Source organism: uncultured Thiodictyon sp., assembly GCF_903946935.1.
GTDB lineage: Bacteria > Pseudomonadota > Gammaproteobacteria > Chromatiales > Chromatiaceae > Thiodictyon.
In genome coordinates this window covers 1-57,671 of record NZ_CAJAXH010000202.1, presented here as the reverse complement: position 1 = coordinate 57,671, position 57,671 = coordinate 1, and the positions used below count along the sequence as shown (strand labels likewise).

At 66.8% G+C, this 57,671-nt stretch carries 50 protein-coding genes and 2 pseudogenes (1 of these 52 running past the window's edge); 33 read left to right on the top strand and 19 right to left on the bottom strand.

The genetic code is table 11. The features are described from left to right. The 4 genes and pseudogenes from QZX93_RS17135 to QZX93_RS17120 all read left to right on the top strand — a co-directional run. On the top strand, nt 1-1,156 hold the 3' portion of the coding sequence (locus QZX93_RS17135; RefSeq protein ID WP_295392562.1) for a PAS domain S-box protein. Its footprint begins 44 nt before the window's first position; only the last 1,156 of its 1,200 coding nucleotides appear in the window; its start codon lies beyond the left edge, outside the window; it ends in the stop codon at nt 1,154-1,156. Beyond that, nucleotides 1,157-1,576 (top strand): annotated as a pseudogene (locus QZX93_RS27440) (response regulator); the annotation flags it as partial. Between the two features lie 59 nt (nt 1,577-1,635). After that, nucleotides 1,636-2,160, top strand: coding sequence for an Hpt domain-containing protein (locus QZX93_RS17125; protein WP_295392561.1), 525 nt, complete (start codon nt 1,636-1,638; stop codon nt 2,158-2,160). Further along, nucleotides 2,157-2,582 carry a hypothetical protein gene (locus QZX93_RS17120; protein ID WP_295392559.1) on the top strand — a complete coding sequence of 142 codons (426 nt, stop codon included), beginning with the start codon at nt 2,157-2,159 and terminating at the stop codon, nt 2,580-2,582. Before QZX93_RS17125 ends, QZX93_RS17120 begins: the two co-directional genes overlap by 4 nt. A 104-nt stretch (nt 2,583-2,686) precedes the next feature. On the opposite strand, the gene QZX93_RS17115 is transcribed toward QZX93_RS17120, so the two are convergent. Next, nucleotides 2,687-3,001, bottom strand: a complete 315-nt coding sequence (locus QZX93_RS17115; protein WP_295392556.1) for an acylphosphatase — start codon at nt 2,999-3,001, stop codon at nt 2,687-2,689. 150 nt (nt 3,002-3,151) lie between these two features. Between QZX93_RS17115 and wrbA the strand changes: the two genes are divergently transcribed. The 3 genes from wrbA to QZX93_RS17100 all read left to right on the top strand — a co-directional run bounded on the left by wrbA (nt 3,152) and on the right by QZX93_RS17100 (nt 5,617). Beyond that, nucleotides 3,152-3,763, top strand: coding sequence for an NAD(P)H:quinone oxidoreductase (wrbA, locus tag QZX93_RS17110; protein WP_295392554.1), 612 nt, complete (start codon nt 3,152-3,154; stop codon nt 3,761-3,763). A 21-nt stretch (nt 3,764-3,784) separates the two neighbouring features. Further along, a complete protein-coding gene (gene hda, locus QZX93_RS17105) occupies nt 3,785-4,534 on the top strand; it encodes a DnaA regulatory inactivator Hda (protein WP_295392553.1) in 750 nt (249 codons plus the stop codon). A gap of 204 nt (nt 4,535-4,738) precedes the next feature. After that, the gene (locus tag QZX93_RS17100) at nt 4,739-5,617 is read left to right on the top strand and encodes a fructosamine kinase family protein (protein ID WP_295392552.1); all 879 of its coding nucleotides are present in this window, start codon (nt 4,739-4,741) and stop codon (nt 5,615-5,617) included. A gap of 96 nt (nt 5,618-5,713) precedes the next feature. On the opposite strand, the gene QZX93_RS17095 is transcribed toward QZX93_RS17100, so the two are convergent. The 3 genes from QZX93_RS17095 to QZX93_RS17085 form a co-directional block, all read right to left on the bottom strand. Continuing rightward, entirely contained in the window at nt 5,714-6,850 is a 1,137-nt protein-coding gene (locus QZX93_RS17095) for an SMP-30/gluconolactonase/LRE family protein (RefSeq protein ID WP_295392551.1), read from the bottom strand. A gap of 259 nt (nt 6,851-7,109) precedes the next feature. Next, a complete protein-coding gene (locus QZX93_RS17090) occupies nt 7,110-7,619 on the bottom strand; it encodes a histidine phosphatase family protein (protein ID WP_295392549.1) in 510 nt (169 codons plus the stop codon). 118 nt (nt 7,620-7,737) lie between these two features. Beyond that, a complete protein-coding gene (locus QZX93_RS17085) occupies nt 7,738-8,016 on the bottom strand; it encodes a BPTI/Kunitz domain-containing protein (RefSeq protein ID WP_295392548.1) in 279 nt (92 codons plus the stop codon). A gap of 130 nt (nt 8,017-8,146) precedes the next feature. Here QZX93_RS17085 and QZX93_RS17080 point away from each other — a divergent pair, with 130 nt between their 5' ends. Further along, nucleotides 8,147-8,464, top strand: coding sequence for a hypothetical protein (locus tag QZX93_RS17080; protein ID WP_295392547.1), 318 nt, complete (start codon nt 8,147-8,149; stop codon nt 8,462-8,464). Here the strand turns inward: QZX93_RS17080 and QZX93_RS17075 are convergent. The 5 genes and pseudogenes from QZX93_RS17075 to QZX93_RS17060 all read right to left on the bottom strand — a co-directional run bounded on the left by QZX93_RS17075 (nt 8,445) and on the right by QZX93_RS17060 (nt 12,225). Further along, nucleotides 8,445-8,933 carry a low molecular weight protein-tyrosine-phosphatase gene (locus QZX93_RS17075; RefSeq protein WP_295392545.1) on the bottom strand — a complete coding sequence of 163 codons (489 nt, stop codon included), beginning with the start codon at nt 8,931-8,933 and terminating at the stop codon, nt 8,445-8,447. The genes QZX93_RS17080 and QZX93_RS17075 overlap by 20 nt on opposite strands. 89 nt (nt 8,934-9,022) lie before the next feature. Further along, a pseudogene (locus tag QZX93_RS17070) lies at nt 9,023-9,127 on the bottom strand (type II toxin-antitoxin system prevent-host-death family antitoxin); the annotation flags it as partial. A 121-nt stretch (nt 9,128-9,248) separates the two neighbouring features. Continuing rightward, a complete protein-coding gene (locus QZX93_RS27435) occupies nt 9,249-9,344 on the bottom strand; it encodes an SEC-C metal-binding domain-containing protein (protein WP_366760592.1) in 96 nt (31 codons plus the stop codon). A 210-nt stretch (nt 9,345-9,554) separates the two neighbouring features. Then, a complete protein-coding gene (locus tag QZX93_RS17065) occupies nt 9,555-10,004 on the bottom strand; it encodes a hypothetical protein (RefSeq protein ID WP_295392544.1) in 450 nt (149 codons plus the stop codon). Nucleotides 10,005-10,170: 166 nt separating this feature from the next. Then, on the bottom strand, nt 10,171-12,225 hold the full coding sequence (locus tag QZX93_RS17060) for a thioredoxin domain-containing protein (protein WP_295392542.1): 2,055 nt from the start codon (nt 12,223-12,225) through the stop codon (nt 10,171-10,173). Nucleotides 12,226-12,537: 312 nt separating this feature from the next. Here QZX93_RS17060 and hoxE point away from each other — a divergent pair, with 312 nt between their 5' ends. From hoxE to QZX93_RS16980, 16 genes are all read left to right on the top strand, one after another. Next, nucleotides 12,538-13,038, top strand: coding sequence for a bidirectional hydrogenase complex protein HoxE (gene hoxE / locus QZX93_RS17055; protein WP_295392541.1), 501 nt, complete (start codon nt 12,538-12,540; stop codon nt 13,036-13,038). Then, on the top strand, nt 13,035-14,648 hold the full coding sequence (nuoF, locus tag QZX93_RS17050) for an NADH-quinone oxidoreductase subunit NuoF (protein ID WP_295392540.1): 1,614 nt from the start codon (nt 13,035-13,037) through the stop codon (nt 14,646-14,648). The genes hoxE and nuoF overlap by 4 nt, the downstream gene beginning before the upstream one ends. 89 nt (nt 14,649-14,737) lie before the next feature. Next, nucleotides 14,738-15,172, top strand: a complete 435-nt coding sequence (locus QZX93_RS17045) for a DUF29 domain-containing protein (protein WP_295392539.1) — start codon at nt 14,738-14,740, stop codon at nt 15,170-15,172. A 172-nt stretch (nt 15,173-15,344) separates the two neighbouring features. Beyond that, entirely contained in the window at nt 15,345-15,827 is a 483-nt protein-coding gene (locus tag QZX93_RS17040; RefSeq protein ID WP_295392536.1) for a nucleotidyl transferase AbiEii/AbiGii toxin family protein, read from the top strand. 29 nt (nt 15,828-15,856) lie between these two features. Next, nucleotides 15,857-16,588: a bidirectional hydrogenase complex protein HoxU gene (gene hoxU, locus QZX93_RS17035; RefSeq protein ID WP_295392534.1), complete on the top strand. Its 732-nt coding sequence runs from the start codon at nt 15,857-15,859 to the stop codon at nt 16,586-16,588. Beyond that, nucleotides 16,585-17,124, top strand: coding sequence for an NADP oxidoreductase (locus QZX93_RS17030; protein ID WP_295392533.1), 540 nt, complete (start codon nt 16,585-16,587; stop codon nt 17,122-17,124). The genes hoxU and QZX93_RS17030 overlap by 4 nt, the downstream gene beginning before the upstream one ends. A 51-nt stretch (nt 17,125-17,175) precedes the next feature. Further along, on the top strand, nt 17,176-17,469 hold the full coding sequence (locus QZX93_RS17025; protein WP_295392530.1) for a hypothetical protein: 294 nt from the start codon (nt 17,176-17,178) through the stop codon (nt 17,467-17,469). A 71-nt stretch (nt 17,470-17,540) separates the two neighbouring features. Beyond that, nucleotides 17,541-18,968 (top strand): Ni/Fe hydrogenase subunit alpha, encoded by a 1,428-nt coding sequence (locus tag QZX93_RS17020; protein ID WP_295392528.1) that lies wholly within the window; start codon nt 17,541-17,543, stop codon nt 18,966-18,968. Nucleotide 18,969: 1 nt separating this feature from the next. Continuing rightward, a complete protein-coding gene (locus QZX93_RS17015) occupies nt 18,970-19,470 on the top strand; it encodes a hydrogenase maturation protease (protein WP_295392527.1) in 501 nt (166 codons plus the stop codon). A 154-nt stretch (nt 19,471-19,624) separates the two neighbouring features. Beyond that, on the top strand, nt 19,625-20,059 hold the full coding sequence (locus QZX93_RS17010; RefSeq protein ID WP_295392526.1) for a toll/interleukin-1 receptor domain-containing protein: 435 nt from the start codon (nt 19,625-19,627) through the stop codon (nt 20,057-20,059). Beyond that, nucleotides 19,977-20,345, top strand: coding sequence for a hypothetical protein (locus tag QZX93_RS17005; protein WP_295392525.1), 369 nt, complete (start codon nt 19,977-19,979; stop codon nt 20,343-20,345). Before QZX93_RS17010 ends, QZX93_RS17005 begins: the two co-directional genes overlap by 83 nt. Before the next feature lie 24 nt (nt 20,346-20,369). Then, nucleotides 20,370-22,064: a hypothetical protein gene (locus QZX93_RS17000; protein WP_295392523.1), complete on the top strand. Its 1,695-nt coding sequence runs from the start codon at nt 20,370-20,372 to the stop codon at nt 22,062-22,064. 74 nt (nt 22,065-22,138) lie between these two features. After that, nucleotides 22,139-22,405 carry an antitoxin MazE family protein gene (locus QZX93_RS16995; RefSeq protein ID WP_295392521.1) on the top strand — a complete coding sequence of 89 codons (267 nt, stop codon included), beginning with the start codon at nt 22,139-22,141 and terminating at the stop codon, nt 22,403-22,405. Continuing rightward, on the top strand, nt 22,402-23,721 hold the full coding sequence (locus QZX93_RS16990) for an O-antigen ligase family protein (RefSeq protein ID WP_295392520.1): 1,320 nt from the start codon (nt 22,402-22,404) through the stop codon (nt 23,719-23,721). The genes QZX93_RS16995 and QZX93_RS16990 overlap by 4 nt, the downstream gene beginning before the upstream one ends. Before the next feature lie 152 nt (nt 23,722-23,873). Continuing rightward, nucleotides 23,874-25,004, top strand: coding sequence for a glycosyltransferase (locus tag QZX93_RS16985; RefSeq protein ID WP_295392518.1), 1,131 nt, complete (start codon nt 23,874-23,876; stop codon nt 25,002-25,004). Between the two features lie 2 nt (nt 25,005-25,006). Beyond that, nucleotides 25,007-26,152: a glycosyltransferase gene (locus tag QZX93_RS16980; protein ID WP_295392515.1), complete on the top strand. Its 1,146-nt coding sequence runs from the start codon at nt 25,007-25,009 to the stop codon at nt 26,150-26,152. Between the two features lie 70 nt (nt 26,153-26,222). Here the strand turns inward: QZX93_RS16980 and QZX93_RS16975 are convergent, their stop codons facing one another. Then, on the bottom strand, nt 26,223-26,507 hold the full coding sequence (locus QZX93_RS16975; RefSeq protein ID WP_295392513.1) for a helix-turn-helix transcriptional regulator: 285 nt from the start codon (nt 26,505-26,507) through the stop codon (nt 26,223-26,225). Between the two features lie 543 nt (nt 26,508-27,050). Here QZX93_RS16975 and QZX93_RS16970 point away from each other — a divergent pair. Beyond that, nucleotides 27,051-30,164 carry a mechanosensitive ion channel domain-containing protein gene (locus QZX93_RS16970; RefSeq protein WP_295392510.1) on the top strand — a complete coding sequence of 1,038 codons (3,114 nt, stop codon included), beginning with the start codon at nt 27,051-27,053 and terminating at the stop codon, nt 30,162-30,164. Further along, nucleotides 30,161-31,522 (top strand): exodeoxyribonuclease VII large subunit, encoded by a 1,362-nt coding sequence (gene xseA / locus QZX93_RS16965; protein ID WP_295392507.1) that lies wholly within the window; start codon nt 30,161-30,163, stop codon nt 31,520-31,522. Before QZX93_RS16970 ends, xseA begins: the two co-directional genes overlap by 4 nt. Nucleotides 31,523-31,669: 147 nt before the next feature. On the opposite strand, the gene QZX93_RS16960 is transcribed toward xseA, so the two are convergent. Continuing rightward, nucleotides 31,670-37,834 carry a CARDB domain-containing protein gene (locus tag QZX93_RS16960; RefSeq protein WP_295392505.1) on the bottom strand — a complete coding sequence of 2,055 codons (6,165 nt, stop codon included), beginning with the start codon at nt 37,832-37,834 and terminating at the stop codon, nt 31,670-31,672. A 277-nt stretch (nt 37,835-38,111) separates the two neighbouring features. Continuing rightward, nucleotides 38,112-38,327: a hypothetical protein gene (locus QZX93_RS16955; protein WP_295392503.1), complete on the bottom strand. Its 216-nt coding sequence runs from the start codon at nt 38,325-38,327 to the stop codon at nt 38,112-38,114. Nucleotides 38,328-38,902: 575 nt separating this feature from the next. Here QZX93_RS16955 and QZX93_RS16950 point away from each other — a divergent pair. Together QZX93_RS16950 and QZX93_RS16945 are read left to right on the top strand one after the other, a co-directional pair. After that, complete coding sequence (locus tag QZX93_RS16950) at nt 38,903-40,309, top strand: transposase (protein WP_295392501.1); 1,407 nt, start codon at nt 38,903-38,905, stop codon at nt 40,307-40,309. A 204-nt stretch (nt 40,310-40,513) separates the two neighbouring features. Beyond that, nucleotides 40,514-42,544, top strand: a complete 2,031-nt coding sequence (locus QZX93_RS16945) for a hypothetical protein (RefSeq protein WP_295392499.1) — start codon at nt 40,514-40,516, stop codon at nt 42,542-42,544. 27 nt (nt 42,545-42,571) lie between these two features. Here the strand turns inward: QZX93_RS16945 and QZX93_RS16940 are convergent, their stop codons facing one another. From QZX93_RS16940 to QZX93_RS16925, 4 genes are all read right to left on the bottom strand, one after another. Further along, nucleotides 42,572-43,525: a class I SAM-dependent methyltransferase gene (locus QZX93_RS16940; RefSeq protein WP_295392497.1), complete on the bottom strand. Its 954-nt coding sequence runs from the start codon at nt 43,523-43,525 to the stop codon at nt 42,572-42,574. 30 nt (nt 43,526-43,555) lie between these two features. Next, entirely contained in the window at nt 43,556-44,869 is a 1,314-nt protein-coding gene (locus QZX93_RS16935; RefSeq protein WP_295392495.1) for an MFS transporter, read from the bottom strand. A 134-nt stretch (nt 44,870-45,003) separates the two neighbouring features. After that, nucleotides 45,004-46,014: a UDP-glucose 4-epimerase GalE gene (gene galE / locus QZX93_RS16930; RefSeq protein ID WP_295392493.1), complete on the bottom strand. Its 1,011-nt coding sequence runs from the start codon at nt 46,012-46,014 to the stop codon at nt 45,004-45,006. A 191-nt stretch (nt 46,015-46,205) separates the two neighbouring features. Then, complete coding sequence (locus tag QZX93_RS16925) at nt 46,206-46,883, bottom strand: VTT domain-containing protein (RefSeq protein WP_295392492.1); 678 nt, start codon at nt 46,881-46,883, stop codon at nt 46,206-46,208. A 264-nt stretch (nt 46,884-47,147) separates the two neighbouring features. Between QZX93_RS16925 and QZX93_RS16920 the strand changes: the two genes are divergently transcribed. From QZX93_RS16920 to lolD, 3 genes are all read left to right on the top strand, one after another. Next, entirely contained in the window at nt 47,148-48,251 is a 1,104-nt protein-coding gene (locus tag QZX93_RS16920; protein WP_295392491.1) for a phospholipase A, read from the top strand. Between the two features lie 237 nt (nt 48,252-48,488). Continuing rightward, the gene (locus QZX93_RS16915; protein WP_295392490.1) at nt 48,489-49,739 is read left to right on the top strand and encodes a lipoprotein-releasing ABC transporter permease subunit; all 1,251 of its coding nucleotides are present in this window, start codon (nt 48,489-48,491) and stop codon (nt 49,737-49,739) included. Next, the gene (gene lolD, locus QZX93_RS16910) at nt 49,732-50,478 is read left to right on the top strand and encodes a lipoprotein-releasing ABC transporter ATP-binding protein LolD (protein WP_295392488.1); all 747 of its coding nucleotides are present in this window, start codon (nt 49,732-49,734) and stop codon (nt 50,476-50,478) included. Before QZX93_RS16915 ends, lolD begins: the two co-directional genes overlap by 8 nt. On the opposite strand, the gene QZX93_RS16905 is transcribed toward lolD, so the two are convergent. Then, nucleotides 50,409-51,047 (bottom strand): DUF2062 domain-containing protein, encoded by a 639-nt coding sequence (locus tag QZX93_RS16905; RefSeq protein WP_295392486.1) that lies wholly within the window; start codon nt 51,045-51,047, stop codon nt 50,409-50,411. The two genes, lolD and QZX93_RS16905, sit on opposite strands and share 70 nt — an antisense overlap. A 653-nt stretch (nt 51,048-51,700) precedes the next feature. On the opposite strand from QZX93_RS16905, the gene QZX93_RS16900 reads away from it, so the two are divergent. Further along, nucleotides 51,701-55,117, top strand: a complete 3,417-nt coding sequence (locus QZX93_RS16900; RefSeq protein ID WP_295392483.1) for an ATP-binding protein — start codon at nt 51,701-51,703, stop codon at nt 55,115-55,117. A 47-nt stretch (nt 55,118-55,164) separates the two neighbouring features. Further along, the gene (locus QZX93_RS16895) at nt 55,165-55,770 is read left to right on the top strand and encodes a response regulator (protein ID WP_295392481.1); all 606 of its coding nucleotides are present in this window, start codon (nt 55,165-55,167) and stop codon (nt 55,768-55,770) included. Nucleotides 55,771-55,780: 10 nt separating this feature from the next. Here QZX93_RS16895 and QZX93_RS16890 read toward each other — a convergent pair whose 3' ends face one another. Together QZX93_RS16890 and QZX93_RS16885 are read right to left on the bottom strand one after the other, a co-directional pair. After that, nucleotides 55,781-56,137, bottom strand: coding sequence for an STAS domain-containing protein (locus tag QZX93_RS16890; protein ID WP_295392479.1), 357 nt, complete (start codon nt 56,135-56,137; stop codon nt 55,781-55,783). A gap of 355 nt (nt 56,138-56,492) precedes the next feature. Further along, the gene (locus QZX93_RS16885) at nt 56,493-57,509 is read right to left on the bottom strand and encodes an ATP-binding protein (protein ID WP_295394780.1); all 1,017 of its coding nucleotides are present in this window, start codon (nt 57,507-57,509) and stop codon (nt 56,493-56,495) included. Nucleotides 57,510-57,671: the final 162 nt, after the last annotated feature.

Genomic DNA, 57,671 nt, shown 5'->3' with positions numbered 1-57,671 from the left:
CGGCTGCGCCCTGAGTGGCAGTGCCCTGGCCGCCGATCGGGCGCAGACCCTGTCGATCGGCTACGACCTCTTGGCGCCGATCCTGGCACTGGCGATATTGGCATTTTGGAACCGTCGGCTACGCGGACGCATCACGGAGAAGACCAGCGCGCTGGAGCACGCACTGCAACAGGCGCAGCAGGCCAGGCAGGAGAGCGAGGAGGCCCGCGATCGACTGGCCGCGACGCTCGGGGCCATCCCCGATCTCTTGTTCGAATTCGATACGGCCGGTCATTATCTCGATGTCTATTGCACCCGCGATGCACTCCTGGCGGCGCCAAGAGAGACCCTGGTCGGGCGGGCGGTGCAGGATGTGTTGCCGCCGCCAGCGGCCGACACTGTACTCAGCGCCCTGGCCGCGGCGGCGGCGACCGGCAGCGATTATGGTCGGACAATCGAGCTGTCGTTACCCGATGGCACCCATTGGTTCGAGCTCGCCGTTACCCGCAAGCAGGGTAGCCCCGGCAGCGCGCCTGAGCTCATCCTGCTGTCGCGCGATGTCAGCGAGCGTCACCAGGCAGCCATTGACTTGCGTCGCTATCGCGATCGATTGGAAGAGGAGGTCGCCCAGCGCACCGCGGCACTCGCTGCCGCCAATGAGGAGCAGCAGGCACTGTTCGATGTGGCCACCGCCGGCATCGTCCTGCTCAAGGAGCGGATCATCGTGCGCTGCAATCGCCGGATGGACGTGCTGTTCGGCTATGCCCCAGGGGAGCAGATCGGCCAGTCCACCCGCATCTGGTATCCCGACGACGAGACCTTTGCCGCCGTCGGCCGGGATGTCTACGCGCAGATCCGCGACGGCGGGACCGATCGGCGCGAGCAGGAGGTCGTGCGCAAGGATGGCAGCCGGTTCTGGGTGCGGATGACCGGCCATGCCATCGAGTCGTCCGATCTTTCCAAGGGTATGGTCGGGATCATCGAGGACATCACCGAGGGCCGGCGGCTGGAAGAGCGATTGCGCACCAGTCAGGAGCGCCTGACGCTCGCCATGGAGGCCTCGACCGATGGGCTCTGGGATTGGAACATCGAGACCGGTGAAACCTATTATACCCCGGCCTATTTTCGGATGCTGGGCTATGACCCGGCGGATTTCGCCGACCGCACGGTCAATTAGATGATGGGGGGCGCGGTCGGGGTCGAAAGCACCCCGGGGCAGGGTTCCACCTTCTGGTTCACCACGCGACTCGGTCGGGGGGCGGCCCAGACCCGGCCCTTGGTGCCGACGCCGGACCTGCAACCGATCGAGCCCGTGACTGACTCGCTGGTACGGACCCTCGAGGCGAGGGACGGCGAACCGACCCTGGCAGAGCCTGCCCCCGCACGGTCGATGACACCCCTTGCCGCCATCGCCGGGGCGCACCTCCTGCTGGTGGAGGACAACGAACTGAACCAAGAGGTGGCGATCGAATTGCTGCGCCAGGCGGGGCTCATCGTCGACCTGGCGCAGAACGGCGCGATCGCCCTGGACAAGGTCGCGGCGCAGGACTACGACTGTGTCCTGATGGACATCCAGATGCCGGCGATGGACGGGTTGGCCGCCACCCGCGCCATCCGTCGGCTCCCCGGTCGGCGGGAGCTCCCCATCATCCGCTGTTGGAAAAATTCATCGCCGGTCAGCGCGACTGCCCGGCCCAGGTGGGAAGCGCCCTGGCCGCCGACGATTGGCCCACCGCGCGGCGCCTCGCCCACACCCTCAAGGGCACCGCGGCACAGATCGGCGCCACGACCATCCGCGACCTGGCGGAGACCTTGGAGCACGCCATCGCCCGCCCGGAGCCGATCGCGCGGGTGCTGGCCTTGCAGGAGGGCCTCGACGCGCCGCTATTGGATCTGATTGAGGCGATGGCGCAGCGGCTGCACTCGGTGCCGGGCGCAGCCGCTGCGCCCGCGGAGCCGCTCGACGAGGAGCGATTAGACAAGGTCTATGACCGCCTCGCCATCGCGCTCACCGCCTGCGACTTCGCCAGCGGTCACCTGCTCGCGGAGCATGAATCCCTGCTGCGCGCCGGTCTGGGGGATGCCTACCCGGGGATCGCCGAGGCGATCGATGCGTTCGACTTCGCGACCGCACTGGAGCGGTTGCAGGCGGCCACCGGCGTCGGCAGTCGCGGCCCATGAACCCAACCGCCGCCGCCCGGGTTAAAGGTCGCATCCAGTCGCTCTGGGAGCGCATCCCGCGGACGTGGTGGGAGGTGCTATTGCTGTGGGCCGCCAGTCTTGCGCTCGGTACATTCGCCTTCTGGACCATCCGTAACCTGCCCTTCCCCGCCGTACTCGCCTGCTGGGCCACCGCGGCCGGACTCGGGCTACTCTTCGTCGGCCGCACCGAGCCCATCTTGTGGGAGGCGCCCGCGCCCGCACCTGAGCCCGAGCTGTTGCCGAACCCAATACCGCCGCCCGCAGCGACCCGGGGCTCGCCCCTGCTCGACCTGGTCCCGATCCCCGGCGGCACCTTCCGCATGGGCTCGCCGCCAGCCACACAGGCGCAGATTGCCGAGTTCGTCCGGCACTCGGGCATGGTCCAAAGCGGGGGACGATGACGACCTTCCGGCGACCCATGTCGACTGGCCGCAGTCGCTCGCCTTCTGCAATGCACTCTCCGAACGCGAGGGTTTGAACCTCTGCTACTTGACCGCCGACCTTCTCAATCCACCGAAAAACCGGACCAGGCCCGATGTTCCCGCGGCTCGCAGGTGACTGAGCTGACCCGCGCCATGGGCGGTCCGCCGCGCAGCCAGTCGCGCAGTTGCGCGACCGCGTCGGCGGGGCCGCAGGCCAGCACCTCCACGCGGCCGTCGGGCAGGTTGCGGGCATAGCCCGTCACCCCCAGGCGCAGGGCCTGCTCCCGGGTCGCGCCCCGGAAATAGACCCCCTGAACCCGCCCATCGACCAGACAGCGGCAACACACCGGCGGTGCGGCGCCCTCCACCTCAGCCGCGTCTACTCTAACAAAGGTCATTGTCTTATCTGCCTAATTTGCGTTTCTCACGGAGCGGCGCGCGTCTTGGGTTACACTGCCGAGTCTTGAGCCGACGGTCGACGCGGTCACGGGTACACGCCCCCGGAACCGGCCGCCGTGCGCCGTCCAGAACACACGTCGAGGTATTTCTTGAGCTACATCCTGGTCCTCTATTACAGCCGCCATGGGGCCACTGCCGAAATGGCCCGACAGGTCGCACGCGGCATCGAGTCGGTACACGGTGCGGAGGCGCGCCTGCGCACCGTGCCCGCCATCTCGACCGTGTGCGAGGCGGTGGAGCCCGGGGTCCCGCCCGCCGGCGCCCCCTATGTCACCCATGACGATCTGCGCCACTGCGCCGGGCTGGCCCTGGGCAGCCCAACCCGCTTCGGCAACATGGCCGCACCGATGAAATATTTCATCGACGGCACCAGCCCACTGTGGCTCAACGGCGCCCTGGCCGGCAAGCCGGCCGGGGTCTTCACCTCCACCTCCAGCCTCCACGGCGGCCAGGAGTCGACCCTACTCACCATGATGGTACCGCTGCTGCACCACGGGATGCTGCTCATGGGCCTGCCCTACAGCGAGGGCGATCTATTGCACACCAAGTCCGGCGGGACCCCTTACGGGCCCTCGCACTGCGCCGGCCCGGACAACAACCTGCCCCTGACCGAGGAGGAACGGCGGCTCGCCCAGGCGCTCGGCCGGCGGCTGGCCCGCACCGCACTGGCACTCGCACGGGGCGACACCGGGCCCGACTGACCCCCCGGTACCCGCAGTCCAGTGTCCAACCCCGCCCTGCAACTGCACCTGCCGATCGAACTGGTCAGCGAGCCGACGCTGGCCGAGTTCCTGCCGGGGCTGAACGCGGAGGCGGTGGCGGCCATCCGGGGGACGGCCCGGGGCGGCGGCGAACCCTTCATCTTTCTGTTTGGTCCGCCGGAGAGCGGTAAGTCCCATCTGTTGCAGGCCGCCTGCCTGGCGGCCACCCAGGCAGGACGCCAGGCCCATTATATCCCGCTCGGACGCCCCGGGATCGAGCCGGACATCCTGGAGTCGCTGGAGCGGCTGGACCTGGTGGCCCTGGATGACCTGGAGCGCATTGCCGGGGTGCCGACCTGGGAACGGGCAGTGTTCGATCTGTTCAACCGACTGCGCGAACGCCGCCGCGCACTGATCGCCGCGGCCGCCGCGCCCCCGGATGACCTGGCGCTCGGCTTGGCGGACCTGCGCTCGCGCCTGCACTGGGGGCCGCGTTACCGACTGCTCCCGCTCACCGAGCCGGACAGCGAGGCACTGCTGTGCGCGTCTGCCCGGCGGCGCGGGATGCCGCTCCCCCCGGAGGTCACACGCTATATCCTCACCCACCACCCGCGCAATCCGTCCGCCCTGCTGGACCTGGTGGCGCGTATCGACAGCCTGTCGCTGCGCGAACAGCGCCCGCCCACCATTCCGCTGGTGCGCCGCATCATGCGCCGTGAGGATGACGCCTGGCAGGTGGGGATACGCCCCGTCTCCCAGGCGCTACGCTAGACAGCGAGCTATCGGCTATAGGCCTTCGCCAGTTGGATGGCGGTCTCGAACATGATCATCCTGTCAAGGCCGGCTTGAACCCCTGGGGAGCGGCAGAGCACAATGCCTGTCACCTGATCCAAATTTATTCATGATCAGTTCTTATCCTGGTTTAACAATGCAGTACGAGTGTAGGTCCAGCGCCCGAGCGGGCAGGATGGTGTCATGACCGATTGGGCAGCAATCGCCGAACACATCGCCGCGGCCACCGGGCGACCCTTCACGCCCACCGCGGGCCCGCGCCCGGTGGGCGGCGGCTGTATCAGCGACGCGGTGATTTTAGCCGATCGGGAGCACAGTTATTTCGTCAAGACCAACACCGCCGCGCGCTCCGAGATGTTCGAGGCGGAGGCCGCGGGACTCCTCGAGCTCGCCGCGGCCGGCGCGCTGCGCGTCCCGGCGCCGCTGTGTTGGGGCCGGACCGATACCCGCAGCTTCCTGGTGTTGGAGCGGCTGCAACTGGGCGGACCGACCCGGGGCGCCACCGCCGGGCGCCAATTGGCCGAGCTGCATCGCCACGGGTCGCCGACCTTCGGCTGGTCGCGGGACAATTTCATCGGCGCCACCGCCCAGCCCAATACCCCGAACGCCGATTGGATCGACTTCTGGCGCGACCAGCGGCTGGGCTTCCAGCTCGAACTCGCCGCCCGCAAGGGCTATGCCCGCACCCTCCAAGACGCCGGGGAGCGCCTGCGCTCGGACCTCGACACCCTGCTGGACCATCGACCCCAGCCCGCGCTCCTGCACGGCGACCTGTGGGGCAGGAACCTGGGCTGGCTCCCGGACGGGGCGCCGGTCGTCTATGACCCGGCGGTCTATTATGGGGACCGAGAGGCCGATGTCGCCATGACCGAGCTCTTCGGCGGCTTCGGTGTCGACTTTTATGCGGCCTACCGCGAGGCCTGGCCGCTGGCTGCGGGCTACCCGGTTCGTAAGACCCTCTATAACCTATACCACATACTCAACCACTTGAATCTATTCGACTCAGGCTACCTGGGACAGGCACGCGACATGCTCGACCGGCTGTTGGCCGAGGTGCGCTGAAGTTGGCGTGAGTCATTTCCGGATCTGCGACGATCCCCCCGGCTTTGCCGGGGGACGCTGGCGGTTGCGCGTCCTGGGTCGGCGCAACCCAATGGCTTAGTGACAGCCGTGTAAAGCGTTCGGGTAGGGATCGCCCTTCTCGTCGACGAAGATCCGCAAGACTGACCAGTCGGATGGGTTGCCGAAGATGGCGTGGTTGGCGACGAGCAACGACTGGCTCGGGTCATCGAAGGCCATGGTCGCTGGACCGTCGAGCGGGATCGCACTGCCGCCGGGACCGCTAATGCGCGTGATCTCGGCCCCGCTCTCATCGAGCACCGCGATCTGGCTCGAGCCGGCGAGCGAGACATAGAGCCGGCCCGACTTGCCGAACACCAGGCTGTCCGGCGCCGCGAAGCCCGGGAAGGTCGCGAACAGCTCGATGTCCGCCGGGGCCGGGGCATCGACCAGCGGGATGCGGTAGACGTGGCCGACGGTCAAATCGTCCGGATCGAAGGTCTCGATGACATAGACGTAAGTCCGCTCCGGGTTGAGCTTGATGCCGTTGGCCCCGAAGGGGAGCGGGGCCTGGAGATTGCCCGCCAGCAGGGGGCTCTGGAACCAGGGCTCGGGCGCGCCGCCGCCGGGTGCGACACGGAAGATCGTGGCCTGGAGCGAGTCGGTGATGTAGAGATAGCCGCGCTCGTCGAAGGTCATCTCGTTGCTGATCGGCGGGAGATCGAGCGGCGTCGGCGAACAGGGCGAGGCACCGCCGGGCACACAGGCCGGCAGGTCCGGCAGGGCCGTGGCATAGCTCGATTGAGTGTACGACTGACCATGCCGCTCGATCCGCACGACACCCAGTTGAGTCGAGAGCGCGTAGACATTGCCGTTACCGTCGACCGTGATCCCGCTCAAGGCGTGCTCGTAGTCCGTGTTTTCACCTTGGATGGGGATCTCGGCGAGGCGCCGGCCGGTCGACTTCGCAATAACGGTAACCACGCTCGGGCCCTTGCCGATCGTACCGAACGTCGCCGGACCGGCAACGTAGACACGGTCGTCGACGACCGCCACCCCCTCCGGGTAGCCGCCGTTACACCCGGGCTGGCCGGCGCAGTAGCTGGCCTCTTGGGGGATGGTCGCGAGCACGCCCCCGTCGCCGAATACACGCGGCTTGGCGCCCGCCGCGAGGTCCCCAACGCAAACCGCCAGTGCAAAGCCGCAGGCCGCGGCCTGAATCAAACGCTTCGACATGTTGTTCACTCCTCAGCTCTCTGGGATGCGCTCGCGGCACCGATGCCCGGGCGCTTGGGCCTTATTCGGCAGCGAGGGGGGACGGCTCCGCCCTGCGCTACCGTCCCCTTGACGCGGCGCGCCGGGATTCGGCAAGAGACAGGAGATGCACGCTACACAGATCGGCTGTGGCCCCGATCTGCGGCCGACCGACAATGCCGCGCCAGGTGGTGCCTAGCTAAGTGGGGCGCTCCGAGACCGGAGCAAGCACTCACTTATACTAAAGATTGCGCGGACGGATGATCGAGAGGAGCCGGGCCGAACCGGGTGCCGACCCCACCCAGTCCGCCGGCATCTCCAGCCGGGCCAGGGTCGCGGTGGCGAGCAACTTGCCATCGTCCGCAAGCTCCAGCGCATCGCCGCACAGGTGTTCGAGCAGGTCCTCGAGCCCCGGATTGTGGCCGATCAGCAGGACCCGGGAGGCGCCCGGTGGACAGCGCCCGAGGACCCCGAGCAGTGCGCCGCGGGTCGCCCCATAGACCTCGGGGTCCCAGACGATCGCCCCCTTGTCGATTCCCAGTGCCTTGCACACCTTGACCGCCGTCTGGCGGGCACGTTCGGCCGGAGAGCTGACCACATGATCGGGCACCAGCCCCTCGCGCAGCAGCCAGGCGCCGATCTTGGGCGCGTCATGCTTGCCGCGCTCGGTCAGTGGGCGATCGAAATCGGTGACTGCGAGCGAATCCCAGTCGGACTTGGCGTGGCGTAATATCAGCAGTTCACGGGGCATATCGGTGGTGCTCGGTGCTGGTGGCGCTGCTCCCGACGCTCGGGCGATCGGCGCGATGTTAAGCCCTTTTTACACAGCCTTCCAACGACCGCAACCCGTTGCGGTACCCGCCCGCACCTCAGGGGGTGGCCCCGCAATAGTTCAGGCAATCCTCCAGCGTCTCGAACGGCACGCGGCCGCCGCAGCCGCTGTAACTGAATGCTTTACAACGGTTATTTCTGTAGTCATAGTAGAATTTCCGATAATGACCATGACAACTGCCCGCCGCGGGCTTGGCCACACAACTGACCGGCAGGTCCTCCGGATTGCTCACCCGCAGCGGGCCGTCCCCCCCACCACCGCACCCACCCACCGACACCAGCGCCACCAGCACCCAGCACCGCCACACAACACGCATAAGACCCCCACAGCAATATCCGACACCGATCTCACAGAACCTGGATCTTAGCCTCATCCGGGGACACGCTCACTCGGACCGCACCCTTTTTGGCGGCGCCCGCGGACCCAGTATCGCGTCGATTTCAGTCGTGTTACCTTCTGCACGGCACGCCCTGGGGCGCTGCCTGGACGCGGCGCGCACCAGCGCACTCGACCGACCAACCCGGAACCAACCGATGCTCAACGGCAAGACCCGCCGCCGATCCACCGCCCTCGCCCTGACCATGGCCCTGGTAGTCCTCCTCCTGCACCCGGGGGTCGGCGGCACCGCCTGGGCCTACGACATCAACGATACCTTCGCGATCAACGGCCTGTTGACCGGTGCCGGTCAGTGCCAAGAGATCGCCAGGGCAACTGGGTCTACGGACTGCGCGCCACCGCCGCGTTCTAACGGCCCTCGCGGATGAGATGATCCAGCAACCCGCGGGCGGCCGCCTCCACCAGGTCGAACACCTGATCGAAGCCGCGTGACCCGCCATAGTAGGGATCGGGCACCTCCCGGCACTTCAGGTCCGGCGCAAAATCCATGAAGAGCGATAGCTTAGGCTCCATCCCCGGGGGGCAGATGCGGGCCAGGCTGTGGTAGTTGTCCTGGTCCATGGCGAGTACGTAGTCGTAGCAGAGGAAATCCTCAGACGACGCCCGGCGCGCCCGCAGGTCGCTGATGTCGACGCCGCGCGCCCGCGCCGTCGCCGTCGCCCGGGCGTCCGGCGGCTCGCCGACGTGATAGGCATGAGTCCCGGCGGAGTCGATCTGGATCGCCGCCTCCTGCCCGGCCTCCCGCACCAGGTGCCGGAAAACACCGTGGGCGGTGGGGGAGCGGCAGATATTGCCCATGCAGACAAAGAGGACCTTAACCCGCGCGTTATCGTTCATAACTACTTAATCTCTTTTACCTTTCTGCTTCGCCCTAGGCACCTGTGTACGCCTGAATACACTGACATCTCGCACACAAAAATACACACAAAGGGATGACCGGCCTTGGCGATAATGAATGACTCGCCCTGGGCCGCGCGCTCGACCAGACGGGAGAGATGGGTCTTGGCTTCGTGGATGTTGACGGTGAGCATGGCGGGGTTTTCGTTGTTGACTCGCCGGATCGAGTCTACCACGAGCCCGCTGGCCGTCCGACGGTCAGAGGAACCGCGTCCAGGCCAGGCCGAGGCTACAGCCGGCTGGTCCTGTGCCCCCTCAGGCGAGCCGGCCATGGCATTCCTTGAACTTCTTGCCTGAACCGCAGGGACAGGGCTCGTTGCGACCGACCCCGACCTTATCTTCGCGGCGCACATGCCGCAGCGCCAGCCCCGGGGACTGTCGCCACCGTCTGGAATCTGGAAGTAGTGGAGATCGTCACCGACATCGAAGCCCCGAGACGCCTCACGCCGGACCTGTAAGTCGAGAGAGGGCAGCGCCTGCGGTGCCAATTCAGGCACGCCCTCGGCCACATGGACCCGGACTTTGCAGGTCGAGGCTTCAGCCGGAGGGGGCCTGAAAGACCTACCGCCCCGGCGGCGTGCCCTCGATGAGGCGCTGCATGTCTTGACGCAGTCGCAGTGAATCCAAGGCCTGACCGTTGAGCATCTCCTGCCCGAAGGTCCGGGCATCCGGACCCATCGGCGGCGGCACCGGAGACAGTGGCGACGACCATTGGGAGTCCTGGCGGCGCGACTGCTCCAGCAGATCGAGGTCGCGCCGCTGACCCTGCAAGGTTTGGCGCAACTGCATCGACTCCTGCCACTCGCGGATTTGCAGCCGCTGCGACTCCTGGGGTGTCATGGGTTCGGCCTGACGACGCGCGTCGCGCCGATCCCGCTCCAGTTGCAGCCAGCCCTGGGCGGCCGGCTGCCCGTCGGCCCGGGGTGCCGCCGGCAGGACCGCGCCAATGACGAGCGCGCCCACCAGGCAGCCGGTACGCGCGATCTGACCCAGTGCCGGACGGGGCTTCACCCTAAAGCCCGCAATTGCTCACGCCAAGGCGCCAAGCTCGCCAAGAGATACAATTGGGCGGGCGAAGTCACCGGATCACCCACCGGTTGAATCGGCCAGCGCCGATAACGCACTGAAACACCTTGGCGAGCTTGGCGTCTTAGCGTGACAACCGCTCTTTCCAGGTTCACAACTGCGCGAGTTCCTCGACCGGCGGCTCGCAGTGGGTCCCGCGGCAACGATAGGCGCGGGGACCGGTGCCCGGATGCATGCCCGCCAGCGCGCCCGGCAGGTCGGTTGCAGTATCGGGGATGGCCAGGACCAACCGGCGCGGCTGGTAGCCCTGTTGCGCGGCGGCCTGCCAGCCGTCCAGGAGGTCAGCCGGGGCACGGATGATGAGTGTCTCGGGCGGGTCCAGGTATTCGTCCAGGGCAAACAACAGGGTCCCGTGGGCCGAGGGGAGACGGCGGATGGACTCGGCCGCGAGCTTGAGGGTCCCGGCCGCCGCGTCCAGGTAGCGGGGCTCGCCCAGCAGGTGCCCCAGGCGCTGCAACGCCCAGGCGGCGATACCGTTGCCAGAGGGCATGGACTCGTCACCCAACGGCTTCGGCCGCTGGATCAGTGGTTCGTGGTCGCGGCCGGTGAACCAGAAGCCGCCCGCCACCGGGTCGTGGAACTGGTCGAGCAAGACCTCCGCCAACTCCACCGCCCAGCGCAGATCGGCCGCCGACCACCGGGTCTGGAGCAGTTCCAGCAGGGCATCCAGGAGGTTGGCATAGTCGTCCAGGTAGGCGTTCAGATGGGCTTGGCCGTCCTTGGCGGTGGCGAGCAGTCGCCCGTCCCGCCACAGGGTATGGCGGATGAAGTCCAGCGCGGCCTGCGCCGACTCCAGATAATCCGGGCGCCCCAGGACCCGGGCGGCGCGGGCCATGCCCTTGATGGCGAGCGCGTTCCAGGCGGTCAGTACCTTGTCGTCCAGGCCCGGGCGCACCCGGCCCTCGCGCTCCGCACACAAGGTGACGCGGGCGGTGGCGAGCAGGGCCTGAACCTCTGCCAGCGGCAGCCCCTGGTGCTCGGCCACCGCCGCCGGGGTGCGGAAACCGTGCAGGTGCCACTGGCCCTCGAAATTGGCCGGCCGGTCGAGTCCATAGACTGCCGCAAAGGGGCCGTACTCCTTGGGCGTCAACAGTGCGCGCACATGCTGCCGGTCCCAGACATAGAAACGGCCCTCGTGACCCTCGCTGTCGGCGTCCAGGCTCGCGTAGTAGCCGCCCGCCGGCGACTGCATCTCGCGTACCAGCCAATCGGCGGTGGCGACGGCCGCCTCACTGAACAGTGGCTCGCCGGTGGCCGCCCAGGCGTCGCAGCACAGTGCGAGCAGCGGGCCGTTGTCGTAGAGCATCTTTTCAAAGTGCGGGATCATCCACAGATCATCGACCGCATAGCGGCAGAATCCCCCGCCGAGCTGGTCGTTGATCCCGCCGCGGATCATCTGTGCGAGGGTAAAGGTCGCCATCCGCAGGGCTTGATCGTCCGACCGTCCGGCCGCCGCGGCGCCGGCCCAGCGGCGCAGCAGGAACTCAAGATTGGTGGCATGGGGAAACCTCGGCGCTCCGCCGAACCCGCCTTGCTCGCCATCGAAGTGCTCGGCCAGCAGCGCCTGGGCGGCGTCCAGCACCGCCGCTTCCGGGGCCTGCGCCGACCCCATGGGTGCCAGTTGACCCAAGGTCGCCATCAGCTCCACCCCGTGGGCGCGGATCGCCTCGCGCTGTTCGCGATAGGCCTGATCGACCCCCAACAGGAGTTGGCTGAACCCGGGCAGACCGTGGCGCGGCGCCCGCGGGAAGTAGGTCCCGGCAAAGAAGGGACAGAGCGCATCCGGCGTCAGAAAGACCGTCAACGGCCAGCCGCCGGGGCGCCCCGTGATGAGTTGATGGGCCCCCTGGTAGACCCGGTCCAAATCGGGCCGCTCCTCCCGGTCCACCTTGATGTTCACGAACAGCCGATTCATCAAGCCCGCCGTGGCCGGGTCCTCGAAGGACTCGTGGGCCATCACATGGCACCAATGACAGGCGGAGTAACCGATGGAGAGCAGGATGGGCCGATCCTGCGCGCGCGCCAGGGCCAGGGCCTCGGGGCACCAGGGCCACCAATCGACCGGATTGGCGGCATGTTGTTGAAGATAGGGGCTCAAGGTCTCAGCGAGCCGGTTGGTAGGGCCCGGTGCTTGGGGGTTGGTCATGGGCGCAGTTCGCGGCTGGTGAGGGTCCTGCGACAATGGGTGCGGTGCGGGTGGCTTTCCACGCCTGCCGCGTGCCGTGAACCTAAACCCGGAAATCGGTCACGCCAAGGCGTCAAGCTCGCCAAGAAATACAAACGGGTAACGCTGATAAAAAAAACAATGATGGACCCCGTCACATTACCGCGCTACCCTCTGCGCGGCCGGGCGAATCCCGTGCATGGCCGGCCAGGCAAGTCCCCGGCGCCGCGCGCAGAGTCGCTCCATCGCCCGACTCAACCCATCCATTTTGACGACCCTCGACGAGGAGGGGACATGACCCTGCTGCAAACCCGGCCCGCCCTGCCCAGCGACGACAAGCGCTGGAAGCTTGTCAACGCGACCATGCGCCGCACCGGCTACGCCGACCACTCGCTGATCGAGGCCCTGCACAGCGTGCAGGAGTCCTTCGGGTTTCTGGACGAGACCGCCATGCGGTTTGTCGCAGGCTCCCTCGACCTGCCCCTATCGAAGGTCTATGGGGTCGCCACCTTTTATCACCTGTTCCAGCTCAAACCCAAGGGCCGCCACGCCTGCGTGGTCTGCACCGGCACCGCCTGTTACATCAAAGGCGCCGGCGCACTCTTGGGCGCGATCGAGGAGCGCTACGGCGTCAAGCCGGGCGAGACCACGGAGGATGATGAGCTCTCGGTCCTCACCGCCCGCTGTGTCGGCGCCTGCGGTCTGGCCTCGGCCGCGGTCGTGGACGGCCAACTCATGGGCAAGCTGACCCCGGAAAAATTGATGGAACGCCTCGAGTTGGAGACCGCCAAGTGAATATCGATGACATCGACGAGTTGGCCCAGAAACATCGCGACAAGTTTGCCGGCATCGACACCGAGATCCGCGTCTGCATGGCCACGAGTTGTCAGTCCTCCGGCGCCCCGCCCGTGCTGGAGGCACTGGCCGAGGCCCACAAGGCGCACGGCCCCGGCACCTGCCGGGTCAAGTCCGTCGGCTGCATGGGACTGTGCTCTGCCGGACCCATGGTGGCCGTCGCCCAAACGGACGCACCGCCGAGCGAGGAGATTCTCTATCGCGAGGTGACGCCGGACGACGCCGCGGACCTGGTGGCGAGCGTAGGCGGCGAGCCGGTCGCGCGGATCCGTTTCCCAACCGATGCGCCCTTCTTCACCCGCCAGCAACGCATCGTACGCGAGCACACCGGCATCATCGACCCGGAGAGCTTCACCGGCTATGTGGCCGTCGGCGGCTACCGCTCGATGGTCCAGGCCCTGACCGAGATGACCCCGGGCGCGGTGGTGGCCGAGGTCACCGCCAGCGGTCTGCGCGGGCGCGGCGGCGGCGGCTATCCGACCGGGCTCAAATGGTCGACCATCGCCAAGATGCCGGCCGGGCAGAAATATGTCGTCTGCAACGCCGACGAGGGCGACCCGGGCGCCTTCATGGACCGGGCCATCCTGGAGTCCGATCCCCATCGGGTGCTCGAGGGCATGGCCATCGCCGCCTATGCCATCGGTGCGAACAAGGGGTATGTGTATCTGCGCGCCGAATATCCGCTCGCGGTGGACCGCGTCACCACCGCCATCCGCAAGGCCAAGCGCGCGGGCTTCCTGGGCAATCACATCTGCGAGACCCAGTTCAATTTCGACGTGGAGATCCGGCTCGGTGCCGGGGCCTTCGTCTGCGGTGAGGAAACCGCGCTGATGGCCTCGATCGAGGGCAATCGCGGCCAACCCCGGCCGCGCCCGCCCTTCCCAGCCGAGTCGGGGCTGTGGGGCTGCCCCACGCTCATCAACAACGTGGAGACCTTCGCCAACATCACCCCCATCATCCGCGAGGGCGGCGAGTGGTACGCGGGGATCGGCACCGAGCGCTCCAAGGGCACCAAGGTCTTCGCGCTCGCCGGCGCCATCTCCAACATCGGGCTGATCGAGGTGCCGATGGGAATCACGTTGCGCGAGATCATCGAGGAGATCGGCGGCGGCATCCCCAACGGCAAGGCCTTCAAGGCGGTCCAGACCGGCGGTCCCTCCGGCGGCTGTATCCCGGCGGAGCACCTGGACATCCCGGTGGACTACGATAGCTTGAAGACGCTCGGCACCATCATGGGCTCCGGCGGCATGATCGTCATGGACGAGACCTCGGATATGGTCGACGTGGCGCGCTATTTCATGGAGTTCTGCATGACCGAGTCCTGCGGCAAGTGCGTCCCCTGTCGGGCCGGCACCCAGCAGATGCACGGTCTCTTGGACCTCATCGCCAAGGGCCAGGGCACCCACAAGGACCTGGCACTCCTGGAGGAACTGTGTGAGGTGGTGCAGGCCACCAGCCTGTGCGGGCTGGGTCAGACGGCACCGAATCCGGTCTTGAGTACGCTGCGGTTTTTCCGCAATGAGTATGAGGAGAAACTGAAGGCGGGCTGATGACCCTTGTCGGGACATGGGTTGGCCGATCGACCAGCCCAGGGCCGCGCACCTTGGGTTGGGCAGCATAGGACCTTGCGGTGATAACGATGTCAAACCTGCAACACGATCGTGATTTCTACGCGTGGGCGACCGCCAGCGCGGCCTGTTTGCGTGCGGGGCGCTGGGCGGAGGTGGATGTGGATCAGATTGCCGAGGAACTGGACGACATGGGCAAACAGCAGAAGCATGCCCTGGCCGGACACCTCAAGATTCTGATCGTCCATCTGCTTAAATGGCGCTATCAGCCGGGCCTGCGCGGCGTCAGTTGGCGGCTGTCCATCGACAATGCCCGCGACGAGATCGCAGAATTACTGGAAGACAGCCCAAGCCTGACGAGCAAAGTACCCGAGGTCGTCGCGCGGCGTTACCCGGCGGCGCGCAGCCGCGCCAGCCTGGAGACTGGATTGCCACTGGAAACCTTCCCGATCCAGTGCCCGTTTACTGTGGATCATTTGCTCGACGCGGATTATTGGGTAGACTGAAATGGGAATCAGGTCACTCATATTATGGGACAACACATGAATCGCACTATCATCACCAAGCGCGGCCTGCATGACCCCGACGACGAAGGACTGATCCCACTCGCCCCGGCGGCGGGTCTGGACGCTGTATGGCCGATGACATGCGATGCCTGGGCCTTTATGGGAGGGTTCGATGCTGAACAGGGACTACAGAGAGATATTGCAGTGTTTGCTCGAAGAACGGGTGCAGTTCCTGCTGGTGGGGGCCTACGCCATGGCCGCTCACGGGGTTCCGCGGGCGACCGGTGACATCGACCTCTGGGTGCGGCCCAATGAGGAGAATGCGCAGCGCGTATTTCGTGCCCTGGCACGCTTCGGCGCCCCGCTTGAGGGAACGGAGCCGCGCGAATTTGCTAATCCCGGCCTGATATTTCAGATCGGCGTGATACCGCGCCGCATCGACATCCTGACCAGTATAGACGGCATGTGTTTTGATGACGCGGCCATTGACCACATTACAGTTATGATCGACGATCTCGAGATTCCGGTCCTCTCGCGCGCCGCGCTGATTGCGAACAAACGCGCCAGCGCCCGCCCGAAGGATCTGCTCGACGTTCAGATTTTGGAACCCCAGGCTCGGACCGGCACCCATGTCGACTTGCCGCCTGGAACCTGACCAAGACACCCGACGAAAACGGAGCCCCCATGCCCCCACCCGCAACAGCACCCAGTGTCCGCGTCGTTACGCTGAACATCGACGGGAAGGACTACTCCGCCCGCGCGGATGAGACCATCATCGAGGTCTGCCGGGAGAACAAGATCCCGATCCCGAGCCTGTGCTATATGGACGGTCTGAGCGTCTGGGCCGGCTGCCGCCTGTGCCTGGTGGAGATGGCCGGTCAGACCCGCCTGTACGCCGCCTGCTCCACCATGGTGACCGAAGGGATGCAGGTCGCGACCGATACCGAGCGCCTACGCCGCTATCGCCGCACCATTGTGGAGTTGCTCTTTGCCGAGCGCAGTCACGTCTGCTCGGTGTGCGTCTCCAACGGGCATTGTGAATTGCAGTTCATGGCGCAGAAGTGCGGGGTGGACCATGTGAGCGTCCCCTACCGCCAGGTGCGCAATCAGGTCGACAGTTCACACGAGATGTTCCGTCTCGACCACAACCGCTGCATCCTCTGCACCCGGTGCGTGCGGGTCTGTGACGAGATCGAGGGCGCCCATACCTGGGACGTCATGGGTCGCGGCAGCGACTGCCAGGTCATCACCGACCTGGCCCGCCCCTGGGGCGAGAGCGACACCTGTACCGGCTGCGGCAAGTGCGTGCAGGTCTGCCCCACCGGCGCCCTGGTCAAACAGGGCACCTCAGCCGGTGAGATGGTCAAAGACCAACACTTCCTGCCCATTCTCGCCCGCCGGAGGCACGCCCAATGAGCGAAAAAAAGATCACGGTCGCCACCGCCTGGCTGGACGGCTGCTCCGGCTGCCACATGTCATTCCTGGACATGGACGAGCGGCTCGTCGACCTGGCCCAGAAGCTGGATATCGTCTACAGCCCGCTAGTCGACACCAAGGTGTTGCCCGAGCAGGTCGACGTGGGCATCCTGGAAGGCTCCATCAGCAACGACGCCGACCTGCATCACGCCCAGGAATTCCGCAAACACTGCAAGCTCCTGATCAGCCTGGGTGACTGCGCAGTCACCGGCAATGTCCCGGCCATGCGTAACCCGTTCAAGCTCGAGGCCGTCCTGGACCGGGCCTTCCGGGAGACCGTCGACCTCCAGCCCCAGATCCCGACGGTGGGCCTGCCCACCCTGTTCCGCCAGGTACGCCCCATTCATGGGTGCGTGGAGGTGGACGTCTATGTCCCGGGCTGCCCGCCCCACGCCGACGCCATCTTCTATGTGCTGAACGAATTGATCGAGGGGCGCACACCGGACCCAAACCTGGTGACCCGTTTCGGGGCCTGATCGCCACGCGGCCGCCTATCCGTCCAATCACCTAGCCCCGGGAATCGCCCAATGACCGACCAAACCGCCCAAACCGACATGGGTGTCATCGTCGCCTTGCTGGAGCGTATGCGCACCCAGCGCCTCCCCCGCCTACTCGACCTCAAGGCGAAGGTGGACGCGGGCGGCGCACTGGATAGCTTCGACATCGACTTTCTCCATGAGGTCTTCACCAACGCCCGGGAACTCCAGCCGCTGTGGGACCGCCACCCTGAATTTAACCAAATCGCCACCCAATTGATCTCGCTCTACCATGACATCACCGAGCGAGCACTGGCCAACGAGTCCGGCGACACGCCGACCTGATCCGCTCGAACGCGCCCCGCGCCGCATTGGCCGGGCCGTTCCACTGACCTATTTATAAGGGGACTGCACCCATGAGCCGCACCGTCACCATCGAACCGGTTACCCGCATCGAGGGGCATGCCCGTATCACCCTGCAACTCGGCGACCAGGGCGAGGTGCAGGACGCCCGCTTCCATCTCACCCAGTTTCGCGGCTTCGAGAAGTTCTGCGAGGGCCGGCCCTACCGCGAGATGCCGGCGCTGACCGCCCGCACCTGCGGCATCTGCCCGGTGAGCCATGTGCTGGCCTCCAACAAGGCGTGCGACCACCTGCTCTCGGTCACGATTCCGCCGACGGCTGAAAAGCTGCGGCGCATCATCAACCTGGCCCAGATCACCCAGTCGCACGCGCTGTCCTTCTTCCACCTGTCCTCCCCGGACCTGCTGTTGGGTTGGGACTCGGATCCGGCCAACCGCAACATCTTCGGAGTCATGCGCCAGGACCCGGCACTCGCCCGCGACGGGATCAGGCTGCGCCAGATCGGCCAGACCATCATCGAGACCCTGGGCGGCAAGAAGATCCACCCGACCTGGGTGGTGCCGGGCGGCGTCGCCGAGGCCCTGACCCCGGAGAAGCGCGAGGCGATGCTCAAGATGCTCCCCGAGGGGCTGGAGATCGCCAAGCGCACCTATGCCTTCTTCAAGACACTAGTACCCAAATTCAAGGACGAGGCGAGCCATTTTGGCACCCAGGACACCCTGTTCCTGAGCCTGGTCTCACCCGAAGGCAACCTGGAGCACTACGACGGTTTCCTGCGCGTCAAGGACGCCCGCGGCCATATCATCGAGGACATGGTGCCCACCTGGGACTACGGGCGGCTGGTGGGCGAGGCGGTGGAGGACTTCAGCTATATGAAGTTCCCCTACTACAAGCCGATGGGCTACCCGCAAGGCGTCTATCGTGTCGGCCCACTGGCGCGGCTCAACAACGCCAATAGCTGCGGCACCCCCTATGCCGACGTAGCGCTCGCCGAGTTCCACATGCTCCAGGAGTCCGGCCCCATCGCCAGCAGCTTCCACTATCACTATGCGCGGCTGGTGGAGATCATCTATGCCATCGAGATGATGGAGCGGCTATTGAAGGACCCCGAAATCATGGACACCCGGGTCCGCGCCCGCGCCCGCAGCAACCGCGACGAGGGGATCGGTGTATCCGAGGCACCGCGCGGTCTGCTGATGCACCACTACAAGATCGACGACGACGGGCTGATCAATTGGGTGAACCTCATCATCGCCACCGGCCACAACAATCTGGCCATGAACATGGCCATCCGCCAGGTCGCCGATGCCTATGTCGACGGCAACAACCTACAGGAAGGCATGTTGAACCGGGTCGAGGCGGTGATCCGTTGCTACGATCCCTGCCTGTCGTGCGCCTCCCACGCCTTCGGTGAGATGCCGCTGGTGATCGAACTCAAGGACGCCGCCGGCCAGGTGGTGGATCGACTGAGCCGCGGCTGATATGACCAACCCCAAGACCCTGATCATCGGCTATGGCAGCCCCATCCGCGGCGACGACGCCATCGGCCCGCTGGCGGCCGACGCCTTAGATGCCGGCCCCCTGCCCGAAGGGGTCACCGTCATGTCCCGCCACATCCTCACCGCCGAACTCACGGAGGACATCGCCGCCGCCGACCGGGTGATCTTTCTCGACGCCACCGTGGAGGGCACACCGGGCGAGGTGCGGGTCCGCCGCCTGATGCCCGACGCCAGCGCCCACTCCAGCATGGCCCACTTTCTGGACCCCCGCGAGGTCCTCGCCTGGTGCCAGACACTCTACCAGCGCGAACCCGCCGCCTTTCTGGTCTCCGCCGCCGGGCAGTCGTTCGACTATGCCAACTATGCCTTGAGCCCCGCTGCGGCCGCCACCCTGGCCCCCATGATCGAGCGGGTACGCGCGCTACTCGCCGAGCCGCTGCCCGCGGGGGCCGCTACGCGGACCGGCAACCTCGCTCCGCGGTAGGTGGCCGGAAACATGATCCCGGGCACCCGTCGGGCGCGCCGCCCGTAGGAGCGGCGCCCCGCCGCGACGCAGCCTTGCCGACGACCGAGGGGCTGGGCTGAGGTACCTTGAGTCGTTACCAAGGAACGCAAGAATCGGCCGGGGGCCGCCAGCCATGACCGGGACACCGCGGGTCTTCATCAGCTACAGCCACGACTCGGACGCACACCGGGCGCGCGTCCTGGCACTCTCCGAACGCCTGCGCCGCGACGGCATCCCGACCGACCTGGACCGTTACGTCAACGGCACCCCGCCCGATGGCTGGCCGCGCTGGATGCTCGACCGGCTGGATGCGGCAGACCGGGTGCTGCTCTGCTGCACCCCGACCTACTACCGCCGCTTCCGCGGACACGAGGACCCGACCAAGGGCAAAGGGGTCGACTGGGAAGGGGCCATCGTCACCCAGGCGATCTACGACGCCCACAGCCGCACCGCCCGTTACATCCCGGTCCTGTTCGACCCAGCGGATGAGCCCTGCATCCCCGAACCGGTGCGCGGCCGGACCTTACTACTGCCTGAATTCGGAGCCGGGCTACCAGGCGCTGTATGACGCGCTGCTCGATCAGGCCGGCATCGAGCCCGGCCCGATCGGCGAACCCAAACGCCGCCCGCGCCCGCAGGGCGAGCCACTGACCTTCGACGACCCGCCGCCTCCCCAGGCGGCGCAACCCGCCGCGCCCCGCCCCGCCTCCCCCGCCGCCCGCCTCTGGGCCGAGAAGCTCGAATTCCTGCGCGAACAAGAGGCGATCTGCTCGGACCCGGCCCAGCGCTTCACGCTCAAGCAGCAGATCGCGGAGGCCGCGGCCAAGCTCGCCGAACTGAGCCAAGGGGCCTGACCCCCGGCCCCCGAGGTACACCCCATGTCGCTCATCCGCCTCCCCGACGACCGCCAAGGACTGCTGCCCATCGCTGGCACCGACGACCCCGGGCGCACCCTGGACCTGGTCTTCATCCACGGTCTGGGCGGCGACGCCTTCACCTCTTGGATGGCGGACCCGCAGCGCATCGAGACCTTCTGGCCCTACTGGCTGGCGCAGGACCGGCCACACGTCGGGATCTGGACCCTGGGCTATGCGGCCGAGCCGTCCGGCTGGCAGGCGCAGTCCATGCCGCTCGCGGACCGCGGCACCCAGGTGCTGGACCTGCTGGCAAGCGCGGGGCTGGGCGAGCGCCTGCTGGTCTTCATCACCCACAGCATGGGCGGTATCGTCGCCAAGCAACTCCTGCGGTACGCCGATGGATTGGGCATCCCACGCTGGGAGCGCATCGCCCGTGAGACCCGCGGCATCGCCTTCATCGCCACCCCCCACACCGGGGCCAACCTGGCCAACTTCGGCCAGCTCGCCAGCGCCGTGTTCCGCACCAACGAGCAGGTGCAGGAACTCGCCGCCCACGACGCCCGCCTGCGCGACCTGCACCACTGGTTCTGCGGCTTCTACACCGAGCACCGGCTGATCTGCCGCACCTGGTGCGAACGCCGCGAGGTCCGCCCCGAGCTCCCCTGGCTCGGCATCAGGCTGCCCAAGGGCATCGTCGTGGTGGACGCGACCAGCGCGGAGCCCAACCTCCCCGGCGAGGTGGCGGTGCCGCTGGACGAGGACCACCTCTCCATCTGCAAACCGGCGGCGCGCGGCACGCAGCTTTACCAGTCAATGCTGCGCTGGCTGGAAGAGTGCGAGGCGGCGGCCGCGGCAGTGCTCAGCATCACGCGCACCACACGGGGAATGCCGCCGGCGGACGACTGGCCCGGCGCCTCAGCCATCGAGCCCGCCGTGGACTTCTCACACAGGCCAACGAAACTCTTCGAAGTCCGCGGCGGGCTCTTGGATGATCCCGGCAGAGACTTCTGGGAGATGGTCTCGGAGATGATGATTGACCATAAGGATGAGAGGCGCACGAAGGCATACTCGGAAGCAGGACTCGTTGAATTCGAGGCATCCGAGGACACGACCACCCTGTCCGAGGAGGCCATTCGGCTCGACGTCGCCGCCCCTGCCGGCGCCATCGTCAATGAGCCCTTCGACCTGGCCGTCACCGTCCGTCAACCCGCTGCCGCGCCGGTGCCGATCGACGACCTGCCCAATGTCGCCTCGGCCCCGGGCAAGGTCTACCGCCCCGGCAATGAGGCAGTGATCCGTTACCGCATCGAGGTGAGCGGTCCAGCCGGCTGCTCGGTGACACCGACCCAATACACCATTTTGCTCAAGCGTCGCGAAAATGCCGACCCGAGATTTTTCCGCGTCACCTTCCAGCGCGATGGTACACATACCCTGTTCGTCAACGCCTACCAGGAAGACGAGGCCCTGGCCGCGCAGACACGCAGCCGGATCGCGGTCAGTATTGGCGTTCAAGCGGGTGGTGCGCCAACGAGCGCCCCGGTCGCCGCCGCCCCACCCAGCGCAGCGGACTCCGCGGCCTTGGCACTGTGGCGGGAGAAGCTCGAATTCTTCCTGGAGCAGGAGGCCCTGACCGCCGACCCGGCGCAGAAATTCCAGCTAAACAAGGCTATCAAGGAGTGTCGGGCCAAGATCGGCGAGCTGGGGGGTATACCCTGACACCGGACGCGCTGGCGCTTTGGCGGAAGCGGCTCGAGCTACACTGTGCCGATACTAAACGAGGGCCTACCCCCGTGAGATCGACCCACGGCCATCCACAACAGGGGCGCGCGTATCGCGACCGGCTCAAGGCGCGCGGCCTGCGCCCAGTCTTGCTGTGGGTCCCGGATACCCGGCGACCGGAGTTCGCCGAGGCCGTCAAGCAACAGCTTGCCCTCGTGGAGGCTGATGCCGACGACCGGGAAACGCTGGCGTTTATCGAGACCGCCACTGACTGGGCGGGCAGACCCCCGCCGACGGCCGCGCCGCCGATTGCCCCCACCAAGAGCCGCCAAGCATGACCCTGAGGAGCGCCATCCTGACCCGCCAGCCCGCCATCGCCCGCGGCCTGCTCCTGATCTTTGCCTTCACCGCCTGGTCGCTCACCGGGCCGGCGATGATCGCGCTGGTGCTGCTGACCCTGCTCTTTCTCACCGAGGTCCCCGCGCACCGGCGGCAACTGGGCCGTGAGCCGGCCATGCTGCTCGCCCTGGGCGTGCTGATCGTCACCGCGCTGCTCGCGGTGCGTGCCGCCTGGCTCTTTCCGGCCATTGCGTCGGCGCAGTGGCAGGGCGCCTGGGCCTGGACGGCGCCCTTCCTGTTCGTGGTCCCCGCCTGGTGGCTGAGACGCGACCCGGAGCAGGTCTGGCCGGTGCTGGGCGCGGCGGCCCTGGGCCTGGCCTTCGGCATCCTGCACAAGAGCGACTGGTCGCTGACCAACCAGATGTTACACGGGCTGCGCTACGACTTCGGCTTTGCCAACCTGGGGTTGGCCTTCATCGCCTCGGTGGCGCTGGTGGGGATGGTCCTGCTCCGCGCCCGAATCGCCGGCGTGCGTATCGCCGGGCGGCCCCGGCCCTGGCTCGGCTGGACGCTCTGGGTCCTGGGGCTCGCTGGCCTGCTGTTCGTCCTGGTGGTGACCCAATCCCGGGGGGCGGCGGTGGGGCTAGCGATTGCCGGGATGCTCTATGCCGTCATCCTGCGACGCGAGCAACGCCGCCACGGCGGACGCTCCGCACGCCAGGCGCGCCTGGCCCTCACCGCCGCGCTCCTGCTGATGGTCCTGGCCGGGAGCCTACTGTGGGCGACCCGGGGCCGTCAAATGCTGGACCTGCGCGCACTGACGGTCGGCAGCCAGCACGCCTTGAGCTATGACGACAGCGCCTCCATCGGCATCCGGCTCAATCTGGCGCAACTGGGGCTACAGGTCTTCGCCACCCGCCCGCTCCTGGGTTTTGGGCCCGGGACCAGCACCACCGAGTTCCTGGTGCCGCAGCGGGTGGTGGCGGTCTCCGACTACCAACTGGCCAATGCCCCGCGGGCCTCGCACCTGCACAGTGTGTTGATCGAGACCCTGACCCGCTTCGGCCTGGTCGGTGTGCTCATCGCCGCCCTGCTGTTGGCGATACTCGTGCGCGCCTATCGCACCCTCTGGTCCGACCCCCGGGCGGCGCCGGAACTACGGGTCTTTCTGACCCTGGCCGGGGTCATGCTGCCGCTCTACTGTCTCTATGACTTCCGCCTGGTGAACTTGGATCTGCGCTTTTTCTGCATCCTGTTTTTGGGCATACTCTACAGCTTGCAACTGGCTCGTCTGGACGACCCAAGAAAGGCGTAAGTCTCACGCCAAGGCGCAAGCTCGCCAAGGTTACTTGGTACGCTATCGACGTTGGGCGACGCACCGGGCGGATGCTGTGGATAGCGCAGACGCCCGATGCTTTGTCTTGGCGCCTTGGCCCCTTGGCGTAAACCATTCAAGGATCTAGAATCATGATTGCCCCCCCCCGCCTGGCGATCTATTGCGGCCCCTTCGACGGCGGCAGCACCGCCAAGATCGCCGCCCGGCTGGCCAACGGTTTCGTCAACCGCGGGGTCCAAGCCGACCTGCTGGTGACCGCCTCGCGCGACCCCATCCCGGAGACCACCGACCCGCGGGTGCGGGTCGTCCCCATGGGGCGCATGGGGCCATTGACCAGGGTGCCGGCCATGGCCCTGTATCTGCGCGGCCGGCGCCCCACCGCGGTCCTCACCCATCGCATCCGCGAGGACGTATTCACCCTCAAGGCGGCGCGTCTGGCGCGCGCCGAGGAGGGGCCAAGCACCGCGGTCTATGTCACCGTACACGGGCGCATGAGCGTCAAGCTCGATCATCTCAAGGGCTGGAAGGGCCGGCGCCGGCGCGCCGAGGTCCTCAACTGGTATCGCCGCAACCGCGGGATCGTCGCCATCTCACAGGACACCGCGCAGGACCTGCTCGGACTCCTGGGCGAGGACGCCGCGGTAACGACCATCCCCAACCCCATCGTCACACCGCAGATGCTGGAGCTGGCGCAGGCCCCCATCGATCACCCCTGGTTCGGCGATACCGGCATCCCGGTGCTGGTCTTCGCCGGCCGACTGGAGATCGAGAAGGACCTGCCCACCCTGCTGCGCGCCTTCGCCCAACTGCGGGCGCAACGCGACTGCCGGCTCCTGATCATCGGCGACGGGCGACTGCGCCCGGCGGTCGAGGCGCAGCGCGCCGCCCTGGGCCTCACTCAGTCGGTTGAAATCCCGGGCTGGGCGCCCAATCCATACCCTTATCTGCGCCAGGCGAGCCTGGTGGTGCTATCGTCCATCTGGGACGCACTGCCGACGGTGCTCATCGAGTCGCTGGCGCTCGGCACGCCGGTGGTCAGCACCGAGTGCGGGGCCGGCCCGCGGGAGATCCTGGACGGCGGGCGGTTCGGCCCCCTGGTGCCGCCCGGGGATGTGGCGGCCCTGGCCGACGCCATGGCCCGCACCCTGGCCAATCCGCTGCCGGCCGCCACCCTGCGCCAGGGCGGCGAGCGCTATGAGGCGCAGCGCAATGCCGATCTGTATCTGGAACTGATGCTGGGGCAGACACACTGCCAGGGGTAATCATGGGCGTTGAGCACATCGCGCTGGTGGTGAGCGATTTCGAGGACGGCGGGGTCGAACGCAACCTCACCAACCTGGCCCGGGGGCTCGCCCGGCTGGGGGTGGCGACCTCGCTGCTGGTCGGCGACCCGGACCATGCCTATCTGCAAGACCTGGAACCCGGGCTGCGGGTGCTGCGGGTCACCGAGCCCCGCACCCAATACTTGAGCGACTTCATGCGGCGGGAGCGCCCGGGCTGGCTGGTGACCGGCAAGCTCGCGGACGACCTGGCCGCGCTGGCGGCCCGATCCGCACTCCCGCCCGCCGCCGGGGGAGCCACCCGCCTGGTGGCCGCGGTCGGCACCCTGATGTCCGGGCGCTTCGCGACCTACCGTTGGAACCTCTGGAAGACCTGGCGGGAGACCGGCGAGATCCACGCCTGCTACCACCGGTTGCACGGGATCACCGCCGTCTCGCAGGCGGTGGCCGAGGACCTGGCGCAGGTCTTCGGGGTCACTCAAGTACCGATCGCCGTGCTCAACAACCCCATCCTCCCGGACGATCTGGCGGACCTGGCCGCCGCCCCCTGCCCACACCCCTGGCTGGCGCAACCCAAGGGTGGCGACCGGCCCCCGGTCATCATCGCCCTGGGCGGACTGCGCAAGGTCAAAGACTTCGCCACCCTGCTGCGCGCCTTTGCCGCGGTGGACCGGCCGAGCGCGCGGCTCTTGATCATCGGCGAGGGCAAGGAGCGCCACCGCTTGAGCGGTCTGGCCCGGCGGCTCGGCATCGCCGGCCGCGTCCACCTGGCCGGCTTCATCGCCAACCCCTTCCCGTATCTCGCCCGCGCCGACCTGCTGGCACTCTCCTCGCGCCGCGAGGGCCTGCCCAATGCACTGGTGGAGGCCATGGCCTTGGGCATCCCGGTGGTCGCCACCGACTGCACCGGCGGCGTGCGCGACCTGCTCCAGGACGGGCGGCTCGGCGCCCTGGTGCCGGTCGGCGACATGACGGCCCTGGCCGGCGCGCTCGATTCCAGCCTCCACCAACTGAGCATCGACGCACTGGACCGCACGGCCCTGCCCCAGGCGGCCGAGCCCTATCGCCTGATCCCGGCCGCCCGCACCTACCTGGAGTTCTTCCGCTCACTACCGGCACCGGGCGGCTAGCCGCGAGTCCTGGGAGCGCCGACCGCCGGTCGGCGAGTGCCGCGGAACAGCCGCGGCCGATGGCGACCGGTTAGCTCACGAACAGTTCAACCCGGCGACCGGTGCGCGCGGTGAGGCGCACCAGCATGTCCAGGCTGAACTTGTCATGCTTGCCGCGGACCAGGTCCGATACCCGGGATTGCGCCACCCCAAGGTGCGCGGCGGCCTGGGCCTGGGTCCAACCCCGCTCGCTCACGGTCTCGCGCAAGCGCGCCATGAGTTCCGCGCGCAGCGCCAGGATGGCGGCCTCATCGGGTGGAAAGCCCAGGTCTGAAAAGACGTTGCCGCTCGATTCAATGATCGGTTCCGCGCCCATGGTTCACCTCGCGATCTGTTGGTAACGACGTGCCGCCAAGTCGAGGCTTGAAATCGGACGGCATGAGGCCGCGTTGGACGACATCCAGCTCGAAGCCAGCACTACGGCGCGCCTCGGTGGGGAAATCACAGAGATCGTCGCGGCTCGACCCGATGAAGCGTAGGCGTTTCATGAGTCACAGTATATAGGTACTTAGATTGGGTTGGCGACCACGCTGGGATCTCACGCTGGGATCTCGTTGGTCTGGTCGCAACGGACCAGTCACCGGCCCAACAGCGCCTACATCACGAGACTGCGGCGTTAACGCGACGGCATCCTTGATGTGGACCAGTTGAAAGGGATTGTTTGAAATCCTTGAGGATCGCCAGGACCTCCGGCGTTCCGAGGGCCGGGTTCATTGTCGGCGCAAATGTCCAACGGTAGCCCTCGGTGGCGCCCTGAAACACCGCAGACGGTGGGTTTCGCTACGCTCAACGCCTCCGACGGGATTAAGATGCGCCGACTGGCCGCCCCTCACCACACCCTGACCACACGGAGTCGCCCATGCCCACTTGGCACAGGCCGATCCAACCGCGCCCTGGCCCGCAGCCGCGCCGCGCCCGGCACTGGCCGCTCCTGTGGGCGCTCCTGTGGTCCTTGACCCTGGCGCACGCGGCCGGCGAGCCAATCCCGCCACTCCAGGACATCAGCGACCAGACCGCCCAACTGGTGCAGGTGACCGCGGAGCTGACGGCGGCGGCGGCCCTGAGGGAGGCGGACGCGCAGCACCTGGCCGCCCAACTCGCCCGGGAGGAGGAAACCCTGCGCGCCCGGGAGATCACCCCGGACATGCTGCGCACGGCGCGCCTGCGGCTGGATATCACCCGCGAACGCATCGATACCCTGACGGGCCAGGCCGCCCATCAGCGCGCGGCCCTCGCCCGGCTGCAACAGGGCACCCTGGCCCTGGCCCAGGTCCCCATCCCCAACCCCGACCCCGATTTGGTCCAAGTGCGGCGGTCGGCGGCCCTGCGTCTGCTGCACGAGAAGGCGGACGCCGTACAGGGGCTGGTGGACGCACTGGAGCGGCTGACCGCAGCCAACACCCGCCTGCGGATCCTGGGTGGACAGCGGCTGCGGCTGCTCCAGGCACGGGTCCGCCTGGACGCGCTCGGCGACCTGGCAGACGCCGGGCTAGGCCGCGCGGGACCCTGGTCCGACCCACCCACCCGCACACTGGAGCGGGTCATCACCGAGTCGTTGCGCGCGGGCGCCCAACTGTCCGAAGAGGCGGCGGCCATCGCCGGGGCGGACGCGGACAGCAGCGCGCGGCGCGAGCTCATGGAGACCCGCATTCAGCACCTGGCGGTGCAGGCCGATCTGGCCCAGAACGACCTGGAGCTGCTCGGCATCCGCCGCCGCCTGGATGGGCTGATGGCGCTGCGCGAGGACCCGTCGATGCCGGTCGCCGTGCTCCGGGCGGCCGCGGATCGACTGGGGCAGTTGACCGCCCAACTGCGGGAATATCCGAGCGAGCTGGCGGGCGAGCGCCGGATGCTGACACCCCCGCCGCCGCGGGCCAACGACACCGCAGCGGCGGCTGACCCGCTGGCACCGCCCGCGGACCTGGCGGCGGCGATCACCCGCCAGGGCCACGAGGTCGAGGACCTGATCCAGCGTACCGCGGCGGAACGCGCCCGCTTTTACGCCGCGGCGGCACAGGTCTACGCGGCCTCGCTGACCGATCGCGAGCCCTTCCCGGTCACCGCCGGGGAGTGGCAGCGGATCGGCCACGGGGCGGCTGGGCTGCCGCGGCTCCTGATGCGTGAGCTCGCGGTCGTGTGGCAGGATCTGGCAAGCGCCACTAGCGCGCGGCGCCCGGCGCAGTGGCCGGGCGTGATCGCCGGCGCAGCGCTGCTGGCGGTAGCGACCGTCGCGGCGCCGCTGCTGCTGCGCCGACGCCTGGTCGACCCGGACCCCGGCCGCCGGGTGGCCGCCCCGGCCGGCGCACTGGCCGCCGCCCTGCCCCGCGCGGCTCCCGCCGCACTCTGGGCCTGGGTCGGCTGGCGGCTCGGCCTGCCGCTTTACGAGTTGATCCCCGTCCTGCTGCTGCTCGGGATCTGGCCGACCAGCGTCTTCGTACTCACCCTTGCCCGCGCCGCACTGTTTGGCCCGGACCCGGCACGCGTGCCCTCCGCGGCGCGCCTGGCGTTCTACCGGCGGCTGCGCTGGGGCCTGGTGCTCTCCGCCCTGGTGGCCGCGCTCTATCTGCTGACCCGCTCATTGCCGGTCTCGCCCTTGCTGGGCGACGTGCTGGACCGTCTGGCGATGGTCGGGGTGCTGCTGCTCGCGGTGCCAGCCTTCGGACTACGCGGCCTGATCCGACACCTGGCCGAACATCGGCAAACCGCTGTGACGCCGCCGGCGGACACGGGACCGATCCGGCGCCGCGCCTGGCTCCTGGGCGAGGTGTCCAGGCTCATCGCGCTGGCCATGGTCGTGGCGGGCGTACTCGGCCTCCTGGGCTATGCCAATCTGGCCTGGGCGATCACCAGCCGGTTGGGCTGGCTGGCCCTGCAAGCGACCCTGCTCTATCTCGTCGTCGGTAGCCTGGGCGATCTGCGGGACCATGCCGCGGCACGCATCGAGGGCGAACTCGGCGACTTCTGGCGGCGACATTTCCTGTTCCCAGCCTACGAGTTGGCGATCCTGCTGGCCTGGCTGATCGCGGGCTGGGGGCTGTTGCAGCTCTGGGGTTGGGACGCCGACACCCCGCCGATCCGCGCCCTGCTCAACTGGGCCGAGCGCCCACTGATCGCGGCCGGCAACCTGCATCTGATCCCAGTTGACCTGGTCCTCTCGGTGCTGCTGGTGGCCGCGGCGCTCGCGACCGGGGCCTGGGTGAAGCGGGTGAGCTTCCAACTCGCCTTTGGCCGAGTGCAGGACCGCGGGCTGCGCCAGGCACTCGCCACGCTCAGTCAGTATGTGGTGATGGTCTGCGGAGTGCTGCTGGCGCTGAGGGTGTCCGGGCTGGATCTGACCACCCTGCTGGTCTTCACCGCCAGCCTAGGGGTGGGGATCGGGTTCGGGCTCCAGAACATCGTCAACAATTTTATCTCCGGTGTACTGCTGCTGGTCGAACGCCCGCTGCGGGTGGGCGACATCGTCACCGTCGGCGGGCACGAGGGAGAGGTGACCCGCATCGGCATACGGTCGCTGACGGTCCGCACCTTCGACAAGCAGGAGGTCTTCATCCCCAACGGGACCGTCATCAGCGGGGACTTTACCAACTGGACACGCACCGATGACATTCTGCGCACGGTGCTGACGGTCGGGATCAGCTACCAGGACGACCCGGATCGGGCCATCGCGCTGGTGCGCGAACAACTGGCAGGCTACGCACCGGTGCTGCGTCAGCCCGCCCCGCAGGTCAGTCTGTGGGAGTTTGGCGACTCGGCCGTCGTGTTGCGGGTGGAATATTGTGTACACTACCTGGGGGATGTGGGGCGCACGGCGGTTCGCTCGGAGGTCAACCGGCGGATCTGGTATGGCTTCCAGGCGGCGGGCATCAGCATTCCATTCCCCCAGCGGGATCTCCATGTGCGGATGGTCCCCGCCCCACTCCCGGAGGCGATCCCCAAGCCGCTTCCCGCCACCGCACCGAGTAACATCCCATGAGACCCGATCCACTCGACCTGGCCCTGGACTTTACCCGTGATATCTATAGCGTGGCCCGCCTGGCAAGCGAGGCGCGCGCGGTCCTGGACGGCAGCTTTCCATCCATCTGGGTGCGCGGCGAGATCTCCAACCTGGCCCTGCCGGCCTCCGGGCACTGCTATTTCACCCTCAAGGACGAGGCCGCCCAGGTCCGGTGTGCCATGTTCCGGGCCAAGCGCCTGCTGCTCGCCTTCAAACCGCAGAACGGCCAGCAGGTGCTGGTGCGGGCACGGGTGACGCTCTATGAGGCGCGCAGTGAATTCCAACTGGTGGTGGAGCACATGGAGCCGGGCGGTGAGGGGGCCTTGCGCTTGGAGCTTACGCGGCTCAAACGCCGGCTCGCCGCCGAGGGTCTGTTCGCACCGTCCGCCAAGCGCCCACTGCCGACCTTCCCGCGTCAGGTGGGGCTGATCACCTCCCCGACCGGGGCGGCGGTCCATGACCTGCTGACGGTCTTGGGCCGGCGCTGCCCGGGTCTGCCGGTGTTGATCTACCCGGCCCAGGTCCAGGGCGCCACCGCGCCGGCCTCGTTGATCGCGGCCTTGCAAATCGCCAACACGCGCGCCGAGTGCGACGTGCTGATCCTGGCCCGTGGCGGCGGCTCATTGGAGGATCTCAACGCCTTCAACGACGAGTCGCTGGCCCGCGCCATCCGCGCCTCCCGCATCCCGGTGGTGAGCGGGGTCGGCCATGAGATCGACACCACCATCGCCGACCTGGCGGCCGACTGCCGCGGGGCGACCCCCTCCGCGGCCGCGGAGCTGGTGGCCCCCGCGGCCGAACACCTCGGGCAGCGGGTGACCGCACTGAGTGCGCGGCTGCGTCACCTGGAGGAACGGCTGATCGAAGGCGCCGGTCTGCGCCTGACCGCGGTCCTGCGTCACCTGACCCTGCTGCACCCCGCCGCGCGTCTGGAGCAACGCGCGCAACACCTGGACGAATTGGAGCGGCGTCTGCGCCAGGCCATGGACCAGCGCCTGCGCAGCGTCCGGGCGCAGTTGGAGCCGCGCGCCATCCGCCTGACGGCCGCCTCCCCGGCGCGGCGACTGGGGCTGGCCACCGCCGCCTTGGGCGGGCTGTGGCAGCGCCTGCACTGGGCGCAATCCCACGCCCTGGCGCAACGCAATGAGCGCCTGGTCCGGGCAGTCGCCGGCCTGGACGGCCGCAGCCCGCTCGCCACCCTGGCCCGCGGCTATGCCATCGTGACCCGGCTACCCGACGGCGAGATCCTCCGCCACCCGAACCAGGCGCCGCCCGGCACCCGGATTGCGGCGCGGCTGGCCGACGGGTTGGTCGAGGCGCGGGTGGAGTCAAACTGAAGCGCACGGAACAACGGTAGGCCGCCGCGGCCGGTCGACCCGCTCGCACCGACCGTTGCCCTCACCCCGACGCCCGGTCCGACCCGCTATTTGACGTTGTGGGTGTGAAGGTCGCGGTGACGCTCCGCGACCGTCGCCATATTCGACTCATTGCCCCAAGACCGTACGCCAACCGCCGCGGCTGGGCAGTGCCGACCCCATCTCGACATAAGTCGCGGTGACTGTCTTGGCTGCGGTGATGTTGTTCAGCGTGCAGGTCGATCTGACTTGGCCCAGGCAGTCCCCGCGCCAACCAGCGAAGAGATAGCCGGGGTTGGCCGTGGCGGTGCAGGTGCTGCTGCCGCCATGGTCCACCGGGTTGGGCATACAGCTCGCCGTGCCCCCGGCCGTTGGGCTGGCGGTGATGGCGTAGCTGTTGAGGGTGAAGGTGGCCGTAACGGCCTTGACTGCGGTGACGTTGCTCAACGCGCAGGTGGCGCCGGTGCAGTCCCCGCTCCAAGCGCTGAAGGTATAGCCGGCCGCGGCCGTGGCGGTGCAGGTGCTGCTGCCGCCGTAGTCCACCGGATTGACTGTACAGCTCACCGTCCCGCCAGCCGCCGGGCTGGCGCTGACGGCGATGGTGTAGCTGTTGAGGGTGAAGGTGGCGGTAACAGCCTTGGCCGCGGTGACATTGTTCAGCACGCAGCTCTCGCCAGAGCAGTCGCCACTCCAGGCACTGAAGGTGTAGCCGGCAGCGGGCGTGGCGGTACAGGTGCTGCTGCCGTCGTAGTCCACCGGATTGACTGTACAGCTCACCGTCCCGCCAGCCGCCGGGCTGGCGCTGGCGGCGATGGTGTAGCTGTTGAGGGTGAAGGTGGCGGTACAGGTGGTGTTGGCCGTCAGCACAAAGGCACTGCCGCAGGTGGCGGGGATCCAACCGCTGAAGGTCGAACCGGTCGCCGGGGTCGCAGTGGGGGCGACGGTGGTATTGGCGGGGTAGCTCCCGCCGCCTCCGAGCGTCCCCGCTCCAGTACCGGCCAGGTTCAACGTCAACGTGTAATCGACGCCACGTATGGGGACCGGACTCAGGCGATCCGTCAGCGTACCGTCACCAACCTGACCCACACTGTTCGCCCCCCAGGCCCACAGGCTGCCGTCGGTCTTACGGGCCAGGGTGTGACTAGCACCCGCAGACACCGCCGCCACATCGGTCAGGACCTTCACCGACGTCAGACGATCAGTGGTGGTGCCATCGCCGAGTTGTCCATACGCATTCCTACCCCAGGCCCACAGGCTCCCGTCGGACTTAATGGCCAGGGTATAATCGTAGCCAGCTGCCGCCGCGGCGACCCCGGTCATGACTTGGACCGGAAGACAACGAAGCGCTGTCGTGCCATCTCCGAGTTGGCCGTCAGCGTTATACCCCCAGGTCCACAGACTACCATCGGTCTTGATGGCCAGGGTGAATGCCTGTCCGGCCGCCACGGCAGCAACATCGGTCAGGACCGGTTCCAGATAGCGGGTATCCACGGTGTTTCCCCTGCCGAGTTGGCAATACTGGTTCCACCCAGCCGCCCGCAGCGTGCCGTCGGTCATTATGGCCAGGGTATGACCAGATCCGGCCGCCACTGCCGACACCCCGGTCAGGATCTGGATGGGACGCCAGCGATCCGTGTTAGTGGAATCGCCGAGCTGGCCGGCGGCGTTTCTACCCCAGGCCCAGAGGCTGCCGTCGGTCTTAAGGGCGAGATTGTGGGCGCTACCCGCCGCGACCGACGCGACCCCCGCCAGGACCTGGACCGGGGCCAACCGATCGGTCGTCGTACCGTCGCCGAGTTGTCCATATTGGTTGCTACCCCAGGCCCAGAGCGTACCGTCGGTCTTGACTGCCAGGGTGTGCAACTCACCGGCCGCCACGGCCGCAACCGAGGTCAGCACCAGGACCGGGGTCAAGCGATCGGTCGTGGTACCGTCGCCGAGCTGGCCATACCGGTTATACCCCCAGGCCCAGAGGCTGCCACCGGGCTCAATGGCCAGGTTGTGTCCAGCCCCACCGGCCAGCCGCCGCATCTGCGGATCGCTCACGAGATAGGCCCTGGTGGCTTGGTTGTCGGCCTCGTCGCTTTCAGTCGTCAGACACTCACTGTCCACGAAGGCCCGCAGGGTCTTGGCCCCCGCCGCACCGGCCGGCAGGCCAGTGAGCGTAACCGTCTGGCTGGCACCGGCGGCGAGGTTCGGTACCGTGGCGGATTGGTCGCCCACGGCGCCACAGCCCGCCAGGCTCGCCTGATCGGCCCAGACTCGCAAGGTTCCCGGGGTACCGGCCCCGGTACCCCGATTCGTCACCGTGACCGTGGCACTGAGGGTCCCGTGGCCGTCCGGGCTGCGCGGGGTCAGTACCATGCCGGTCACCGCAAAATTGGGGACGGGCACGATCACGGCGTAAGACGACGTGGACTGATTATTGGTGTCATCGGATTCCGCGCTCTGACACTGACTGTCCACAAAGGCCCGCAGGGTCTTGGTCCCGGCCGCACCCGCCGGCAGACCGGCGAACGTGACCGTTTGACTGGCACCCGCCGCCAGGGCCGCCAGGGTGATCGCTTGGTCCCCCGCGGCGCCACAATCCTGCACAGCCGACTGATTGGCCCAGACCTGGAGTGTCCCGGGCATCCCGCTCCCCGCGCCCTGGTTCTTCACCGTCACCGCGGCGCTGAAGGTATCATTGACGCTCGGGCTGTCCGGCGTCAGGACGATGCCGGTCACCACGAAATCGGGTGGAAGAGGCGCCACGGTATAGGTCGAGACGCCCTGATTGTTGGTGTCGTCGGCTTCAATGGTCAGACACTCGCTGTCCACGAACGCCCGCAGGGTCTTGGTGCCGGCCGCACCCGCCGGCAGACCACTGATCGTCACGACCCGGCTGGCGCCGGCCGCGAGACTCGTCAAGGTCGCGGAACCGTCGCCCACGGCCGTGCATCCCAGCGCAGCCGGTGCGTCGGACCAGACCTGGAGCGTCCCCGGCGTCGCGGCCACGGTACCCCGATTAGTTACCGTGACCGTGGCAGCGAAGGTCCCGTTTGCACTTGGGGTACTCGGGGACGGGGCGATCTGGGTCACCACGAAGTCGGGGGCCACGATCGGGGCAAATCCGGAGATCAGGACTGGACTGAGACGATCAGTGACCGTGCCATCGCCAAGCTGACCATCGGCATTCCACCCGAAGGTCCAGAGGCTGCCATCGGTCTTGAGGACCAAGGTATGCAAATGTCCGGCCGCGACGGCGGCGACCCCGGTCAGCACCTGGCGAGGACGTGCGCCGCCGGCGAGCGTCCCATCACCGAATTGCCCCTTCGCGTTATCACCCCAGGCCCAGAGGCTGCCGTCAGTCTTGATGGCCATGGAGTAGGCGGACCCTGCCGCGACGGCTACGACACCGGTCATGACCTGCACCGGACTCAGGCGAATCGTCAGGCTGCCGTCGCCGAGTTGGCCAGAGGAGTTATCCCCCCAGGCCCACAGGCTGCCGTCAGTCTTAAGCGCGAGGGAGTGTGCTGCTCCGGCCGCCATGGCCGCGACCCCGGTCATGATCTGGACCGGACTGCGGCGATCGGTCAATTGAGTGCCGTCGCCAATCTGGCCCCTCCAGTTTTTCCCCCAGACCCAGAGACTGCCGTCACTCTTGAGGGCGAGGCTGTGTTCAGCACCGCCCGCGATGGCCGCGACCCCGGTTAGGGGCGCGTAGGACACCCCATTCCAGACCTGAGTCTGGACCGGAGTTCCGCGCGAGGAGATGGTGCCGTCGCCGAGTTGGCCATACAAATTATCCCCCCAGGCCCAGAGGCTGCCATCGGCCTTGAGGGCTAAACTATGCCGTGGGCCGCTACCTGCGAAAGTGCCACCTGCCGCAATGGCGTTGACCCCGGTCAGGACCTGGACCGGACTGGTGTGACTATTGAACCCATATCCGTCGTTACCCCAGGCCCACAGGCTACTGTCGGATTTGAGGGCCAGGCTGTAAAAAGCTTCGGCCGACACTGCGGTAACCCCGGTCAGGACCTGAACCGGACTGGGTCGTTTCGTGGTCGTTCCATCACCGAGCTGGCCAGACAAGTTATTCCCCCAAACCCAGAGGCTGCCATCGGATTTGATGGCCAGACTGTGTGCGTACCCCGCGGCAATCCGCCGCATGGCGTCGGCACTGCCGACGGCACTACCGACGGTGTAGCCCAGCGTGAATTGGTTGTCGGCCTCATTTGGCTCAGCGGTCAGACACTGACTGTCAACGAACACCCGCAGGGTCTTGGTCCCGGCCGCACCCGCCGGCAGACCACTGACCGTCGCCGTGTAGATCTCGCCCACCGCGAGGCTGGGCAGGGTCACCGATTGGTCGCCGACGGCGGCACAAGCCGGAGTGTTCGGTTGGTCGGCCCAGACCTGGAGCGTCCCCGGCGTCCCGGCCGTCCCGCCCTGGTTGGTCACCGTCACCGTGGCGGTGAAGATACCGTTAGCACCCGGCACGCTGGGTACCAGGGCGACCTCGGTTACCGCAAAGTCGGGGGGCGGCATCACCTCATAGGAGGTAGTGGATTGATTGTTGGTTTCATCGGTTTCAGCGGTCAGACACTCGCTGTCCACGAACGCACGCAGGGTCTTGGTCCCGGCCGCGCCCGCCAGCAGGCCGCTGACGGTGACCGTGTAACTGGCGCCCGCCGCCAGGCTTGGCAGGGTCGTGTACTGGTCGCCCAAGGCGGCGCACGCCTGCGCCGTTGCCTGGTCGGCCCAGACCTGCAGTGTCCCCGGTGTCCCGGCCACCGTGCCTTGATTGGTCACGGTCACCTCGGCATTGAAGGTCCCATTTACGGTCGGGCCGGTCGGTGTAAGCAGGACCTTGGTGACCGCGAAGTTCGGCAGTGGATCGAATCCGGGCACATGGACGGGACTCTGGCGTTGCGTGGTCGTGCCGTCGCCGAGCTGGCCATGCCAATTACCCCCCCAGGCCCACAGGGTGCCGTCGGGCTTGATGGCCAGGGTGTGGTAATCGCCAGCCGCCACGGCCGCGACCCCGGTCAGGACTTGGACTGGAGCCGAACGGTTCAGGTACGTGCCATCACCGAGTTGACCATAGGCATTATACCCCCAGGCCCACAGGGTGCCGTCTGTCTTGAGGGCCAGGGTGTGATAAGCCCCAGCCGCCACGGCCGCGACCCCGGTCAGGACTTGGACTTGGACTGGAGTCAGACGATTCGTGGTCGTGCCATCGCCGAGCTGGCCAACCCAGTTATCCCCCCAGGCCCACAGGGTGCCGTCGGTCTTGAGGGCCAGGGTGTGGGAACTGCCAGTCGCCACGACCGCGACCCCGGTCAGGACTTGGACTGGAGCGTAACGCTCCGTGGTCGTGCCATCGCCGAGCTGGCCATCCCAATTACCCCCCCAGGCCCACAGGGTGCCGTCGGTCTTGAGGGCCAGGGTGTGTTTACCGCCCCCAGCCACGGCCGCGACCCCGGTCAGGACTTGGACTGGAGCGTCACGGCTCGTGACCGTGCCATCGCCGAGCTGGCCAATCCAGTTATACCCCCAGGCCCACAGGGTGCCGTCGGGCTTGAGGGCCATGGTGTGATAATCCCCAGCGGCTACGGCCGCGACCCCGGTCAGGACTTGGACTTGGACTGGAGTCAGACGGTTGGTGGCCGTGCCATCACCGAGTTGACCAATCCAGTTAGACCCCCAGGCCCACAGGGTGCCGTCGGGCTTGAGGACCAGGTTGTGGGAACTGCCAGCCGCCACGGCCGCGACCCCGGTTAGTACGTTGACTGGAGCCAGACGATCCGTGGTCGTGCCGTCGCCGAGCTGGCCATAGCCGTTATGCCCCCAGGCCCACAGGGTGCCATCGGGCTTGAGGGCCAGGCTATGATCGTAACCCGCGGCAATCCGCTGCATATTGGCATTGCCGGCCGCGGCGACCGCCGCCACCCAGGGCGAGAGCAGCAATTCGTCGAGCCCGGCGGTATCGGCTCGCAGGGTGAGCACCGATGCACCCGCTGCCCGCAGCGGGGTGTCGGCGGAACCGGCGGGCAACGCCGACAGCAGGTCCTGCGCCGTTTGGTCCAGGTCGGCCTGCCAGAGTGCCTCTTGCGCCGCGTCCCGGGGCAGCGCGGGATCACCCGGCAAGCGCAGGTCCACCTGTACCCGCAGCCATCCATCACGCGCGACCCATTCGCGCAGGGCCGTGTCGGTCGTCGGGGCGGCCTGCGCCGGGGCGTTGCCCAGCGACAGGACCAGGCCCAGCACGACGCCGCAAAGAATGGCCCCGGCATACCGGTTCCGCCGCATGAAACGACGCCAAACAGATCGAACCGACATGACTTACCCCTACTCGCTACACTGTTGGCGTCCTGCGCTGATGGCTTCCGGTGGCTCGGCTCGATTACGCACCCGATCTTGACCGGATGTACAGCTACGCCGACGGCACTCCATCAGCGACGGCAGTGCATCGGCGTAGGCCGCACAACCCGGTGCGGGAACCTCGCTAACCCAGGATGTAGGAACGCTGCGCGTGATTGACAATCCTTTGGATTCGAAAACACCCTCCCCCACCGAAGCCCAAGACCTATCCCACCCGCGCGGTCGGTCCGGCCTGCCATTTGACGGTCTGCGCCTGGGGCGTCTGGTTATTGGCCTCAGAGGATTCCAGCGTGCCGGTCTGGTTCACTCTCAGGGTGAGCGCAGCCCGCCGACGGGGGACCGGACTCCAGATCGCCGTAGTCGTGCCGTCGCCGAGCTGACCATAGGTTGCGGCCCCAGGCCCATAGATTCCCATCGGCATCAATGAACAGCCTGTACACCCCCCGACGATCCGTTGCGTGCGGCCTGAAGGCTGGCACCCGCATGGTTGCGCGGGATTTGTCAGCGTTTGCGCCGGGCACACCCTGACATAACTCAATCGCTGAAATTCGGGATCATCAACCCCGGCACCGCCAAGCTTGAGCCGGTAGCGGTGTCGGCAAGCCTCTGAATTGGAAAGCTGCCTGAGTAGGGGACACTTTCGTTTACCCCAGCGCAGAACGAACGATCAACGACTTACATGCGTGGGGTCCGGCTGAGAGCGAAAATTCACCCCAGCTGTGGGGGGCGGGATCATCGGTCGGGCCACCGATCCTCGCGGTAACCGGTCGCAGCCGGGGTCGCTGCGATGCCGACGACGCGGCCCGAGCGCCGAGCGCGCCGGAGGTCAGCCGGGAACCGGCCGCGATACTGATCAGAGCCGGCGGGTGTATACAAAAGGGTGGCGGCCAAGGGATCATATCGTTAGCGAGACGATCCTTTGCAGGAGGACCCCATGGCGGCCATTGAACTGAGCTTATTTGACTGGCGCGCAGCGATCTGGATCGCTTCTATCTGGTGCGCGATCATCTCCCAGATGCGCGATTGGTGCAATACCTGGAGGTCATGCGCGGGTCGGGACGCGATGACTATCCGGTGGCGGCGATGTGGAACGCGGTGCTGGCCGGGGTGGTATTCCAGCATCCGTCGATTGAGGCGTTGATTCGCGAGCTTGGGCGCAATCCGGCGTTGCGGGACGCCTGCGGTTTCGCGGTGTTGCCGATCCAGCAGAAACCCCTGGCGCAGCTGGTGCCGGACGCCGACACGGGACGGATGACCATCGCCTATGCGGCGCCGGTAGCAGCCCACGCCGCGGTGCCCAGCAGTTGGAATTTCTCGCGTTTTCTCGCCAACGTCATCGAGCTGGAGGAGACGCTGGGGATGGTGACGCAGATGATCACCACGCTGCGCGAGCAACTGATGGAGGTCTTACCGGAGTTCGGGCACCACCTCGGCTACGACGGCAAGGCCATTGAGAGTCACAGCACCGGGCGGGTCAGTCGCACCACCGGGGAGACCTCCGATCCGGATGCCGATTGGGGTAAGCACGAGACCAGCGGGGTCGACGCACGCACCGGCAAGCCCTGGAAAAAGATCAAAAGTTGGTTCGGCTACGGTGTACACCTGATCGCCGACACCCAGTATGAAATCCCCGTGGCGATGCACCTGCCCCCGGCCTCCCATGCCGAACAGATCGAACTGCGCGTCATGCTCAAGGAGACCTTCGCCGAGACCCCCGAACTGGCTGAGCGCTGCCGCGACTTCAGCGCCGATCGCGGCCTCGACAGTGCTGAGACCAAGGCCCTGCTATGGGACACCTACGGTATCCGTCCCCTCATCGATACCCGCGAGCTGTGGCGGGAAGAGAAGCAACACCCCGACTACGATCCCAACAAACCCATCACCCGCCCACTATTTCCCGAACGGGTCGACACCATCGTTCATACCGCGAAAGGCAGTGTCCACGGCATCTGCCCGCAGACCGGAGAACAACGCGACTTGGCCTTCCAAGGCTTCGAGGCCGATCGCCATGCACTCAAATACCGCTGCCCGGCCGCCGCCTATGGTCTGGATTGCCAGGGCCGTGAACGGTGCCACCAAGCCGGCGGGGTCACACCCGGGGAGTATGGGCGCATCGTGCGGATCAGCCTCGACGACCATGATCGACGCATCTTCGTACCGACCCCGCATGGCAGCCCCAGTTGGCACCGCGGTTACAACCGGCGCAGCGCCCTGGAGCGAATCAATAACCGCATCGACCACAGCTTCGGCTTCGAGCGGCATTTCATCTGCGGCCTGGCGAAAATGCAGACCCGGGTCGGCTTGGCCCTGGCGGTCATGATGGCCATGGCGCTGGGACACGTCAAAGACGGTCGCATCGAGCAGATGCGCTCGCTGGTCCAGCCCATCCCCGCGACCGGGTAACCTCAACGACCGCCGCGTCCGCTCAGGCCGCTCGCGCGTCGCCTGCGGGCGTGGTTGTCCGCGGGAAGGGGGTTGTTAAGAAAACTTCTCAATTGGGTCCCGCGCTGGCACGATTTCGACGGCGCCAGCGAGAAAACCCCAGCGCGTCAGGTCCGCCCGACCCAGCCTCGCCCGGCGGCGCCTGCGAAAAACGCCGCAGCGCAAATGTCTCCGCTTCCGTTAGACTGGCAACTCAGTCAATACCCCAACCCCCAAGGACCCACGGTGCCAAAAAAGCCGTCCAAGACCACTCAGACCAAGGGCCGGCAGCCCGAGCCGGCCCAGTTGAAGGCGGTGGAGCGCCTGATCGGGGCCGGCGATTTCACCCAGGCCAGCGTGCGGGCGCGCGCCTTGGTGCAGCGCTTCCCCGATCACAGCGCCCCCAACCGGCTGCTGGTGGACGCACTCTATCAGGCCCGCAACCAGGCAGCGGCGACCCTGGCCGCCTACCAGTGGGCGGAGCGTCGGCCCACCAGCCAGGGGGCTCAGGAGTCGCTCTTCCAACTCGCCCTCGAGAGTGAATATGTCCTGCTGGCTTCCCGGGCCGCCGAACGGTTGGCCGACCTGGGCGCCGTGGCGAAACGCCTCCAGGCCGACGCCGCGGCCCTGGATGAGGTGCTGCGCCAGCCCGACGGCTCCCGGGCGACCCTGGAGGACATGGAGCGGTTTGAAATCGGCAAACTGCAGATGGAGGCCCAGGACTTCGGCGGCGCCGTGCGTATATTGGAGGGTGTTGCCGTCACCCCGGCCCGCAACAACCGGGCGCTGGCGCTCTTCCATCTGGGGCACAGCGAGGAGGCACTGACCGCCGCACTGGACGCCTGGCAACAGGACCCGGGCAACCTGTTCGCCCTTGGCCTGGCCCTGCAATTGCGCCTGTATCGGGGCGACGAGACCGGCGCCCAGGGGCTCGCGGTCCCCTTGGCCCAGACCGAGGCGCGGCGCATCGAGGATGCCCAGGCGCAACTGGCCGCCCTGCTGCTGATCTGGAAGGATCAGGCCGCCTGGGACGCCTTCGAGTACAGCAGCAAGGCCCCGTGGATCGGGGAGGCGACCGGCATCCCGGAGGCCATGCGGCTACTCTATGGCGCCGGTGCGGCCAGCCGACTGGGCCATGGCGATCAGGCCCGGGCCTTATGGCAGCGCGCCCTGGCCCGGCACCCGGGGCTTGCGGCCGCCCGGGAGAACCTTGCCGCGCTCAAACGCGATGGCGTACCACCCCCCTACCCGGCCTTGTTCGACCTGGGCCAGGTGTTCCCCATCGGCATCATGACCGCGCTGCACGAACGTGATGCCGCGAGCCTCCTCTCCCGCATCGACCGGTTAGGCATCCAAGATAGCTATCTGGAGGCGCTCTATCTGAGCGGCGATGCGAGGGTACGGGGATTCGCCGCACACTTTCTGCAATACCGGCTGGGGCACCTGACCCCGCCCGCAGAGGGGTCGAGCACCCGGCGGGCGGCGACCATCCTCCGCGACCTGGCGCGGCTGCCGATCGGCACCACGCAGGAGCGTCTCGGATTCCTCACGGCCCTACGCGACCGCAAGCTGCTTGCCAGGGATGAGGCCGTCAAGTTCTGGGACGGTACTTCACTACAGGAGGTCCAGTTGTCATCGACCGAGATTACCCGGGAGCCAGCGCCAAGCAACCTTCCAAAAGACCTGCTGAACCTGCATGATCAATCAGTGCGTCACTTGCGGGCCGGCCGGCTCGAGGCGGCCGAAGCGGCCATCAACACCATCCTGGCGCGCGTCCCCGACCACCAGACCGTCCTGGGTAACATGGCGGCGCTGCGCGGTCTTCAGGGCCGGGGTGAAGCGTGTCGGGAACTCCTGCGCCGGATCGTCGCGATCCATCCGGACTATCTGTTTGCCCGCTGCAACCTGGCCGGTTTACTGATTGAGGACGGCGAATTGGACGCGGCCGCGGCGTTGCTGGAGGGACTCGCCCAACGGCCGCGGCTGCATATCCAGGAACTCTTTACCCTCCATGGCGTCATGGCGATGCTGCACCGCGCCCGCGGCGAAGACCAAGCCGCCGCCACCCTCATCGCCACCCTGGAGGGGTTGGTGCAAGACGAGGACGACGAGCGACTGCTGAAGATGGCCAAGGCGCGCGTGGCGCGGGCAACCGCGGGAGGGCGTCTCAAGGGAGCCTTAGGCGCCTTCATCAAGAGCAAGACTGGGTTGGGCTGACCGACATGGCTCGTCTATGAGGGTCGTCTATGACGGCTTGCGCACGACATAGCGGACCTCCAGATCGCGCAACGCCTCCGCCGGCCACTCGCGGTATGCCGATCGCGAGGCACGCAGGCGTGGTAGAAAGCCCGCGAAATACGCCTCGTCAACCTGGCGCGGGCGCTCTTGCGTCAACAGGTGAAAGCCCGCGCACTCAAACAATTGACTCATCTCGCGCGGGCGCAACTGGCAACCGCATTCGCCGAAGTATTCATCGAACGTGCGGCGATAACGTTTCGGCGCCAACAGCAACAACTCGAGCGGTCGCTCCAGCGCCCGATGATCGCGGAAATCCACCTGATGCGACCCATAGCCACCGGGCCGGGTGAGGCGCCACAGCTCGGCGAAGACCCGCGCGTGATCGCGCACATGCTCAAATACGGCATTGGAGAATACCGCATCGAACTGGCCATCGCTAAAGGCCGACAGGTCTTCACCGCCAGCCGTGGTCCGCATCAGTACCGCGGACGGATAGTCCCGTGCGGCGATGACCGCGTCCAACGGGGCAAGCGATTGGCCGATCGATTCCCGATCGATCCGTTGACGCAGCGCCGCATAGAATCGACCGTGATAGTCATCCTCCCAGGGGGCGAGAAAACGATCCGCCACCGCCACGCGCGCGCCCATGCAGGCCAGGGTCAACATCACGCCGAAATTCCGACCAGGCCCCAGTTCAAGCAGCCATGCACCATCGAGCGTATCGCCGGCCTGCTCAAGGAAGCCGCGATAGGCTTGCGCGTTGAATACGGCATAATCGACATCGCGCGCGATGGTTTCGGCGTCATGCGGCAGGCGGCGGAAATTTTCAGGCAGCGCGGGCGGCGGCGGACTGGCGATACGCCGACTCGCATCGAGGATCTCGTGTGGCCAGGCGCTAAACGGTAAACCGCCCAGTCGCTCAACGAGGCGTCTCGCCCGAGGGATAAGATTGATTTCCATTTTTTTCCGGCTGCGCGGATCGGGCCGCGTCTAGCGTGAAGCCAATGTCAAATTCCGACAGCGCGTCTCGCGCACAAAGAGCGCAGCAACCAGTGCCAGCAGTGCGAAGCCGCAGGAGAGCCAGAGCCCGTTGCGATAGTCGCTCAGTGCGTAGTGGCGCACCCCCGCGATCGATGTCCCGTCCCAGGTCAGATCCATGGCCCAGCCGAAGGCGGGCTGCATGATCGCCGCCCCCAGGAAGAGCCCGGTGTTGACCAACGCGATGGCCATGCCGGCGACCCCCGGCGGCACCACCTCTTTGGCCGCGACATAGCCGACCACGAAGCCGCCGGCACTGAACCCCAGCAGGCCAAAGAGCGCAAACCCGGTCCAACCCGGCCCCCAAGGCAACAGGATCAGGGCGAGCCAGGCCAGCACCGCGAGTGTACAGGTCCCGACGATAACCGGCTTGCGGCGTCCCAGATGGTCCGAGAGTGAGCCCATCAACAGACAGCCCAGGGCGAACGCGGCCAGGGCGACCGTGGTGTAGAGCGAGGCGGCGGTGCGCTCCAGGGCGAATGCGTCCTGCATCAGCTTGACACCCCAGAGCCCGACGAAGGCGAACAGGCTGCCGGTGACCCCGAACATCATGAAGAACACCGGCCAGACCGCCGGGGTGCGGAACACCCCGCGGAGGTCCAGGAGCCAATGCTGGTGGCGTTCCGGGTGCGGCGCCAGGCCCTCCATCTCACGCACCGAAGGAAACCCCGCATCCTGCGGACGGCTGCGCACGACGATCGCCGTGAGCACCGCGGTGGCGAATGACAGTACACCGATGCCGACAAAGACGGCACGCCAGGACACCACCGAGACCAGCAGCGCCAGCGGCCCGGCCGCCAGGATGGCCCCGACATTGCCGAGCAGCAGGGTGGCTCCGCTGATGGCACCGGAATAGCGCTCGGAAAACCACTGGGTGTTGCTGCGCATGAGCCCGACGAAGACCACCGAGACCCCGAGCCCGACCAGGAAGCGGCCGATGGCAGCGACCTCGAAGGTCTCCGCCAACCCGAACAGGACCGACCCCGCCCCCGCCACCAGGCACGCCAGGGCGACCCCGACCCGCGGCCCCAGGGTGTCCGCCAGCACCCCGGCGGGGATCTGCATGGCGGTATAGATGTAGTAATACATGGCCGCCAGCGAGCCCAAGGCCGCCCCGCTGGTATGGAAGGTGGCCATCAGTTCGCCGGCCACCACCCCCGGGGCCATCCGGTGAAAAAACACCGTCATGTAGGCCAGGACCAGGATGCCATAGATGCCCCAGCGCCGACGCTGGAAGCTTCGCCATTGAGCGGGATCGAGTAGCATCGTGGGAGGTCCTGGTGACGAGGAGTACCGACAGCCGGTCGGCGGATGAAACTACAAACGACGTTGGGCGGCAAGGTTGCCAAACGCCCGCTGGCGATTGGCCGACCGGCGACTGTCGGCGCTCCGCGCGCGCCTCAACCAAACCCGTCGGGATTCCCCACCTGCCACCGCCAGACGTCAGACACCATCGCATCGATCCCGAACTGCGCCTGCCAGCCCAACTCGTCGCGCGCCCGGGTCGGATCGGCATAGCAGGTGGCGATATCGCCCGCCCGCCGCGCGGCCAACTCGTAGGGGATCGGCCGGCCGCTCACGCGCTCGAAGGCGGCGATCATCTCCAGCACGCTGTAGCCGCGCCCGGTGCCCAGGTTGTAGACCGGAACGCCGGGATGCTCCGTCAGCTTGGCGAGTGCCGCCAGGTGTCCCCGCGCCAGGTCCACCACATGGATGTAGTCGCGCACCCCGGTGCCGTCCGGGGTGGGATAATCGGCACCGAAGACCCGCAGCCGCGGCCGCTTGCCCACCGCCACCTGGGCAACGAAGGGCATCAGGTTATTGGGAATCCCGTTGGGGTCCTCGCCGATGCGCCCGCTCGGGTGGGCGCCGACCGGGTTGAAATAGCGCAGCAGGACGCAGTTCCAGGCCGGGTCGGAGACGTGCAGGTCGCGCAGGATCTCCTCGATGAAGAGCTTGGAGCGGCCATAGGGGTTGGTCGCTGACAGCGGAAAGTGTTCACGAATCGGCAGCGACGCCGGGTCGCCGTAGACGGTGGCCGAGGAGCTGAAGACGATCGACTTGACCCCCGCCGCCGCCATCGCCTGACACAGGGTCAGGGTCCCGCCGACATTGTTGTCGTAATACTCAAGCGGCCGCTGCACCGACTCGCCCACCGCCTTGAGCCCGGCGAAGTGGATCACCGCGTCGATCGGCCGGGCGCCAAACACCGCATCCAGGGCGGCCCGGTCGCGCACATCGGCCTGGACGAAGTCGAAGCCGCGCCCGGCGATCGCTTGCACCCGCCGCAGGGACTCTTCCTTGCTGTTGCACAGATTGTCGACGACCACCAGCTCGTGGCCCGCCGCCAACAGCTCCACGCCAGTGTGGCTGCCGATATAACCGGCCCCGCCGGTGACCAAGACACGCATCGTCGCCCTCTCCTGGAAGCCTTGACAGCCCGGAGTGTAACCGAATCAATCACTCACGCCAAGGCGCCAAGCTCGCCAAGAAATACAAGAGTGTAGGGGCTTTATCCGGATCCTCATCGGGTTCATCGCCAAAGGCCGATCAGCACTGAAAAACCTTGGCGTGCTTGGCGCCTTGGCGTGAGATATTCGGGTTAGCGGACAGCCGGCGTCCGGCGCATCCGCCCCAGGGCCTGCCGGGCCAGGAGCGGCAATACTCCCAGCAAGGTCAAGGCGCCGATCAGCCCCGGCGAGAAGACATCCGACAGGCTGCGCACCGCCGCGAGCTCGGTGCCGGCCTGCGCACAGATCAGGATGCGCGCCAACATGCCGAGCTGGCTGACCCAATAGAAGGTGCCGATCCGCATGGGCGTGAGGCCCATCGCCAGGTTGACGATGAAGGCGGGAATGACCGGCGCCAAGCGCAGTGAAAAGAGATAAAAGGCGCCATCCTTGGCGATACCGTCGTTGACCGCCGCCAGCCGCGCGCCGAATTGGCGCTGCACCGTGTCGCGCAGGATGAAACGGGAAAGCGAAAAGGCCAGGGTGGCTCCGCCCACGGCGGCAAAGGAGGCGATCAACGCCCCCTTCCAGAACCCGAACAGGGCACCGCCGATCAGGGTCATGAGCGCCCCGACCGGCAGGAACAGGGTCAGCAGCATGAACAGCGCCACATAGCCGCCCATGACCAGCAAGGGGGCGCGGATATACCAGGCGTCAAAGGATGCCTGGCTCGCCTGAAACGCCGCGAGCGTCAGGTGTCGGTGCAGACCCAGGGCAAAGAAGGCCAGGATGAGCACGGCGATGGGAATCAACAGCGCGAAGCGTTTCATCAGGCCAGATTACACGAAAAGTTAGATGCTCGGGTCGGCACGCGCGCCACTGGGCAGGGTCCAGCGCGGCCGCGCCCCGCGCGCCCAGGGTCGATTCATGGAAGTCTTGTGTGCGGTATAGCACGGTGGGAGGCCCGTTGCCTGGTTTACCGTGGCGGCCCGGACCCCGCGATTATCCCGAATCGGGGCACTGAACTCAACGGAAGTCGATGATGAAAAAACGTTTCTTGCCGATCGCCGCGGATGCACGCAGGCCCCTGACAGATGGCTAAACCAGCAGCACGACAAAACGGCGTCATACGGCTGGCGCTCCTGCTGGGGCTGGGCGCTGGACTGTCTGGCATCGCCCCGGTCGCCGCCCAGGCCCTGAAACCGACCATCGCCGATTGTGCGGTGATCGCCCGCGATGGGGAGCGGCTCGCCTGCTATGACCGGCTCAGTGGGCATGTCGCCGGCGCCCCGGCGCAGTCGCGGGCCGCCGCGACACGCACCGCCGCGGCGGCACCGGGGGCGCTGCTCACGACGCCAACCGTGCCGGCTAAGACGGCGACCACCCTGGACCCCGCCCCGCTGTCGCTAATCGATACCGCCTGGGGCTTCAACCCCAACTCCGATCGCTTCAGCATTGCACTCTATCGCCCTAACTATGTGCAGGTGGCACGCTATTCCGACCGACCGAACAATGTGCCGTTCCAGGCCCTGTTCAATAGCGCACGGACCCCCAACGCACAGTTGGACCCCACCGAGGCGCGCTTTCAACTCAGCTTCAAGGCACGGCTGTGGGCAACCGACAATCGCCGTTTCGGGGTCTGGGTGGCCTATACCCAGCAGAGTCAGTGGCAGGTCTACAACAGCGCACTCTCGCGCCCCTTCCGCGAGAACAACTACGAGCCCGAAGTACTATTAAGCTACCGCCCCAATGTCGAATTTGGCGGTTTCAATTGGCGCCTGCTCAACATCGGCTACAATCACCAGTCCAATGGCCGCGCCAATCCGGTCTCGCGCAGTTGGAACCGGATCGTCGCCCAATTCGGCATCGAGCGCGGCAACTTTGCCCTGCTCATCAGGCCCTGGTATCGCATCCCGGAAAGTGGCGGTCGTGACGACAACCCGGACATCCTCGACTATTACGGCTACGGCGATCTCACGGCCATCTACAAGTGGCGTGACCACAGCTTCCAACTCATGGCCCGCGGCAACCCCAACACCAGCAAGGGCGCGGCCCAATTCTCTTGGACCACCCCGCCGCTGCTCGGCCCGCTGCGTGGCTATGTCCAGGCCTTTACCGGTTACGGCGACAGCCTGATCGATTACAACTGGAAGCAGAATGCCATCGGCATCGGCGTGACATTGAACGACCTGCTCTAACGACCATTGGAAGCGGCAAGCATCGCCGGCGGCGACCCTTCCGGGAGCCGCGCGGACCCTCCCGCGGACTTGGCGCGCGCCACCATCCACCGTCGCTCCAGGGGGCTTGATTGCAGCCTCGGCCCTTGCGGCTACCCGTCGCGGCCGGGGGGCCGCTCCTACCGGGGCAACCCACGCCGGCCCCCCGCACGCGATTTCCGAACGCCGCGCTGGCCTTTGTGGTTAAATTCAGTCCCTATGTTTCATCCAATCCCGCTCTACATCGGCCTGCGCTACACCCGCGCCAAGCGCCGCAACCATTTCATCTCGTTTATCTCCTTGATTTCCATGCTGGGAATCATGCTCGGCATCATGGCATTGATCGTGGTGCTGTCGGTGATGAACGGATTCCATCAGGAGATCCGCGAGCGGATCCTCTCGATGGCCTCGCACGCCACCCTGAGCGACCCCAACGGCGGCGGCATGGCCGAGTGGCGCGACGTACTCGCCAAGGTCCGCGCCAACCCCAAGGTCGTCGGGGCCGCCCCCTTCGTCGAGGTCCAGGCCATGCTGGTCGGCCCCTCCAACGTGAGCGGCGCCCTGGTGCGGGGCATCCTGCCGAAGGAGGAGGACCAGGTGGCCGAACTGCGCGGCCAGATGGTCCGCGGCTCGGTGGACGACCTCAAGGCCGGGGACTTCAACATCATCCTGGGTCGCGACCTGGCCCAGTACCTAGGGGTCGGCCAGGGGGATCGCGTCACCGTGGTCACGCCCCAGGTGAGCGCCACCCCGGTCGGGGTCATGCCCAGGCTCAAGCGCTTCACCGTGAGCGGCATCTTTTCGGTCGGGATGGCCGACTATGACCGCAGCGCCGCCTTCATCCAGATGGACGATGCGGCCAAGCTCATGGGCTTCGGGGACGCGGTCTCCGGCGTGCGGTTGAAGCTAACCGATATGTGGGAGGCGCCCCGGCTGGCGCGGGAGATCGCCTACGAACTGGGCGGACTCTACCGCATGGTCGACTGGACCCAGGTCCACGCCAACTTCTTCCGCGCCCTGGCGATCGAGAAGCGGATGATGAGCATCATCCTGTCGCTGATCGTCGCGGTGGCCGCCTTCAACATCGTCTCGGCCCTGGTGATGGTGGTAACCGACAAGCGCGCCGACATCGCCGTGCTGCGCACCCTGGGCGCCTCGCCGCGCAGCGTGATGGGCATCTTTATCGTCCAAGGGACCGCCATCGGGTTGGTGGGGACCCTGCTCGGGGTGGCCGCCGGGGTACTCCTGGCGTGGAACCTGGAACCGATCATCGGCGGCATCGAGTCGGTCTTCGGCGTGCGCTTCCTGGACCCGAGCATCTATTACATCAGCGAGCTGCCCTCCGACGTCCACTGGCAGGACGTGCTGACCATCGCCGGCTCGGCCTTCCTGATGTCGATCCTCGCGACCCTCTACCCGGCCTGGCGCGCCGCCAACACCCAACCCGCGGAGGCGCTGCGCTATGAATAGCACTACCGCGGCCATCGACGAATCGGCGACCACCCCGGCGGCGGTGCTGGAGGCGGTCGGGGTCGGCAAGACCTTCACCCAGGGTCCCCAACCCGTCGAGGTGCTGCGTGGGATAAGCCTCCAGGTGCCGGCCGGGGCACGGATCGCCATCATCGGTGCCTCCGGCTCGGGCAAGAGCACCTTGCTGCACTGCATCGGCGGACTGGAACGGCCGACCACGGGTCGCGTGTGCTGGTCGGGCGAGGACGTGAGCGGGCTCTCGGAGGGGCGGCGCGGCCGACTGCGCAACCGCCAACTGGGCTTCGTCTACCAGTTTCACCACCTGTTGCCTGAGTTTACCGCCATCGAGAACGTGGCCATGCCACTGCTGATCGGCGGTGAATCGGCCAAGTCGGCGCAAGCCAAGGCCGAGACGATCCTGGAGCGGGTGGGCTTAGGCCACCGCGGCACGCACAAGCCCTCTGAGCTATCCGGCGGCGAACGCCAGCGGGCGGCCATCGCCCGCGCACTGGTGACCCGTCCGGCCTGCCTGTTGGCGGACGAGCCCACCGGCAACCTGGACCGCAACACCGCCGGCCAGGTCTATGAACTGATGCTGGAGCTCAACGCCGACATCGGCACCGCGCTCGTCATCGTCACCCACGACCCGACGCTCGCCGCCCGCATGGATCAGGTCTGGCGGCTGGACGACGGGGTGCTGACCACCGACTCAGAGGCCAGGGCCGCCGCCATCTCCTGAGTGCGCATCTCCAGATAGCGTTCGCGCCGCTGCGCGATCTCGCGCCTCAGGCTCCAGCGCCACAGCGCCTGGGTCCCATAATAGCCCACCGCAGCAAAGGAGAAGGCACACACCGTCATGCCCAGCCCAAGCGGTGTCAACACCGCGAGCCAGTTGTGCGGGGTCGTCCAGAATTCCAGGTCGAAGCCCTTCGGGGCGACGCCCATCATCCAGGAGCCGACCGCATAGGCGAAATAAAACATGGGCGGGATGGTCACCGGATTGCTGATCCACACCATGGCCACCGCGAGCGGCAGGTTGACGCGAAACAGCATGGACAGCGCCGCCGCCGTGAACATGTGGCCAACGGGCGGCAGGTAGCAGATGAAGCAGGCCACCGCGACGGCACCCGAGGCCGAGCGGCGGTTCAGATGCCACAGGTTCGGATCGTGGATGCGCTTGCCGAACACGGACATATAGCGGTTATCCAAGATCATGCTGGGGTGGGGCATGATCCGTTTCAGCAGCCTCCTCAGGTTCATCTGTGTGATCCGTGCCAGCCGGTTCTTCGCCTTCAGCGGTTTATTCACATGGTCATCCGGGGGTAAGGGGCGGGCGTGCCGGCCTTGATCATGGTTGCAGCCCCCCCTACTCACTACTGGTGACACCGCTGCCGCGGCGTCAGGCGCTCGGCGCCGGGGGCATGGGAGGCCGGCTCATCATCAAGGCCGGCACGCTATCTGCAGGGCCTTGGATCTGGCCTGGACTGTCGGGGTTGGCTACCGCGCTGGTAGCCGTCAGACTTGAACGCCGCACTATAACCGGTCCTGGCGACCAAGCTGGCGATTTTCCAGCGAGCAATGGGCGGCCGCCTCCAGGCCAGCGACCAGCGGCCGCTTGCTGAACACGGGGTGCTTTACCGTGAAAGTCGCGCCGGGAGCGCGATCCAATTCTCCCTCCCCCCTCGTGGGGGAGGGCGGGGTGGGGGAACGGCCGGCGCCCGCCACTTTCACCTTGCGGGGTGGTGCGGGCGCCATGGCCGTTAGCCTCGATCACTGTTGCGCGGGCCGCGCCTACCCGCGATCGAGGCCGGCTTGCGCGAAAATTGACAGCCGGAAACGTCAGTTCTTCCGCAACCCCGGCGAACACCAGGGCCACCTGCGCTCATTAGCTGACCGGGCACTGCAACATAACCAGTCGGTGAGAAAACCGCAAATTTGGCATTCACTGGGTATAGCGAACGATGACCACATCGCCCGAGCCACTCTCCCCTGCCGACATCCTCACGCGACTTGAGTCCTTGCTGGACGCCAGCGAGCCGCAAGCGCTCCATGCCGCACTGCACCGACTCATCGGCATCCTGCATCAGGACCTGGCGAGCGCTGGTCGAGAACGCCGCAAGGCGCACGCACTCAAGGCCCCGGAAGGGCCGGTCGCCGACGGCGACGCCACCCCGCGGCGCCGCGCGGAGGATGCGCTGCGCGACAACCAGGCGCGCCTGGACTGGGTGCTGCGCACCACTGGCGTCGGCTTATGGTTCAACACATTGCCCTTGGAGCGATTGAACTGGGATGAGCAGACCCGGCGACTGTTCTTCGTGCCGCCCGCGGTCGAGCCGACCATCGCGCTGTTCTGGAGCCGGCTGCACCCGCAGGACCGGGAGCGCACGCGCGCGGGGATCGAGGCCGCCCTGCGCGATGGGCAATTGTACCAGATCGACCACCGGGCGGTGGACCCGGAGTCCGGCGCCATTCGCTGGATTCGCTCTGCCGGTCAAGTGACCTACGATACGGATGGGCGCCCGGCCCGGTTCGACGGGATCAATTACGACATTACCGAGCGCAAACAGGCCGAAGCCGCACTGCATCGCAACGAGGCGCGGTTGCGCCTGCTCTCCGAAACGACCGCGCGGCTCTTGGCGACGGATGCCCCCCATGCGCTGATCCACGACCTGTGCGCCGCCGTCATGACCCACCTGGACTGCCAGGTCTTCGTCAACTACCTGGTGGAGGAGGCGACTGGAGCCTTGCAATTGAGTGCCTACGCGGGCATCACAGCGCTGGAGGCCGAGCGTATGGCCGGGCTGGAGGATGATACGTCGATCTGCCAGACCGTCGCCCGCACTGGACACCGGATCATCGCCGAGGACCTCCAACACCGCCAGATGATTGAGTCATTGGGGGTGCGCGCCTGTTGTTGCCTGCCGCTGCTGGTCGGGCAGCGGGTACTCGGCATCCTGTGCTTCGGCACCCGGACCCGCGACCACTTTGCCGCCGACGAGATCGAGGTGATGCAGAGCATCGCGAACAAGGTGGCCATCGCCTTAGAGCGTTTCCAGGTCCAGTCGGCGTTGCGGGTGAGCGAAGAGCGCTACCGCGGCTTAGTCGAACAGGCAGCGGATGGCATCTTTGTCAGTGACCAGCGGGGCCGCTACCTTGACGTCAACACCATGGGCGCGTCCATGCTGGGCTACTCGCGCGACGAACTGCTGACACTCACCATCGCCGACGTCATCGCCCCGGAGGAGGTGCCCCGCATCGCCGGGGAAGTAGCCAAACTGACGAACACACAGGTGCTGTTCAGCGAATGGCGGTTTCGCCGCAAAGACGGCTCGGTCTTCCCCGGCGAGGTGCTGGCCCGGCAATTGCCCGACGGGCGCCTGCAGGGCATCCTGCGGGACATCAGCGAGCGCAAGTGCAACGAGGCACTGCTGGCCGAACAGGCCGAGCAACTGCGCGCGGCCGCCCGCCTCAAAGACGAGTTCCTCGCCATGCTCGCCCATGAGCTGCGCAACCCCTTGGCACCGATCGTCAATGCAGTACAGATCCTGAAGTCAAGCGAGTTGACCGATCTCCAGTTCGGCTGGTGCCGCGATCTCATCGACCGGCAGGCCGGGCACTTGAAAACGCTCGTGGACGATCTACTGGATATCTCCCGCATCGCCCGCGGCACGTTCGAGATCGCACGGGGTAGGGTCGAGGTCGCGGACATCGTACAGCGGGCGGTCGAGGCGACCCGGCCATTGATCGATGGCCGCCGACACCGACTATCAATCCAGTTACCGCCTGAACCGATTCAGGTCACGGGCGACCTGGTGCGACTGACCCAGGTGGTGGCGAATCTGCTCACGAACGCGGCCAAGTACACCGACAGCGGGGGGCAGATTCGCCTGCGGGCGGAACGTGAAGGGGCCGCGGTGACGATTCGCGTCCAGGATACCGGCCGCGGCATCGGCCCCACCGTGCTGCCTCACCTGTTCGATCTGTTTTACCAGGCCGACCGCACGCTCGACCGCGCCGAGGGCGGCCTGGGGATCGGTCTGTCGCTGGTGAAGCGCGTGGTGGAAATGCACGGCGGCACGGTGCAGGCATTCAGCGACGGCCCCGGGCAGGGCAGCGAATTCGTGGTGCGCTTACCGCCGCGTGCAGACACCGGGCACAGCGCCCTGACGGTGGCCCGCGCCACGGACGCGGCGGGCCAGGCGCCGGTGCGACTGCTCGTCGTCGATGACAACCGGGATGCGGCCGACAGCCTCGCCATGCTCCTGGACGGCGAGGGTTGCGCGGTGACCCTGGCCTACGATGGCGAGACGGCACTGGCGCTGGCGCTGGCGCAACAGCCACAACTCGTCCTGCTCGATATCGGACTGCCCGGGATGGACGGATATGCCGTCGCACAGGCGATCCGCCATCGCAGCGCGGGGGCGCCGATCCGGCTCGTCGCCCTGACGGGGTATGGACAGCCCACCGACCGGAAGCGCTCCCAAGCGGCCGGGTTCGACGCGCATCTGGTCAAACCCGTCGATCTGCAGACGCTGCGCGGACTCCTGGCCGAGGTCAGAAATGACCTGGATCACCCGCGACCGCCCGCGGATGCGGTAGAATCGCCGATCATGGGTGCAGCGGCGCCACGCGAACAGCCACTGCGCCCCCCGCCGCCGACGCGGCTCGCCCAGTTCGCGGGACGCCATACCGCCGGGGCGCTGGTCACCGTCCTGCCCCATGAACTCAGCCAACCCTTGGCCGCCATCGCCATGTACAGCAATGCCACCATCGCGTTGATCCGATCCGGAAAATCCGCGCCGCAGGAGTTGGTGGATGTGCTCGCGCGGATCGAGACCCAGGTCAAACGCGCCGCCGAGATCCTCGCCCGGCTGCGCGAGTTCGTGCGTCCCGGCGAGGCCGCGCAGACCTGCACCGACCTGTGCCAGACCATCTCCGACGCGGTCGCCCTGATACGCCCCTTTGCCGCCAGCAAGCAGGTGAAGCTGGTGGTGGACCTTCCGGCTGAACCGGTCAGTCTGGAGGCCAGCAAGACGCTCATCGGACAGGTCGTGCTCAATCTGCTGTTCAACGGCATTGAGGCGATCGAACAGGCGGGCAGCACTCAGCGGCAGGTGCGCGTCAGCGTCTATCCCGAACCCACGCAGGTGCGCGTCAGCGTGCAGGACAGCGGCCCCGGGATCAGACCAGAAGACACCGAACGTATCTTCACGCCCTTCGAGAGCGACAAGCCCGACGCCTGTGGCCTCGGGCTCGCCATCAGCCGGTCGCTGATCGAGGCACTGGGCGGGCGCCTGTGGGCGGACACCACAATGACTGACGGGGCCACCCTGCACGTGCGGTTACCGCGGCCTGCCCACAACCAGACCGATCAATAACTCTTCCTCAGGCACTTTATGGAACGTCAGTGGAGGCATCAGTACAAATGAGCGAGCAACCGACGGTATTTGTTGTGGATGACGATGAGGGCGTGCGTGAGGCCATCGACTGGTCATTGCGCCAGGCGGACTTACGCGTCGAGTCCTTCCCCTCCGCCGAGTCCTTCCTGGCGGCGGCTCACGGCGAGCGCGCGGGTTGTCTGGTCCTTGATATCAGTATGCAAGGCATGAGTGGCCTGGACCTGCAGGAGGAGCTGAAGAGGCACGGCTCGGAACTCCCGATCATTTTCATCACCGGCCACGGCGACATCCCAACCACTGTCAAGGCCATCAAGGCCGGGGCCTTGGACTTCGTGGAGAAGCCGGTCACGCGTGACACCCTGATCGAGCGCATTCGGGCGGCCATCCGGGAGGATGAACGGCGCCGCTCCCAGCGCGCGGTGGGGACCGACATTCGTGACCGCTATCAACTGCTGACGACACGCGAACGGGAGGTCATGGAACTGGTCACCAAGGGACTCTCCAACAAGGAGATTGCCCGTCTACTCGAAATCAGCCCGCGAACCGTCGAGAACCATCGCGCCCGGGTCATGAAGGCCATGGAGGCAGACAGCCTGGCCACGCTCTGCAACATGGCCAACCTGTGTAGTTGAGCGTACCGCGTCAGGAGCAGCAGGCGGACCCGACCGAGGTGCCCGTGGCCGCCGCGAAGTGATTGCGAGAGCAGTAATTGGCATCGCCCTGGATCAGTGAAAAGCGGCACCGGACAGCCGGATGGTCGGCCAGCAGCACGACGGTCGCACCCGCCCGCCGCAGGTCGCCGCTGAGCATCCGCAGCAGTGCGATACCGGAATCGAACACCCGCTCGACCCGGGTCAGGTCCATGACGCACAGGCGCAGACCATTGCGCAGCTGCGGGACCAGCCCGAAGACCTCGTTGGTCATCGACAGGTCCAAATTGCCCTCGAAAACCAGGTCAAGCAGATCGCTTTCGGGATCATACACGGAAATTATGGGCATAGAGATCATCCTCCGCTGGTTCGTCGCTGGACCGGGATCCGCGGCGCTCTTGTCATGATTGTGGCTCGACCGCGGCGGCGGCGGCGGCGGCGGCGGCGCGAGACGGAAACAGATTCGGAATTGGACCGCGCGCGGTTATTCACCGCACGCACCGCGATCGGCAGCACGACGACCTCGAGCGGTCTGACGCTGCCATTGACATTCTCTTTCGGGCCACTGGCGCCTTACCATCCGTAAGACTACCTAGCGAGGCCTCGCCTCAGACCAACGCGTCTTGGTCTTGCCGCGGCGCACACACACATCCGCTCAGGTGCGACAGGTTTTCTGTCGTCAAGCTGCTTGGTCCCAACCGACCCTAGGCTTGCGCGACGCGATTTCGGTATTTCGCAAAGAGGCATTGCAGCGTCGCGATATCGACGGGTTTGACCAGATGCGCGTCAAATCCGGCGGCCCTGGAACATTGCCGACTCTCCGGGTCGCCATAACCGGTCAGGGCGACCAGCCGCAGCCCTGGCAACTCGGTCTGCTGGCGTAGCCGTAGCGCCAGGGCATAGCCGTCCGCCCCCGGCAGCCCGAGATCGATGAGGGCGATCTGGGGCCGTTGCGCGCGCGCCACCGGCAACGCCGTCTCCCCATCGTAGGCCGTCAGCACCCGATGTCCGGCCTGGTCCAACAGGACTGCAAGACTGTCGGCGGCATCACGGTTATCGTCCACGATCAGCACACAGAGCCCATCTTGACTCGGTGCAGATGCGATCGCGGCGCCGACCGCATCGGTTGGCAGGGCTGGCAAGCAGGGAAGACAGATGACAAATTCGCTGCCCTGCCCCCGACCTTCGCTGAACACCTGGACGGTTCCACCGTGCAAATCCACCAAGCGCTTGACCAGCGAAAGACCAATCCCCAAGCCACCCCCGGCACGATCCAGCGTCTGATCGGCCTGATAGAACAGGTCGAACAGGTGCGGCAAGACACTGGGGTCAAGGCCATGGCCGGTATCGCCGACACGGATGCTGACCTCATCACCGTTGCGTTCAGCGCTGAGGTGAATCTGCCCGCCTTCGTCGGTGTATTTTGCCGCATTCGTGAGCAGATTCGAGACGACCTGGGCGAGCCGGAACCGATCACACTTGACCTGTATCGGGGCGTGCGGCAACTGCACCCTGAGCTCATGTCGACGGGCATCGATCAGCGGTCGGGCGGTTTCCACCGCACGCTCCAGGATATCGACCACCTCGACCAGCTCCATTCGCAGCTCGATCTTCCCGCGGGTAATCCGCGAGATATCGAGCAGGTCATCGACGAGTCGGGTCAGATGCTGGGTTTGGCGGGCGATGATGTCACGGCACCAGGTAAAGTGAGCGCCGTCCAACCCGGTCTGCTGCAGAATCTCAGGCTCTCTGGGAACTCAGTAGGTTATGATATACTTAAATTACATGATCTTACGAAGAACTGGAGGGCGCCATCGAGTCTAACACCACGTCACTTAAGCAAGCGATGGAGATATTAATTGATCTGCCAAATATTCAAATCC

Bases quoted from the DNA above. Each gene is read 5' to 3' on its own strand.
- QZX93_RS17120 (WP_295392559.1), top strand. From the start codon at position 2,157: ATGAACCCAACCGCCGCCGCCCGGGTTAAAGGTCGCATCCAGTCGCTC.
- QZX93_RS17115 (WP_295392556.1), bottom strand. From the start codon at position 3,001: ATGACCTTTGTTAGAGTAGACGCGGCTGAGGTGGAGGGCGCCGCACCG.
- QZX93_RS17100 (WP_295392552.1), top strand. From the start codon at position 4,739: ATGACCGATTGGGCAGCAATCGCCGAACACATCGCCGCGGCCACCGGG.
- QZX93_RS17095 (WP_295392551.1), bottom strand. From the start codon at position 6,850: ATGTCGAAGCGTTTGATTCAGGCCGCGGCCTGCGGCTTTGCACTGGCG.
- QZX93_RS17090 (WP_295392549.1), bottom strand. From the start codon at position 7,619: ATGCCCCGTGAACTGCTGATATTACGCCACGCCAAGTCCGACTGGGAT.
- QZX93_RS17085 (WP_295392548.1), bottom strand. From the start codon at position 8,016: ATGCGTGTTGTGTGGCGGTGCTGGGTGCTGGTGGCGCTGGTGTCGGTG.
- QZX93_RS17075 (WP_295392545.1), bottom strand. From the start codon at position 8,933: ATGAACGATAACGCGCGGGTTAAGGTCCTCTTTGTCTGCATGGGCAAT.
- QZX93_RS17060 (WP_295392542.1), bottom strand. From the start codon at position 12,225: ATGACCAACCCCCAAGCACCGGGCCCTACCAACCGGCTCGCTGAGACC.
- hoxE (WP_295392541.1), top strand. From the start codon at position 12,538: ATGACCCTGCTGCAAACCCGGCCCGCCCTGCCCAGCGACGACAAGCGC.
- QZX93_RS17045 (WP_295392539.1), top strand. From the start codon at position 14,738: ATGTCAAACCTGCAACACGATCGTGATTTCTACGCGTGGGCGACCGCC.
- QZX93_RS17040 (WP_295392536.1), top strand. From the start codon at position 15,345: ATGCTGAACAGGGACTACAGAGAGATATTGCAGTGTTTGCTCGAAGAA.
- hoxU (WP_295392534.1), top strand. From the start codon at position 15,857: ATGCCCCCACCCGCAACAGCACCCAGTGTCCGCGTCGTTACGCTGAAC.
- QZX93_RS17030 (WP_295392533.1), top strand. From the start codon at position 16,585: ATGAGCGAAAAAAAGATCACGGTCGCCACCGCCTGGCTGGACGGCTGC.
- QZX93_RS17025 (WP_295392530.1), top strand. From the start codon at position 17,176: ATGACCGACCAAACCGCCCAAACCGACATGGGTGTCATCGTCGCCTTG.
- QZX93_RS17020 (WP_295392528.1), top strand. From the start codon at position 17,541: ATGAGCCGCACCGTCACCATCGAACCGGTTACCCGCATCGAGGGGCAT.
- QZX93_RS17015 (WP_295392527.1), top strand. From the start codon at position 18,970: ATGACCAACCCCAAGACCCTGATCATCGGCTATGGCAGCCCCATCCGC.
- QZX93_RS17010 (WP_295392526.1), top strand. From the start codon at position 19,625: ATGACCGGGACACCGCGGGTCTTCATCAGCTACAGCCACGACTCGGAC.
- QZX93_RS17005 (WP_295392525.1), top strand. From the start codon at position 19,977: ATGAGCCCTGCATCCCCGAACCGGTGCGCGGCCGGACCTTACTACTGC.
- QZX93_RS17000 (WP_295392523.1), top strand. From the start codon at position 20,370: ATGTCGCTCATCCGCCTCCCCGACGACCGCCAAGGACTGCTGCCCATC.
- QZX93_RS16990 (WP_295392520.1), top strand. From the start codon at position 22,402: ATGACCCTGAGGAGCGCCATCCTGACCCGCCAGCCCGCCATCGCCCGC.
- QZX93_RS16985 (WP_295392518.1), top strand. From the start codon at position 23,874: ATGATTGCCCCCCCCCGCCTGGCGATCTATTGCGGCCCCTTCGACGGC.
- QZX93_RS16980 (WP_295392515.1), top strand. From the start codon at position 25,007: ATGGGCGTTGAGCACATCGCGCTGGTGGTGAGCGATTTCGAGGACGGC.
- QZX93_RS16975 (WP_295392513.1), bottom strand. From the start codon at position 26,507: ATGGGCGCGGAACCGATCATTGAATCGAGCGGCAACGTCTTTTCAGAC.
- QZX93_RS16970 (WP_295392510.1), top strand. From the start codon at position 27,051: ATGCCCACTTGGCACAGGCCGATCCAACCGCGCCCTGGCCCGCAGCCG.
- xseA (WP_295392507.1), top strand. From the start codon at position 30,161: ATGAGACCCGATCCACTCGACCTGGCCCTGGACTTTACCCGTGATATC.
- QZX93_RS16960 (WP_295392505.1), bottom strand. From the start codon at position 37,834: ATGCGGCGGAACCGGTATGCCGGGGCCATTCTTTGCGGCGTCGTGCTG.
- QZX93_RS16955 (WP_295392503.1), bottom strand. From the start codon at position 38,327: ATGCCGATGGGAATCTATGGGCCTGGGGCCGCAACCTATGGTCAGCTC.
- QZX93_RS16945 (WP_295392499.1), top strand. From the start codon at position 40,514: ATGTCTCCGCTTCCGTTAGACTGGCAACTCAGTCAATACCCCAACCCC.
- QZX93_RS16940 (WP_295392497.1), bottom strand. From the start codon at position 43,525: ATGGAAATCAATCTTATCCCTCGGGCGAGACGCCTCGTTGAGCGACTG.
- QZX93_RS16935 (WP_295392495.1), bottom strand. From the start codon at position 44,869: ATGCTACTCGATCCCGCTCAATGGCGAAGCTTCCAGCGTCGGCGCTGG.
- galE (WP_295392493.1), bottom strand. From the start codon at position 46,014: ATGCGTGTCTTGGTCACCGGCGGGGCCGGTTATATCGGCAGCCACACT.
- QZX93_RS16925 (WP_295392492.1), bottom strand. From the start codon at position 46,883: ATGAAACGCTTCGCGCTGTTGATTCCCATCGCCGTGCTCATCCTGGCC.
- QZX93_RS16920 (WP_295392491.1), top strand. From the start codon at position 47,148: ATGGCTAAACCAGCAGCACGACAAAACGGCGTCATACGGCTGGCGCTC.
- QZX93_RS16915 (WP_295392490.1), top strand. From the start codon at position 48,489: ATGTTTCATCCAATCCCGCTCTACATCGGCCTGCGCTACACCCGCGCC.
- lolD (WP_295392488.1), top strand. From the start codon at position 49,732: ATGAATAGCACTACCGCGGCCATCGACGAATCGGCGACCACCCCGGCG.
- QZX93_RS16900 (WP_295392483.1), top strand. From the start codon at position 51,701: ATGACCACATCGCCCGAGCCACTCTCCCCTGCCGACATCCTCACGCGA.
- QZX93_RS16895 (WP_295392481.1), top strand. From the start codon at position 55,165: ATGAGCGAGCAACCGACGGTATTTGTTGTGGATGACGATGAGGGCGTG.
- QZX93_RS16890 (WP_295392479.1), bottom strand. From the start codon at position 56,137: ATGCCCATAATTTCCGTGTATGATCCCGAAAGCGATCTGCTTGACCTG.